Annotated in this window: 57 protein-coding genes and 1 other RNA gene (2 of these 58 only partly in view); 18 read left to right on the top strand and 40 right to left on the bottom strand. The window is 69.4% G+C overall.

Annotation, left to right across the window (positions count from 1 at the left end):
* Window positions 1–172, bottom strand: partial view of a glutathione S-transferase family protein gene (locus tag WAE60_RS18305; protein ID WP_337687789.1) — the 5' end (the start) only. The gene continues 461 nt to the left of window position 1, outside the view; the window shows 172 of its 633 coding nt (coding positions 1–172); its start codon is at window positions 170–172; the stop codon falls past the left edge of the window.
* A 197-nt stretch (window positions 173–369) separates the two neighbouring features.
* On the opposite strand from WAE60_RS18305, the gene WAE60_RS18300 reads away from it, so the two are divergent.
* Both WAE60_RS18300 and WAE60_RS18295 read left to right on the top strand, forming a co-directional pair.
* Complete coding sequence (locus tag WAE60_RS18300) at window positions 370–825, top strand: hypothetical protein (protein WP_337687788.1); 456 nt, start codon at window positions 370–372, stop codon at window positions 823–825.
* Complete coding sequence (locus WAE60_RS18295; RefSeq protein WP_337687787.1) at window positions 822–1019, top strand: hypothetical protein; 198 nt, start codon at window positions 822–824, stop codon at window positions 1017–1019. Before WAE60_RS18300 ends, WAE60_RS18295 begins: the two co-directional genes overlap by 4 nt.
* Here the strand turns inward: WAE60_RS18295 and WAE60_RS18290 are convergent.
* Complete coding sequence (locus WAE60_RS18290) at window positions 1016–1477, bottom strand: DUF4112 domain-containing protein (protein ID WP_029906992.1); 462 nt, start codon at window positions 1475–1477, stop codon at window positions 1016–1018. The genes WAE60_RS18295 and WAE60_RS18290 overlap by 4 nt on opposite strands.
* A 33-nt stretch (window positions 1478–1510) precedes the next feature.
* Complete coding sequence (locus WAE60_RS18285) at window positions 1511–2017, bottom strand: DUF4112 domain-containing protein (RefSeq protein ID WP_156035526.1); 507 nt, start codon at window positions 2015–2017, stop codon at window positions 1511–1513.
* Window positions 2018–2169: 152 nt separating this feature from the next.
* Between WAE60_RS18285 and WAE60_RS18280 the strand changes: the two genes are divergently transcribed.
* On the top strand, window positions 2170–2487 hold the full coding sequence (locus tag WAE60_RS18280) for a YbjQ family protein (protein WP_029906990.1): 318 nt from the start codon (window positions 2170–2172) through the stop codon (window positions 2485–2487).
* 94 nt (window positions 2488–2581) lie between these two features.
* Here WAE60_RS18280 and WAE60_RS18275 read toward each other — a convergent pair whose 3' ends face one another.
* On the bottom strand, window positions 2582–3037 hold the full coding sequence (locus WAE60_RS18275) for a hypothetical protein (RefSeq protein WP_337687786.1): 456 nt from the start codon (window positions 3035–3037) through the stop codon (window positions 2582–2584).
* A 479-nt stretch (window positions 3038–3516) separates the two neighbouring features.
* Here WAE60_RS18275 and meaB point away from each other — a divergent pair, with 479 nt between their 5' ends.
* A complete protein-coding gene (gene meaB / locus WAE60_RS18270; protein ID WP_337687785.1) occupies window positions 3517–4500 on the top strand; it encodes a methylmalonyl Co-A mutase-associated GTPase MeaB in 984 nt (327 codons plus the stop codon).
* A 178-nt stretch (window positions 4501–4678) separates the two neighbouring features.
* On the opposite strand, the gene WAE60_RS18265 is transcribed toward meaB, so the two are convergent.
* From WAE60_RS18265 to rlmJ, 3 genes are all read right to left on the bottom strand, one after another.
* On the bottom strand, window positions 4679–5347 hold the full coding sequence (locus WAE60_RS18265; protein WP_029906988.1) for a hypothetical protein: 669 nt from the start codon (window positions 5345–5347) through the stop codon (window positions 4679–4681).
* Window positions 5348–5428: 81 nt separating this feature from the next.
* Complete coding sequence (locus tag WAE60_RS18260) at window positions 5429–6709, bottom strand: chromate transporter (RefSeq protein ID WP_337687784.1); 1281 nt, start codon at window positions 6707–6709, stop codon at window positions 5429–5431.
* A complete protein-coding gene (gene rlmJ, locus WAE60_RS18255) occupies window positions 6706–7527 on the bottom strand; it encodes a 23S rRNA (adenine(2030)-N(6))-methyltransferase RlmJ (protein ID WP_029906986.1) in 822 nt (273 codons plus the stop codon). Before rlmJ ends, WAE60_RS18260 begins: the two co-directional genes overlap by 4 nt.
* Window positions 7528–7645: 118 nt before the next feature.
* On the opposite strand from rlmJ, the gene WAE60_RS18250 reads away from it, so the two are divergent.
* Both WAE60_RS18250 and WAE60_RS18245 read left to right on the top strand, forming a co-directional pair.
* Window positions 7646–8665 carry a DNA topoisomerase IB gene (locus tag WAE60_RS18250; RefSeq protein ID WP_337687783.1) on the top strand — a complete coding sequence of 340 codons (1020 nt, stop codon included), beginning with the start codon at window positions 7646–7648 and terminating at the stop codon, window positions 8663–8665.
* Between the two features lie 56 nt (window positions 8666–8721).
* Window positions 8722–9579 carry a hypothetical protein gene (locus tag WAE60_RS18245; RefSeq protein WP_337687782.1) on the top strand — a complete coding sequence of 286 codons (858 nt, stop codon included), beginning with the start codon at window positions 8722–8724 and terminating at the stop codon, window positions 9577–9579.
* 10 nt (window positions 9580–9589) lie between these two features.
* Here the strand turns inward: WAE60_RS18245 and WAE60_RS18240 are convergent, their stop codons facing one another.
* Both WAE60_RS18240 and WAE60_RS18235 read right to left on the bottom strand, forming a co-directional pair.
* Window positions 9590–10840: a DUF6596 domain-containing protein gene (locus tag WAE60_RS18240; protein ID WP_337687781.1), complete on the bottom strand. Its 1251-nt coding sequence runs from the start codon at window positions 10838–10840 to the stop codon at window positions 9590–9592.
* Window positions 10837–11238, bottom strand: a complete 402-nt coding sequence (locus tag WAE60_RS18235; protein ID WP_029906982.1) for a YciI family protein — start codon at window positions 11236–11238, stop codon at window positions 10837–10839. The genes WAE60_RS18240 and WAE60_RS18235 overlap by 4 nt, the downstream gene beginning before the upstream one ends.
* 186 nt (window positions 11239–11424) lie before the next feature.
* Here WAE60_RS18235 and WAE60_RS18230 point away from each other — a divergent pair, with 186 nt between their 5' ends.
* Genes WAE60_RS18230 through WAE60_RS18220 form a run of 3 tightly spaced genes read left to right on the top strand, consistent with a single transcriptional unit; the run spans window position 11425 to window position 13164 of the window.
* On the top strand, window positions 11425–12021 hold the full coding sequence (locus WAE60_RS18230) for a DUF2975 domain-containing protein (RefSeq protein WP_337687780.1): 597 nt from the start codon (window positions 11425–11427) through the stop codon (window positions 12019–12021).
* A complete protein-coding gene (locus WAE60_RS18225) occupies window positions 12021–12278 on the top strand; it encodes a helix-turn-helix transcriptional regulator (RefSeq protein WP_337687779.1) in 258 nt (85 codons plus the stop codon). Before WAE60_RS18230 ends, WAE60_RS18225 begins: the two co-directional genes overlap by 1 nt.
* A 25-nt stretch (window positions 12279–12303) precedes the next feature.
* Window positions 12304–13164 (top strand): alpha/beta hydrolase, encoded by an 861-nt coding sequence (locus tag WAE60_RS18220; protein ID WP_337687778.1) that lies wholly within the window; start codon window positions 12304–12306, stop codon window positions 13162–13164.
* Here the strand turns inward: WAE60_RS18220 and WAE60_RS18215 are convergent.
* Window positions 13161–14147 (bottom strand): YafY family protein, encoded by a 987-nt coding sequence (locus WAE60_RS18215; RefSeq protein ID WP_029906978.1) that lies wholly within the window; start codon window positions 14145–14147, stop codon window positions 13161–13163. The two genes, WAE60_RS18220 and WAE60_RS18215, sit on opposite strands and share 4 nt — an antisense overlap.
* 96 nt (window positions 14148–14243) lie before the next feature.
* Here WAE60_RS18215 and WAE60_RS18210 point away from each other — a divergent pair, with 96 nt between their 5' ends.
* The 3 genes from WAE60_RS18210 to WAE60_RS18200 all read left to right on the top strand — a co-directional run bounded on the left by WAE60_RS18210 (window position 14244) and on the right by WAE60_RS18200 (window position 16873).
* Window positions 14244–14588 carry a hypothetical protein gene (locus WAE60_RS18210; protein WP_029906977.1) on the top strand — a complete coding sequence of 115 codons (345 nt, stop codon included), beginning with the start codon at window positions 14244–14246 and terminating at the stop codon, window positions 14586–14588.
* 284 nt (window positions 14589–14872) lie between these two features.
* Window positions 14873–15694 (top strand): flagellin, encoded by an 822-nt coding sequence (locus WAE60_RS18205; protein WP_337687777.1) that lies wholly within the window; start codon window positions 14873–14875, stop codon window positions 15692–15694.
* Window positions 15695–16051: 357 nt separating this feature from the next.
* Complete coding sequence (locus WAE60_RS18200; RefSeq protein WP_337687776.1) at window positions 16052–16873, top strand: flagellin; 822 nt, start codon at window positions 16052–16054, stop codon at window positions 16871–16873.
* Between the two features lie 79 nt (window positions 16874–16952).
* Here WAE60_RS18200 and WAE60_RS18195 read toward each other — a convergent pair whose 3' ends face one another.
* From WAE60_RS18195 to WAE60_RS18165, 7 genes are all read right to left on the bottom strand, one after another.
* Complete coding sequence (locus WAE60_RS18195; RefSeq protein ID WP_337687791.1) at window positions 16953–17456, bottom strand: GNAT family N-acetyltransferase; 504 nt, start codon at window positions 17454–17456, stop codon at window positions 16953–16955.
* A gap of 290 nt (window positions 17457–17746) precedes the next feature.
* A complete protein-coding gene (locus WAE60_RS18190; protein ID WP_029907285.1) occupies window positions 17747–17947 on the bottom strand; it encodes a hypothetical protein in 201 nt (66 codons plus the stop codon).
* Window positions 17948–18059: 112 nt separating this feature from the next.
* Window positions 18060–18446: a Rieske (2Fe-2S) protein gene (locus WAE60_RS18185; protein ID WP_029907286.1), complete on the bottom strand. Its 387-nt coding sequence runs from the start codon at window positions 18444–18446 to the stop codon at window positions 18060–18062.
* Window positions 18443–19450 (bottom strand): fumarylacetoacetate hydrolase family protein, encoded by a 1008-nt coding sequence (locus WAE60_RS18180; RefSeq protein ID WP_029907287.1) that lies wholly within the window; start codon window positions 19448–19450, stop codon window positions 18443–18445. The genes WAE60_RS18185 and WAE60_RS18180 overlap by 4 nt, the downstream gene beginning before the upstream one ends.
* 26 nt (window positions 19451–19476) lie before the next feature.
* Window positions 19477–20760 (bottom strand): homogentisate 1,2-dioxygenase, encoded by a 1284-nt coding sequence (hmgA, locus tag WAE60_RS18175; protein ID WP_337687775.1) that lies wholly within the window; start codon window positions 20758–20760, stop codon window positions 19477–19479.
* Between the two features lie 169 nt (window positions 20761–20929).
* Window positions 20930–21991, bottom strand: a complete 1062-nt coding sequence (gene hppD / locus WAE60_RS18170; RefSeq protein WP_337687774.1) for a 4-hydroxyphenylpyruvate dioxygenase — start codon at window positions 21989–21991, stop codon at window positions 20930–20932.
* A gap of 18 nt (window positions 21992–22009) precedes the next feature.
* Entirely contained in the window at window positions 22010–23131 is a 1122-nt protein-coding gene (locus WAE60_RS18165) for an aminotransferase class I/II-fold pyridoxal phosphate-dependent enzyme (RefSeq protein WP_337687773.1), read from the bottom strand.
* Window positions 23132–23420: 289 nt separating this feature from the next.
* Here WAE60_RS18165 and WAE60_RS18160 point away from each other — a divergent pair, with 289 nt between their 5' ends.
* On the top strand, window positions 23421–25538 hold the full coding sequence (locus WAE60_RS18160; RefSeq protein ID WP_337687772.1) for an alkaline phosphatase family protein: 2118 nt from the start codon (window positions 23421–23423) through the stop codon (window positions 25536–25538).
* Between the two features lie 12 nt (window positions 25539–25550).
* Here WAE60_RS18160 and WAE60_RS18155 read toward each other — a convergent pair whose 3' ends face one another.
* The 8 genes from WAE60_RS18155 to murC all read right to left on the bottom strand — a co-directional run bounded on the left by WAE60_RS18155 (window position 25551) and on the right by murC (window position 35551).
* Window positions 25551–26021: an Lrp/AsnC family transcriptional regulator gene (locus WAE60_RS18155; RefSeq protein ID WP_029907292.1), complete on the bottom strand. Its 471-nt coding sequence runs from the start codon at window positions 26019–26021 to the stop codon at window positions 25551–25553.
* Between the two features lie 223 nt (window positions 26022–26244).
* Window positions 26245–27795 (bottom strand): cell division protein FtsZ, encoded by a 1551-nt coding sequence (gene ftsZ, locus WAE60_RS18150; protein ID WP_337687771.1) that lies wholly within the window; start codon window positions 27793–27795, stop codon window positions 26245–26247.
* 490 nt (window positions 27796–28285) lie between these two features.
* The gene (gene ftsA, locus WAE60_RS18145; protein ID WP_337687770.1) at window positions 28286–29611 is read right to left on the bottom strand and encodes a cell division protein FtsA; all 1326 of its coding nucleotides are present in this window, start codon (window positions 29609–29611) and stop codon (window positions 28286–28288) included.
* A 31-nt stretch (window positions 29612–29642) separates the two neighbouring features.
* Complete coding sequence (locus tag WAE60_RS18140; RefSeq protein WP_029907295.1) at window positions 29643–30554, bottom strand: cell division protein FtsQ/DivIB; 912 nt, start codon at window positions 30552–30554, stop codon at window positions 29643–29645.
* Window positions 30523–31479, bottom strand: a complete 957-nt coding sequence (locus tag WAE60_RS18135) for a D-alanine--D-alanine ligase (protein WP_337687769.1) — start codon at window positions 31477–31479, stop codon at window positions 30523–30525. Before WAE60_RS18135 ends, WAE60_RS18140 begins: the two co-directional genes overlap by 32 nt.
* Window positions 31480–31618: 139 nt before the next feature.
* On the bottom strand, window positions 31619–33028 hold the full coding sequence (locus WAE60_RS18130; protein ID WP_337687768.1) for a M20/M25/M40 family metallo-hydrolase: 1410 nt from the start codon (window positions 33026–33028) through the stop codon (window positions 31619–31621).
* Window positions 33029–33212: 184 nt separating this feature from the next.
* Complete coding sequence (gene murB, locus WAE60_RS18125; RefSeq protein ID WP_337687767.1) at window positions 33213–34121, bottom strand: UDP-N-acetylmuramate dehydrogenase; 909 nt, start codon at window positions 34119–34121, stop codon at window positions 33213–33215.
* An 11-nt stretch (window positions 34122–34132) separates the two neighbouring features.
* Window positions 34133–35551 (bottom strand): UDP-N-acetylmuramate--L-alanine ligase, encoded by a 1419-nt coding sequence (gene murC / locus WAE60_RS18120; protein ID WP_337687766.1) that lies wholly within the window; start codon window positions 35549–35551, stop codon window positions 34133–34135.
* A gap of 81 nt (window positions 35552–35632) precedes the next feature.
* Here murC and WAE60_RS18115 point away from each other — a divergent pair, with 81 nt between their 5' ends.
* From WAE60_RS18115 to WAE60_RS18100, 4 genes are all read left to right on the top strand, one after another.
* Window positions 35633–36100 (top strand): hypothetical protein, encoded by a 468-nt coding sequence (locus tag WAE60_RS18115; protein WP_337687765.1) that lies wholly within the window; start codon window positions 35633–35635, stop codon window positions 36098–36100.
* A gap of 117 nt (window positions 36101–36217) precedes the next feature.
* Window positions 36218–37846, top strand: coding sequence for a hypothetical protein (locus tag WAE60_RS18110; RefSeq protein WP_337687764.1), 1629 nt, complete (start codon window positions 36218–36220; stop codon window positions 37844–37846).
* Window positions 37847–37953: 107 nt separating this feature from the next.
* Complete coding sequence (locus tag WAE60_RS18105) at window positions 37954–38547, top strand: DUF1579 domain-containing protein (protein ID WP_337687763.1); 594 nt, start codon at window positions 37954–37956, stop codon at window positions 38545–38547.
* Window positions 38548–38609: 62 nt separating this feature from the next.
* The gene (locus tag WAE60_RS18100; RefSeq protein ID WP_337687762.1) at window positions 38610–39056 is read left to right on the top strand and encodes a nuclear transport factor 2 family protein; all 447 of its coding nucleotides are present in this window, start codon (window positions 38610–38612) and stop codon (window positions 39054–39056) included.
* A gap of 3 nt (window positions 39057–39059) precedes the next feature.
* Here WAE60_RS18100 and murG read toward each other — a convergent pair whose 3' ends face one another.
* The 12 genes from murG to rnpB all read right to left on the bottom strand — a co-directional run bounded on the left by murG (window position 39060) and on the right by rnpB (window position 51515).
* On the bottom strand, window positions 39060–40145 hold the full coding sequence (gene murG / locus WAE60_RS18095; protein WP_337687761.1) for an undecaprenyldiphospho-muramoylpentapeptide beta-N-acetylglucosaminyltransferase: 1086 nt from the start codon (window positions 40143–40145) through the stop codon (window positions 39060–39062).
* An 87-nt stretch (window positions 40146–40232) separates the two neighbouring features.
* Window positions 40233–41405 (bottom strand): putative lipid II flippase FtsW, encoded by a 1173-nt coding sequence (gene ftsW, locus WAE60_RS18090; protein ID WP_337687760.1) that lies wholly within the window; start codon window positions 41403–41405, stop codon window positions 40233–40235.
* A 75-nt stretch (window positions 41406–41480) separates the two neighbouring features.
* Window positions 41481–41738 carry a hypothetical protein gene (locus tag WAE60_RS18085; RefSeq protein WP_337687759.1) on the bottom strand — a complete coding sequence of 86 codons (258 nt, stop codon included), beginning with the start codon at window positions 41736–41738 and terminating at the stop codon, window positions 41481–41483.
* Between the two features lie 33 nt (window positions 41739–41771).
* The gene (gene murD, locus WAE60_RS18080; RefSeq protein ID WP_337687758.1) at window positions 41772–43187 is read right to left on the bottom strand and encodes a UDP-N-acetylmuramoyl-L-alanine--D-glutamate ligase; all 1416 of its coding nucleotides are present in this window, start codon (window positions 43185–43187) and stop codon (window positions 41772–41774) included.
* 13 nt (window positions 43188–43200) lie between these two features.
* Window positions 43201–44316: a phospho-N-acetylmuramoyl-pentapeptide-transferase gene (gene mraY, locus WAE60_RS18075; protein WP_337687757.1), complete on the bottom strand. Its 1116-nt coding sequence runs from the start codon at window positions 44314–44316 to the stop codon at window positions 43201–43203.
* Window positions 44316–45704 (bottom strand): UDP-N-acetylmuramoyl-tripeptide--D-alanyl-D-alanine ligase, encoded by a 1389-nt coding sequence (murF, locus tag WAE60_RS18070; protein WP_029907309.1) that lies wholly within the window; start codon window positions 45702–45704, stop codon window positions 44316–44318. Before murF ends, mraY begins: the two co-directional genes overlap by 1 nt.
* Window positions 45697–47154 (bottom strand): UDP-N-acetylmuramoyl-L-alanyl-D-glutamate--2,6-diaminopimelate ligase, encoded by a 1458-nt coding sequence (locus tag WAE60_RS18065; RefSeq protein ID WP_337687756.1) that lies wholly within the window; start codon window positions 47152–47154, stop codon window positions 45697–45699. The genes murF and WAE60_RS18065 overlap by 8 nt, the downstream gene beginning before the upstream one ends.
* A complete protein-coding gene (locus WAE60_RS18060; RefSeq protein ID WP_337687755.1) occupies window positions 47151–48905 on the bottom strand; it encodes a penicillin-binding protein 2 in 1755 nt (584 codons plus the stop codon). Before WAE60_RS18060 ends, WAE60_RS18065 begins: the two co-directional genes overlap by 4 nt.
* Window positions 48902–49360 carry a cell division protein gene (locus WAE60_RS18055; RefSeq protein ID WP_029907312.1) on the bottom strand — a complete coding sequence of 153 codons (459 nt, stop codon included), beginning with the start codon at window positions 49358–49360 and terminating at the stop codon, window positions 48902–48904. Before WAE60_RS18055 ends, WAE60_RS18060 begins: the two co-directional genes overlap by 4 nt.
* On the bottom strand, window positions 49357–50352 hold the full coding sequence (gene rsmH, locus WAE60_RS18050) for a 16S rRNA (cytosine(1402)-N(4))-methyltransferase RsmH (RefSeq protein ID WP_051695066.1): 996 nt from the start codon (window positions 50350–50352) through the stop codon (window positions 49357–49359). Before rsmH ends, WAE60_RS18055 begins: the two co-directional genes overlap by 4 nt.
* Entirely contained in the window at window positions 50349–50816 is a 468-nt protein-coding gene (locus tag WAE60_RS18045; protein ID WP_029907314.1) for a cell division protein MraZ, read from the bottom strand. The genes rsmH and WAE60_RS18045 overlap by 4 nt, the downstream gene beginning before the upstream one ends.
* A 318-nt stretch (window positions 50817–51134) precedes the next feature.
* Window positions 51135–51515: RNase P RNA component class A (rnpB, locus tag WAE60_RS18040), an RNA gene on the bottom strand.
* A 142-nt stretch (window positions 51516–51657) separates the two neighbouring features.
* Here rnpB and WAE60_RS18035 point away from each other — a divergent pair.
* Window positions 51658–52767, top strand: coding sequence for a hypothetical protein (locus WAE60_RS18035; RefSeq protein WP_337687754.1), 1110 nt, complete (start codon window positions 51658–51660; stop codon window positions 52765–52767).
* Here the strand turns inward: WAE60_RS18035 and WAE60_RS18030 are convergent.
* The 3 genes in view from WAE60_RS18030 to WAE60_RS18020 are tightly spaced (each overlapping or abutting the next) and all read right to left on the bottom strand, a layout consistent with a single transcriptional unit that may run on beyond the window.
* Window positions 52709–53359: an FMN-binding negative transcriptional regulator gene (locus WAE60_RS18030; RefSeq protein WP_337687753.1), complete on the bottom strand. Its 651-nt coding sequence runs from the start codon at window positions 53357–53359 to the stop codon at window positions 52709–52711. The genes WAE60_RS18035 and WAE60_RS18030 overlap by 59 nt on opposite strands.
* On the bottom strand, window positions 53359–54078 hold the full coding sequence (locus WAE60_RS18025; protein ID WP_029907317.1) for an N-acetylmuramoyl-L-alanine amidase: 720 nt from the start codon (window positions 54076–54078) through the stop codon (window positions 53359–53361). The genes WAE60_RS18030 and WAE60_RS18025 overlap by 1 nt, the downstream gene beginning before the upstream one ends.
* Window positions 54075–54608, bottom strand: the 3' portion of a protein-coding gene (locus tag WAE60_RS18020) for a DMT family transporter (RefSeq protein ID WP_029907318.1). Its footprint extends 360 nt past the window's final position; 534 of the gene's 894 nt are visible here — the last part of the coding sequence; its start codon lies beyond the right edge, outside the window; it ends in the stop codon at window positions 54075–54077. Before WAE60_RS18020 ends, WAE60_RS18025 begins: the two co-directional genes overlap by 4 nt.

Raw genomic sequence — 54608 nt, 5'->3', positions numbered from 1 at the left:
CGTCGCCGTCCTGCAGCGCCGGGATGAAGCCGGCCGGATTGATCGCCAGGAATTCGGGATCGTTCTCGACGCCGGTCAGCAGGTCGACGCCCCGCAGCCGGTACGGCAATCCCATCTCTTCCAGCAGCCAGACGACCCGGAAGCCCCTGCCCTCGCCGAAGACCGTGATCATGTTCGCGCCCCGATGGTGGATCCAACCTCATGAAGACGTCCAGCAGACGCGTTTCCCGACAAGGGCCAAAGCCTTTTTCATCGACGAGGCGCGTCCCTTGCACCGACTCTTGACGACATCTCCCACCGGACACCTGCCGGAACCGCACCGGCCCGGCGCTTGATGAGGCTTCCCGACCTCAGCCCCCGAGCCTTCCCATGCTCCCGCCGCCCGCCCGCGAGACCACCTCCTTTTCCCGTATCGTCGCCGCGTTCGTCTTCGCCTTCGCCTTTCCCGCCCTGGTCCTGTCGCAGGCCATCATCTGGACCGACGACGCCATGGCCCTGGCCCAGCGCGCCGCCAGCGCCGCCTCGGGGGTGGTCGCCGCCCTGCCGTTCGGCGCGGTGCTGGGCTGGCCCTATGTGTTCTGCGCCGCCTGCGCCTGGGCCTGCCTGCACCAGTTCGGCCGCCACCATCGAAGCCTGGCCGCCGGGATCGGCGCGATCACCGGCGCGGCCGTGGCGGTCAAGCTGACCGGCTGGCACGGCGCGGACGTGTCCCTGCTGTGGCCGCTGAGCGCCGTGCTGGGCCTGGTCACCGGCCTGGGCGTGTGGTGGATCGCCTACGGCCCCTGGAAGCGCGGGACCTCGCCCCGCAAGGCGTCGCCGGCATGAGCAAGCTCGCTCGCGTGAGCTTGGCCCTCGCCTTCGTCACCGGTCTGCTGACGACGGAATGGTGGCTGAGCCGGCAGCTCGAGGCCGACGCCTGCCTGGACGACGGACACGTCTTCGACTGGCGTCGCGGTCGATGCGACTTCACGGCCCGATGGCTGCCGGGGCCGACCGCCTGGTACGACCAGCTGCTCTAGCCCCGCGCCTTCTTCACCTTGCGCTTCTTGCGCGTCTTGGCGTCGATCTCGTCGGGTAGGCCGTGACGGGACTCGATGTCCTTCTGCAGCGCCTTGGCCGCCATCAGGTGGCCGGGGAACAGGGTGTCGATGGCCCAGCCGGCCACGGGGACGGCGTCGGTGGCGGTGTCCATCGCCACATAGGCCAGCATCCGCGCCAGGGTGGCGGCCGACGCCTTGGCCATCATCGCGTGGTAGATCAGGAGGCCGCCGGCGGCGACGCTGTAGACCGGCCCGACGCCCGGCACCCAGGCCAGGACGCCGTCCAGACCCAGGCCGAACGGGCCGATGCCGATCAGCCGATCGGACAATCGCTTGATGGTCTCGGCGTGGCGCCAAGCCTGGTGCGCCTTGTGGCGATGGCCGGAACGGCCTTCGTCGACGACGAAGCCTTCGAGGGTGTCGGTGCGCTCTGTCATCTCAAGTCAACGCCCCGCCCCGAAGTTGGTTGTCTAGCCCAGGAACACGACCCGGCGCTTTTCCTTGCCCGCCCGGATGCGCTCCAGCAGGTCGCGGTACTCGGCCGTGCCCTGCACGTCCTTGCGCGTGCCCTCGAAATAGATCGTGTCGTCCATGTGGCTGGTCAGCATGTCGGCCGACCACTTGTGGCCGGTGAACAGCATGTCGGCCACCTTGCCCACGCCCGGCACGGCGCCGGCCACGGTGTCGACCAGGATGATGGCCATGATCTGGACGACGATCATCGGCGCCGAGCGCGCGCGCACGGCGTCCCAGACGATCAGCCCGCCCGCGCCCAGGCTGTAGAGCTCGCCCGCGCCCGGAATCCAGGTCAGCAGGCCGTCCAGCCCGATGCCCAGCGGCCCCACGCCGACCACGTTGTCCGACAGCTTCTTCACCCGCGCCACGTTGTTGCGGATGTTGTGCAGGTCGAGATGCGATTTGGCGAAGATCACCCGGCGGCCCCCAGCAACGCTACGGCGCCAATCTGCCTTAACCATGGGCCCGCAGGAAGTGGCCACGGCACAGTTTCGCGTGTCACGCGAAAGCGATCCGCAAATCGCTCGCGCTCCGAGGGAGCCCCTCCCGAACGGCGGCGTTTGTGCTTAAGTTAACGGCGAGCGCGCCGGACGCCGCTGACGAGGGCCTCTCGATGCTGATCTCGACCACCCCCTTCATCGAAGGACGGCCGGTCCAGGACTACAAGGGCGCGATCTACGCCCAGTCGATCCTTGGCGCGAACGTCGTCCTGGACCTGATGGCGGCCATCCGCGACTTCATCGGCGGCCATTCCAAGTCCTACGAGCGGGTGCTGGCCCGGGCCCGCGAGGACGCCCTGAAGAACCTGACCAAGGAAGCCGAGAAGCTGGGCGCCAACGCGATCCTGGCGGTCGACCTCGACTACAACACCGTGGGCCCGCACGGCTCGATGATGATGGTTTCGGTTTCCGGGACCGCCGTCGTCCTCTAAGCGGGTAATAGACTGCACCTCGGCGAAGCAGCCCGCACTAGAACGTTCTCCCGACAATCCAAGATCGCGAACTACCTTTCGCGATCCTGACCAGCTACGGAAAAGATTTCACCCATTCCTTTTTGGCAATTCTCCAAGACAGAGACACCCCAACTAGCGCCATGACAACGCAAAACACACACCCTACAACGTCCATGAATTCCACTTTGTTCGTCGTCGGGCCAATCGCCAAAATACCTATAATTCCCAGAAAAACTAACCCCAGATAAACAATGAATGCCGCAACATAGTCAAAAGCCATTGGTTCCCACGGCATCGACTTCTTTGCCGCCACTTTACGCATACGGTTGCGCCCTCCGAGATAGCAAAAAAGACCGTACCAGATAAGAAACGGCACGCTGATTGGCGCGTCAGACGCTCCAATCGATAGCCTGAAAAATGCGTATCCCCAGACGGTAGTCATTTCTGAGAAGAAGAGCCACAGCGCAAAACCCGCGACGTTTTCCTCCAAAAGCTTTTGGACGAAGCTTTCAATTGTCAACGAGCCCATGAGTACCTCCAAATATGAGGAACGCGGGCATCACCCCCTGCCGACTAGCCCCATGGCCGGAACATCAGAAACGGCGATGCTACATCTGCGAGCAATGCGCACGCCCGCGGCCCTCGCAGTGCGCCTCCGGTAAACAGCGCAGCGATCTGAAAGCCCGTCTCAAACCGAAGGGCCAAGCCAGTACCGACGGTTATGAGGCAGGCACTTAGGCATCGCATTGCCCCTTGCCACGCCATCGCTATTCGCGAAGGCGATAAGTTAGCACGTCATGCGGGAAATCAAAGTCTAGCTAGACGCCCGCCGGCCGAGAGGTCTCCTATGCGACGACACCCTTTTCTGAGTTCTGGCCGCTCGTTTTGGACACGTACTTGGACACACGGACTTTTTCAGAATCTATAAGATATTGTTTTTACAATCAATTTTATACGGCCTTGACCGAACCGATTTTCACTTCGCTCGAAGAGCTTTAAGCGGATCGAGTGACCCCTTCTATCGACATCGCCGATCTCGAGACGCGCCTAGTCGCCGGAGACCGCGCCGCCCTGGCCCGCGCCATCACCCTGGTCGAGAGCCGCCGACGCGACCACCAGAAGGTCGCCCGCGCCCTGCTGGAACGGCTGATGCCGCGCACCGGCGGGGCCCAGCGCATCGGGATCACCGGCGTGCCGGGCGCCGGCAAGTCGACCACCATCGAGGCGTTCGGCACGATGCTGACCGCCGCCGGCCATCGGGTGGCGGTGCTGGCGGTGGATCCCTCGTCGGGCCGGCACGGCGGCTCGATCCTCGGCGACAAGACCCGCATGGAGCGGCTCAGCGTCGACCCCAACGCCTATATCCGCCCCTCGCCGTCCGGCGGCGTGCTGGGCGGGGTGGCGCGCAAGACCCGCGAGGCCATGCTGCTGTGCGAGGCGGCGGGCTTCGACGTGATCCTCGTCGAGACCGTGGGGGTGGGCCAATCCGAGACCGTGGTGTCGGACATGGTCGACATCTTCCTGGCCCTGCTGATCCCCGGCGGCGGCGACGAGCTGCAGGGCATCAAGAAGGGCCTGATCGAGCTGGCCGACCTCCTGGTGATCAACAAGGCCGACGCCGATCCGGACAAGGCCCGGCGCTCCGCCCGCGACTACCGCAACGCCCTGCACATCCTGACGCCGGCCTCGCCCGACTGGACGCCGCCGGTGCTGACCGCCTCGGGCCTGACGGGCGCGGGGCTGGACGCGCTGTGGACCCAGATCCGCCGCCATCGCGAGATCATGACCGCCAACGGCGCCCGCGCCGCGCGGCGGGCCGACCAGGACAGCCGCTGGATGTGGGCCATGGTCCAGGACCGCCTGTCCGAGGCCTTCCGCGAGGCGCCCGCCGTGGCGGCTGTGGCAAGCGATATTGAACGCGCCGTCCGCGCGGGGGAATTACCGGCTTCAGCGGCGGCCGACCGGCTGCTGGCGGCTTTCGGGCTGGATTAGGTTCACATTTACCCCAACAGCCGTCATCCCGGGCCTTGTGCCCGGGACCCCTGGTTCAGCTCACACGTGAAGCGCAAGCGGTTCGCCAGCGAACCGCCCCTCCTGCACCTGCGGCGGATAGAGCGGTCCCGGGCACAGGGCCCGGGATGACGGAACTAGATAGGGGATCGGATGTAGATCAGTCCGCCGCCGCCAACCGCTTGGCCTGGGCCACCCAGGCGTCGCGTTCGGCGCGGCCCTTCAGGCTCAGCTTGGCGTCGAAATCGGCCAGTTCCTCCGGCCCCCAGGCGGCGATCTCGGAAAAGCGCGTGACGCCCAGCTCGGCCAGGGACGCCGCCAGCTTGGGACCGATGCCGACCAGCAGGGTCAGGTCGTCGCCGGCCGACTTGGCCTGCTCGACGGCGGCCTCGACCACGGGTTCGGCCACGACCTCGACCGTGTCGGCGGTCTCGGCGATCACGGCCTCGGCGGTGTCGAGCGTCTCCTGCACCGCCTCGGCGACGGTCTCGGTCACGGCGGTCGCGGCGGCGGTGACCGGCTCGGCCGTCTCCAACTCGACCGGCGCCAGGACGGGCGCCTCGGTGACGGGATCGATCACCGGCTCGGGGGCCAGTTCGACAGGCTCAGGGGCCAGCGGGATTTCGGCGAGCGCCGGGGTCAGGGCCGTGGCCATCAGGGCCTCGACATTGATCGCCTCGCGCCAGCGGGCCGACCACCACCACCAGGTCGCTCCGGCCGCGGCCGCGCCGCCGAACACCAGCCACAGCGGCGAGGCCGCGCCGGCCAGCAGGTTGGGACCCTTCTCAAGGTCGATCTTGGGCGTTTCGGGAAGGAACGAAAGGGTCATGGCCGAGCTCCAACAACCATTTGTTGCAGTGCAGCATAACACGGTTTTCGAGCGGGCGGAGTCGCTAAATCCGGTCGAGGTTCAAATCAGTCCGGTCGCGCCCAGCGCCAGGCCGGCGACGACCATGGCCCCCACCGTCGCCAGGACCGGGGCGCGCAGGGCGAACACCAGGCCGCAGGCCAGGATCGTCAGGCCCGCCGCGGGCAGGTTGAGGCTGGCCGGGTCCGGAAGCTCGGCCCGCAACAGGCCCCAGCTGTGGACCGCGCCCGTCCGGAACAGCAGGTGGACCGCGAACCACACCGCCAGGTTGGCGATCACCCCGACGGCGGCGGCCGACACCAGGGCCAGGGCGCGGGCCGGGCGGGGACGCGAGCGCAGGCGCTCGAAGAACGGCCCGCCGGCGAAGATCCACAGGAACGACGGCGCGAAGGTGGTCCAGGCGGCCATCAGTCCGCCGGCCAGGCCGACCAGCCACGCCCACTCGGCCGGGGCGTTCTGATAGGCGCCGACGAAGCCGACGAAGACCAGGACCAGCACCAGCGGTCCCGGCGTGGTCTCGGCCAGGCCCAGGCCGTCCAGCATCTGGCCGGGCGCCAGCCAGCCGAACGCGCCCGCCGCCTGCCCCACATAGGCCAGGGCCGCATAGGCGCCGCCGAAGCTGACCACCGCCAACAGGCTGAACACGCCGCCCATCCTGGCCAGGGTCGACGCCGGCCAGACCGCCAGGGCCAGCAGCACCGGCGCCAGCCAGACCGCCAGGCAGACCAGGGCCGTGCGCCACGGGGTCCGCGCGAACGTCTCGGACGGCTGGGCCGCGACCGCGCCGCCGCCCAGCGCCCAGCCGACCGCTCCGGACGCCAGGATGATCAGCGGGAACGGCACAACGGTGAAGGTCAGGGCCAGGAACGCCAGGCCCGCGGCCCACCCGCCGGCCACGCCCTTGATCGCCCGGCCGCCCATGCGGATCAGGGCCTGCAGCACCAGGGCGACCACCGCCGCCTTCAGCCCCAGCAGCGCCGGCCCCGCCCAGACCGCGCGGCCGTGGGCGACGTAGAGGGCCGAGAGCCCCAGCATCACGGCCAGGCCGGGCAGCACGAACAGCAGTCCCGCCGCGATCCCGCCGCGCACCCCGTGCAGCCGCCAGCCCAGCCAGGTGGCCAGCTGCTGGGCCTCGGGACCAGGCAGCAGCATGCAGAAGCTCAGCGCGTGGGCGAAGCGCTCCTCGTCGATCCAGGCGCGCCGCTCGACCACCTCGCGGTGCAGCAGGGCGATCTGGCCGGCCGGGCCGCCGAAGCCCAGGCAGCCGACCCTGAGCCAGACCCAGAACGCTTCCCGGAAGCTGGGGCCGGCGGCCTGCGTCACGCGCGCCAGATCCGCGCCTTGGCCCCGGTCTCGCCGAGATGGTCGGCCAGCCAGGTCGTGACCTCGGCGATCGCCCCTTCGGCGGACGCGGGCGTCCCGACCATGACCATCGCGCAGCCGTTCATCTTCATCGGGTCCGTCAGGGGCCGGAGGCGGAGTTCGGCAGCTAGCGCGTCGTTCGTGACGGTTTCCATCGCGCGCATGAAGGCGTCGAAGGTTTCCAGGTCCTTCAGCGGCATCCAGGCGGCGATCACGGCGTCCTTGTCCCTGGCCAGCACGGCCTTGGTCGCGCCGACGATCTGGGCGTAGTCGTCGCTGCGCTCGAACGGCGGGTCGATCAGCACGAACGTGCGCCCGCCCTTCCCCGCCCGCGCCGCCGCGGTCGCGTAGCCGTCGGCCTGGACCGCCTGGGCGAAGGCGTAGGGGGCCAGGGTCCGGCGCAGGCTGTCGAAGTCGTCGGCCCGCAGCTCGCAGGCGGTGTAGCGGTCGGTCCTGCGCAGATGGCGGGCCACCAGCAGCGGCGAGCCGGGGTAGAGCCCGCCCGCCCCGCCGCCGTTCAGCGCCTTCACCGCCGCGACCAGGGGCGCGAACACCGCGGGCGCGTCCGGCATGGCCAGCAGCCGCCCGATCCCCGCCGCCGCCTCGCCCGAGCGCAGGGCCATGTCGCCGCCCAGGTCGTAGGCCCCGGCCCCGGCGTGGGTGTCGATCACCGACAGCGGCGTCTCGTCGGCCGTCAGGGCCTTCAGCAGGGCCAGCAGGATCGCGTGCTTCTGCAGGTCGGCGAAATTGCCGGCGTGGAAGGCATGTCGGTAGTTCATGTCTGGCGCGTCGCTCCCGGAACCGGCGCTCCGTCTACCACGTTGGCGGACATTAGGGTTGGGAGCGAGTGATGGCCCAGGATAATTCCGAACACGGCGTACGCCGTCCCGTGGAACGGTGACCGCCGTGCCCCGCGACACGCTGGAAACCACACCCGCCGAACGCACCCTGCTGGCCTATGTCAATGACCAGGAGCAGGGCATCCGCCGGCTGGCGCACGGCAAGGGCTTCGCCTACGCCGACGAGGACGGCCGTCCGGTGAAGGACGAGGCGACCCTGGACCGGATCAAGGCCCTGGCCATCCCGCCCGCCTGGACGAACGTCTGGATCTGCCCCGACCCCAACGGCCACATCCAGGCGGTGGGCCGCGACCAGAAGGGCCGCAAGCAGTATCGCTACCACCTCGAATGGCGTGCCGACCGCGACGCGCGCAAGTACGACCGCATGGCCGCCTTCGGCCGCGCCCTGCCCCGCCTGCGCCGGCGGATCGAGACCGACCTCGCCCGCCGGGGCCTGCCGCGCGAGAAGGTGCTGGCCGCCGTGGTCAGCCTGCTGGAACTGACCCTGATCCGGGTCGGCAACGACGAATACGCCAAGACCAACAAGAGCTTCGGCCTGACCACCATGCAGAAGCGCCACCTGAAGCTGGCGGGCGGCGGGGCGGTGTTCGAGTTCCGGGGCAAGAGCGGCAAGATGCACCGCACCGGCTTCCGCGACCGGCGCCTGGCGCGGATCGTCGGCGCCTGCCAGGAGCTGCGCGGCCAGCGATTGTTCCAGTATCTCGACGAGGACGGCCAGCGGCGCGCGATCGAGAGCAGCGACGTCAACGACTACATCCGTACGGTCTGCGGCGACGACTTCTCGGCCAAGGACTTCCGCACCTGGTACGGCTCGCTCGCGGCCCTGGAGGCGCTGAGCCTCAGCCCCAAGCCCGCCACCAAGACCGAGGCCAAGCGCACGCTCAACACCTGCGTCAAGGCGGTGGCGGGCCTGCTGGGCAACACGCCGGCCGTCTGCCGCGCGGCCTATATCCACCCCAAGGTGCTGGAGGCCTTCGAGACCAGCCGACTACCCAAACGGCGGACCGGGTCGCCGAGGGGGAAGGAACTGGCGCTGCTGAAGCTGGTGGCGGCCTGAGCTTGCGAACGCTCCCCTCCCGCGCCAAGCTTGGCCGGGGTTTTCGGGAGTTCGTCGTGCTGACACGTTTCGCGCCTTGGGCGTGCGTCGCGACCCTGGTCGCCGGGCCCGCCGCCGCGGCGCCGCGCGCCTGCCCCGCCTCGCCCGAACTGGCCCGGCTGGTCGCCGCCTCGTCCAGCATCGTGGAAGCGCGCTTCGGCTTGTCGCAGGCGACCCTGGCCAAGACCGTCGAGCACCCCGCCTACATCGCCGCGCCCCTGGCGGACGCGACGTCGCTCAAGGGTCCCATGCCGGGCGCCGTCCAGATCTACCCCAAGGACGAGGCCTATCTTCCGCCGCCCGACGCCCTGCGCGCCGCCGTCGACCGGCGAGCCCTGCTCTTCTTGACCCAGGCCGGTTCGCCGCCGCAGTTCTATTTCGCCGGCTATTCCCCCAAGGCGCTGACGCCCGCCACGGCCCAGGCGCAGGCGGGCGTGCGGAGCGAGATCGCCCGCCAGGCCGCCTTCCTTCGCGCCGTCCCCGCCCCCGCCGCCCACGATGCGGAAGTCCGTCGTCTGGTTTCCGAGCTGGGCGGACTGCGCGGACGTCCGGGCGCCGACGTCCGACAGCGGGCGATCTTCGCGCGGCTGGAAGCGCTGGGTCCCGCCGGCGTTCCGGCGATCGTGGCCCACATGGACGATCGCCACGTCCTGGCCGTGCCGGCGATCTCCCTGACGAACCACGCGGCCGACGCCTTCGAGGGCGTGCGCCACTACGGACCGGAACAGGTCGTCGACGCGCTCGACGCCATCCTGAACCAGATCACCGGCCAGTCCTTCGGCGCCATCTCCAACGGCGGAACCGAGGAACAGCGCGGAGCGGCCGTGAGCGGCTGGCGGGTCTACGTCGCGGACCTTGGCTGCCCCGCGCCCTAGCGTTCCGCGCCTAGGACTCAGCTAGCCGCGCCGCCCGGCCCGACAGGTACCGCTGCTCGGGCTCGCTGGCGGTGAGCGCCGCCGCCGTTCGGTAGGCCTCGACCGCCTCCGCCCGGTCGCCCGCCATCTCCAGCAGATGCGCCCGCACGGCCGCCAGGCGGTGATGGCCGGCCAGCCGCTTGTCTGTCTCCAGCTCGACCAGCTGGCGCAGGCCCACGCGGGGTCCGCGCGTCATGGCCAGGGCGACGGCGTGGTTCAGGCGGACCATCGGGTTGTCGGCCATCCGCTCCAGCAGGCCGTACAGCGCCAGGATCTGCGGCCAGTCGGTGTCCTCGGCCCTGGGCGCCTCGTCATGCACCGCCGCGATGGCGGCCTGGAGCTGGTAGGGGCCGATCGCCCCGCGCGACAGGCCCGCCTCGACCAGGGCCACGCCCTCGGCGATGGCCGCCTGATCCCAGAGGCCGCGATCCTGCTCCGCCAGCGGGACCAGCTCGCCGTCCGCCCCCGTCCGCGCCGCGCGGCGGGCGTCGGTCAGCAGCATCAGGGCCAGCAGGCCGGCCGCCTCGCCGTCGTCCGGCAGCAGGCCCCGGACCAGCCGCGCCAGCCGGATCGCCTCGCCCGCCAGATCGGCGCGCTGCAGGTCCGGTCCCGCGCTGGCGGTGTAGCCCTCGTTGAAGATCAGGTAGAGCACGTGCAGCACCGACCGCAGCCGTCCGGCCCGCTCGGCGGCGTCGGGGGCCTCGAACGGCACGCCCGAGACCCGGATGCTCTGCTTGGCCCGGCTGATCCGCTGGGCCATCGTGGCCTCGGGCACCAGGAAGGCGCCGGCGATCTCGGTCGTGGTCAGGCCGCCGACGGCGCGCAGGGTCAGGGCGATGGCCGAGGACGAGCTCAGGGCCGGATGGCAGCACATGAACAGTAGGCCCAGCGTGTCGTCCCCGACCGACAGGACATCCAGGTCGTCGCCTGGCGACACCACCGCGCCCTCGTCCTCGGCCGCGACCGCCTCGCGCCGCCGCCGGGCGATCTCGCCCCGGATGTGGTCGGTCATCCGGCGAGACGCCACCTGGACCAGCCAGCCGCCCGGGTTGGCCGGGACGCCGACCTGCGGCCACTGGCGGGCGGCGGCCAGCAGCGCCTCCTGCACGGCGTCCTCGCCGGCGGCGAAGTCGCGATAGCGGCGGACCACGGCCGACAGCACCCGCGGCGCCAGCTCGCGCAGCAGGGCCGTCGTCGCGCGGTCCAGCGCCGCCGAGGTCACATCTCCTCGCCGCTGGGCGACATGAGCCGCCGCACCTCGACCGGCAGGTTCAGCGGCTTGCCGCCGGGACCGGGGCCCTCGGACCAGCGCGAGGCGATGTAGTAGGCCCGCTCGGGCGTCTCGACGTCGACGATCACGTAGCCGGCCAGGAATTCCTTGGTCTCGGGGAACGGACCGTCCGTCACCTCCGGCGCCGCGCCCTGGCGGGCCCGCACGAACCGCGCGTCGTCGGGGCCGGCCAGACCGTGGGTCACCACCATTTCGCCCGTGTCGTTGAATTCCTCGCGGAACAGACGCAGGTGCTCCATGTGCGCCCGGATGTCCTCGCTGGGCCATTTGGTGATCATCTCGGTCCGCCATTCGGACAGGGCGAACTGCATCATCAGGATGTACTTCATCGCTATTCCCTTCGGTTGGAGCGCCGTCCTCCCGGCGCTTTCGAGGGCTAGTCGGAACCGTCCGGCCATTCTCGACACGGGCCGGCGAAATTATCGAGCCCGAAATTCGTGGGCGCATCGGCCTTCCGAATTTATCGTTTGACAGAAAGAAATTTCGGAACGAGCGTAAGGTCACTGGAGGTCGCCATGCCCGTGATCAAGCTCAAGCCGCGCGCCGAGACCGTGGCCGCGCCCGAGACCGCCGCCCAGCGCCGCGTGCGCCTGGGCAGCCGCGCCCTGGCCTGGCTGTTCACCGGCCTGCTCTGCGTCTCCGCGGCGATCCTGGTCGCCGCCCTGGCCGCCATGCTGTTCTACAAGGGCGAGCTGCTGCGGATCGGGCCGGACAACTGCTACATCGGCGAGGGGCCGCCCAACTCGGTGGCCTTCGGCTCGCTGCCCCTCGTCCATCGGCTGGTCTACTGCCTGGTGGGGATCGTGCGCGCCACGCCGATCATCATGCTGTTCTGGAGCCTTCGCGGCCTGTTCCGACTCTATGCCGGCGGCCAGGTGTTCGCCCCCGCCAACGCCGTGCAGTTCCGCCGCATCGGCCTGTGGCTGTGCGCCTACGCCGTGTCGCCGTTCGCCTGCCACCTGTTCCTGGCCGCCACCGGCTACGAGATCGACCGGAACTGGGCCCACATGGCCAGCGTCCAGGCCTTCGTGCTGGGCCTGCTGGTCTTCGTGATCGGCGAGGTCATGCGGGTGGGCCGCGAGATCGAGGAAGACCGGGAGGCGTTCGTCTGATGCCGATCATCCTTCGCCTCGACGTCATGCTGGCCCGGCGCAAGGTGCGCTCCAACGTCCTGGCCCGCGCCATCGGGATCACCGAGGCCAACCTCTCCCTGCTGAAGTCCGGCAAGGTGAAGGGCATGAAGTTCGAGACCCTCGAGGCCATCTGCGCCTACCTGGACTGCCAACCCGGCGACATCCTGGAATACGCGCCGGACGACACGACCGACCAGCTTCCCGACGCCGAGCAGGACACGCTCAGGCGCGCCTGACGGCCCTTCATCACAGGAGAGATCGATGCGACTGCCTTCAACGCCCGCCTGGGCGATCGCGGCCGGCTGCCTGCTGCTCGGCGCAGCCCCCGCCCTCGCCGCGCCCGCCTTCGTCCCCGTGGAGGGCGGCAAGGTGGCCTACGAGACCTGCGGGTCCGGGCCCAAGGCCCTGGTCCTGCTGCACGACGGCATCCTGGACAGCTCGGCCTTCGACGCCGCCTGGCCCAAGCTGTGCGCCCGGTTCAAGGTGGTGCGCTACGACCGGCGGGGCTACGGAAACTCGCCGGCCGCGACCGCGCTCTACGACGCCGTCGGCGACCTGGCGGCGGTGATGAAGGCCGCGGGGATCGACCACGCCACCGTGCTGGGCTCGTCGTCGGGCGGCGGGATCGCCGTGGACTTCGCCCTGGCCCACCCGGAAGCCGTGGACGGTCTGGTGCTGGTCGGCGCGGCGGTGAACGGCTTCAAACCCACCGACCACTTCACCAAGCGGACCATGACCCTGGTCGGGCTGCTGTCCCAGGGCCGCCTCGCCGACGCGGTCAAGGACCCCTACATCCTGACGCCCGGCGCCGAGGCGCAGCGCGCCTTCGTCCTGGCCGACCTCACCGCCCATCCCAGCAATTTCGGCGCGTCGCGGATGATCAAGGACGGGCCGGAGGTCATGGGCCGGCTGGACGAGATCAAGGTCCCGACCCTGATCGTCACCGGCGAAATCGACATGCCTGACGTCCACGCCCACGCCGGCGCCCTGGAGGCCCTGATCCCGGGCGCCCGACGGATCATCATGACCGGCGGCGGCCACTTCATCTATCTGGAACGGCCGGACGCCTTCGCGGACGTGGTGGGCGGGTTCGTGGAGAAGGCGGGCGACAGCAGGCCCTAGCCGCGCCCCTCGTGCGCCTTCAGCGCGGTCCGCAGCTCCTGCACCATCATCTCGCGCAGGCCGGGCGGCGACAGGATCTCGACCGCGTCGCTCCAGGTGAACAGGTGCCAGGCCAGTTCGCGCAGGCCGCTGGCGCGGAAGGTGACCAGCACCGAGCCGTCCTCCTCCTGGACCACGGCCTGGTTGGGGTGGAAGCGCCAGCGCAGGGCGTCCTCGGCGCGGTCGGGCGCGATGCGCAGGGCCACGTCCTCGATGTCCCCGTGGAAGATGCCGAAGCTCTCGTCGGCGAAGGCCTGCAGCGAGAAGTCCTCGGGCGGCGGGGCGGGCTCGCTGAGGGCCGTGACCGAGTGCATCCGGTCCAGGCGGAAGGTGCGGGGCCTGGGATCCTTGCCCTCGGCGGCGACCAGGTAGTTGGCGTGGCCGAACAGGATGCCCAGGGGCGTCACCTTGCGGGTGCGGCCGGGCGCGCTGCCGCCCTCGTAGCGGAACGACAGGGCCTGCAGCCCCTTCACGGCCGTGCGGATGGCGGTCAGCACCGCCTCGTCCTCGAACGGGCGCGGGCCGGGGTGGATGGCGATGGTCTCGGCCTGGATCAGGGCCTCCAGGTCGGGGGCCACCTTGCGCCGCGCCGCGCCGCGCAGGGCCGACATCAGCTTGCGCTCCAGGGCGTAGAGGGCGGCGGCCCGCCCCTCGGCTCCGCCCGCGGCGTAGCCGTCGGCCGCCGTGCGCAGGGCGGCCAGCTCCTCGGCGGTCGGGGTCTGGAACAGGCTGTCCAGGCCCGACGGGATGCGGAAGCGCTTGGTCGGCGGATCGTCGACCGCCTCCATCTGCGGGAAGGCGGCCCACACCGCGTCGCGCATCCGCTCGGCCGTGCGCCGGCCCACGTCCATGGCGCGGGCCATCTCGTCCAGGGTCATGCCCTCGGACGATCCGGCCAGCATCCGGGCCAGGTCCAGCAGTCGGGTGGCTTTGTCGTGTCGCATGGCGCGACTCTATACGACCGTTTTTGACGCACGCCACCCTCAAAAGGGAAACTCAGACACCGGCCCGGCAGAACGCCTCTTCAGGAGCCCGCCCCCATGACCCGCCTCCTCGCTCAAGACTGGCATGTCGCCCCCGTCAGCGCCGCCATGATCTCGGCCGTGCTCGACTTCGCCGATGTCCATCGCGACCTGGGCGGCGGACGCACCCTGATGCGGCTGAGCCCCGAGCGGGTGCTGAAGGCCGACATCATCCTGCTGCTGGGCCGCGACGCCGGGCGCGCCGCCGACATCGGCCTGGTGTGGAACGACCGCGAGGACCAGATCGTCCGGATCATCGACGACGCGGCCCTGCGCGCCTCGCGGCAGGCGGCCTGGGAAGAGGCCTTCGATCTTTTCGACGCCGACGACCGCGACGTGGCGCCGCAGCGGCTGTGCGCCTGACGCGCAATCTCCGGACGTTTGGTCGCGGGCCGCTCCGACGACCGGGACGGCGCTCTAGCGACCCGCGCCCAGTATTTATAGGTGTTCAGCCAATACTGCGTCAAAACGCCACATAAACCCAACGTAGACAACTCGACGCAGCATAAATTGCCTACCTATAAAAGTTGGCCGCGAACAATATTCCGAGTTCATCCATTTTAAACCGCCCGACGACACCCTGGTTGCGAGCAAAATGCTCTCGGTAGTCAAAATGACGCCGACAACCTTGAATAGGAACTAGTCGGATGCCGCTGAATAGCGTCAACACGAACTCGGGCGCGATGATCGCCCTGCAAAACCTGAACAGCACCAATTCGGAGCTGCAGGTCACGCAACAACGCATCAATACCGGCAAGAAGATCAGCACCGCCAAGGACAACGGCGCGATCTGGGCGACCGCCAAGGTCCAGTCGTCGACCGCCAGCTCGCTGAACGCCGTGAAGGACTCGCTGCAACGCGGCCAGTCGACCATCGACGTGGCCCTGGCCGCCGGCGACACCATCACCGACCTGCTGGGCAAGATGAAGGAAAAGGCCCTGGCCGCTTCCGACACCTCGCTGAACACCGCCTCGTTCAACGCCCTGAAGTCGGACTTCGAAAGCCTGCGCGACCAGATCACCAAGGCTGTCACCAACGCCAAGTTCAACGGCGTGTCGATCGCCGACGGCTCGACCACCAAGCTGGCCTTCCTGGCCAACTCGGACGGCTCGCAGTTCACGGTCCAGTCCAAGACCCTGTCGCTGAAGGGCATCGGCATGACCACGACGTCGACCTTCACGTCGGCCTCCGCGGCCAAGACGATGATCGACACGGTCACGACCGCCATGGGCACCGCCACCAACAAGCTGGCGTCGCTGGGCACCAGCTCGACCGGCCTGGACACCCACCTGACCTTCGTCGGCAAGCTGCAAGACAGCCTCGACGCCGGCGTGGGCAACCTGGTCGACGCCGACCTGGCCAAGGAAAGCGCCAAGCTGCAGTCGCTGCAGACCAAGCAGCAGTTGGGCGTCCAGGCGCTGTCGATCGCCAACCAGTCGACGCAGTCGGTGCTCAGCCTGTTCCGCTAAGCGGTACGGACTTCGAGTTCAGCATCTTGAGGGCGGGTCTTCGGACCCGCCCTTTTCTTATGCCCTCGCCCGACAAGACTCGGCCACCCACGGCCCGCCGCCTACCAGATGTTGTATTTCCAGGAACAGTCGGCGGGCCGACAGAGTCAACGATAATTAATGTTCGTAAACGGGATTCACGATCAAAAGAATTCGATTCAATGCCGAATCGAAATGACTAACGAGGCATTATCCAAGTCCTGAAATTAGCTGCGACACTTTTACAATATCGAAAGCACGACCGTGGACACTGGCGATGAGCAAAATGCTCCCGACCGTCAAAATGACGTCGGACACCTTGAATGGGAAATCGCCGAAATGGCTCTGAACAGCATCAATACGAACTCGGGCGCGATGATCGCCCTGCAAAACCTGAACGCCACCAACAGCGAACTTCAGGTCACGCAACAACGCATCAACACCGGCAAGAAGGTCGGTAACGCCAAGGACAACGGCGCGATCTGGGCCATGGCGAAGGGCCAATCGTCCACCGCCAGCTCGCTGAACGCCGTGAAGGACTCGCTGCAACGCGGCCAGTCGACCATCGACGTGGCCCTGGCCGCCGGCGACACGGTCACCGACCTGCTGGGCAAGATGAAGGAAAAGGCCCTGGCCGCTTCCGACACCTCGCTGAACACCGCCTCGTTCAACGCCCTGAAGTCGGACTTCGAAAGCCTGCGCGACCAGATCACCAAGGCTGTCACCAACGCCAAGTTCAACGGCGTGTCGATCGCCGACGGCTCGACCACCAAGCTGGCCTTCCTGGCCAACTCGGACGGCTCGCAGTTCACGGTCCAGTCCAAGACCCTGTCGCTGAAGGGTATCGGCATGACCACGACGTCGACCTTCACGACCGCCGCCGCCGCCAAGACCATGATCGACACCGTCGGCAAGGCCATCGGCACCGCCACCAACAAGCTGGCTTCGCTGGGCACCAGCTCGACCGGCCTGGACACCCACCTGACCTTCGTCGGCAAGCTGCAGGACAGCCTCGACGCCGGTGTGGGCAACCTGGTCGACGCCGACCTGGCCAAGGAAAGCGCCAAGCTGCAGTCGCTGCAAACCAAGCAGCAGCTGGGCATCCAGGCGCTCTCGATCGCCAACCAGTCGACCGGCTCGATCCTCAGCCTGTTCCGTTAATCGGACCAAGCCCGAGTTTAGTAGCGTCAGTAGCTTAGGAAGGGCGGGTCCTCGGACCCGCCCTTTTCTATTGGCCCTTTTATTGGAACGGGGCCTGTAGAGCCTTGCCCATCCGCACCAGCGGCACCTCGACCCCGCTGGACGTCGGCGCCGAGAACCGTTCGATCTGGTGATAGCCGCACGCCCGGTACAGCGGCTCGCCGGCCATGGTCCCGGCCAGTTCGCAGCGCGTGAACCCCTCCCCCGCCGCCGCGGCCTCGCAGGCGTCCAGGATCAGCCGCCCCACGCCTTTCCGCACATGGTCGGGGTGGGTGTACATCGCCCGCACCCGGGCCGGGTCGCGGGCGGGGTCCAGCAGGGCGGCGTCGCGGCCGGCCGAGTGGTCGCCGCCGAACAGCGTCGCCCGCCGGCTCCAGCCGCCGCAGCCGGCCAGCGCGCCCCCTTCTCCAACGGAAAAGTCCTCGACCACGAAATAGGTGCCGTCGGTGATCAGCTGGCTGTCCAGCCCCATGATGTCGAACGAGGCCGCCACCTCGTCGGGTCCGAGGAAGGGCTTGAGCAGCTCGCCGATCGAGGCGTTCATCAGGTCGCGCAGGGCGGGCAGGTCCTCGGGGACGGCGAGGCGAAGGGTCAAACTCAACAGGACGGCTCCTTCTGGATCCCTCCCAACTTGGCGAGGCGACCGGCCGTCGCCAAGGCCGCCGGCCCAAGGAAACCAAGGTTTTCAGCGTCGCCGGGAAAAATTCCATGACAACGTTGTCACAGGAGGAACATTGCGTTATAGAGGTCTCAGCCCTTCTGGGCGTTTCCTCCTATGCGACTTCCGGCCGTCTTCTTCTCCTGTAGAAGGCGGCCTTTCTTTTGCGCGGAGCCTTAGGCTCGCCGCCCGATACGGGCGAACGCGCCCACCGCCTCCGCCGCGAACATGCCGCTGCGCCAGGCGCTCTCGCGATCGGGCGCGCCGCCCTGGGCCGTGATCCGCGCGTCGAAATCCATCACCTGCCAGGTCCATTCGTCGTTGCCGGCGTGGATCACCACGGCGTAGTCGCGCACCTGGATCTGGTCGAAAGGCATCGGTCGGGCTCCTGCTCTGCCCGGACAGGTCTAGGGCCGCGAGGTCGCGCGATCGTGGCCGAGGGTTCCAGGGGGCGGGAAAAGGCCGTGCAGTTTCCGTGCAGCCCGGCCGTCAAGCCGTGACGATCCGCCCGTCCTCGACCCGCACGGGCCACGGCGACAGGCGCGCCCCGACGCAGGGCCCGCCGACGCAGGCCCCGGTGTCGGGCTCGAACAGGGCCCCGTGCCACGAGCAGGCGATCAGCGCACCGTCCTCGGTCAGGTAGCGGTCCAGCACCTGGGCCAGCGGCAGGCCGGCGTGGGGGCAGCGGTCGACATAGCCGAACGCCTCCCCGCCCCGGCGCACCACGAAGCCGTGGAAGCGCTTGTCGCCGATCTGCAGCACGTAGTTCCGCGCCCCGGGATCGGCGATCAGGTCCAGCGGACCCAGCCTCACGCCCGCGGGCGTCGTCCAGACCCGCCCGACAGTCGTCGCTTCCGGCGCGACCTCCTGGCTCAAATGCGCTCGACCGTCTGCTCGATGGCGCCGAAGATCGAGTGCCCCTTGGCGTCGCGCATCTCGATGCGGATCGTGTCGTCGCCCAGCAGGAACGGCGTCTTGGGATGGCCGGTCTGGATCGTCTCGACCGTGCGCACCTCGGCCAGACACGAATAACCAAGGCCGCCCTCGGCCACCGGCTTGCCCGGACCGCCGTCGGCGTCGCGGTTGCTCACCGTGCCCGAGCCGACGATCGTGCCGGCGGTCAGGGCGCGGGTCTTGGCGGCGTGGGCCACCAGGGTTCCGAAATCGAAGGTCATGTCGACGCCCGCGTCGGCCTTGCCGAAGTCCTTGCCGTTCAGGGTGACCAGCAGCGCGCCGTGCAGCTTGCCGTCCTTCCAGGCGTCGCCCAGCTGGGCCGGCGTCACGGCCACGGGCGAGAAGGCGCTGGCCGGCTTGGACTGGACGAAGCCGAAGCCCTTGGCCAGTTCGGCCGGGATCAGAGCGCGCAGGGAGACGTCGTTGCACAGCATGACCAGCTGGATGGCGTCCAGGGCCTCCTCGCGGGTCGCGCCCAGCGGCACGTCGCCGACGATCACGGCGATCTCGCCCTCCAGGTCGCAGCCCCAGGCGGAGTTGGCCAGCGGGATGGTGTCGCGCGGGCCCAGGAAGCCGTCCGAGGCGCCCTGGTACATCAGCGGATCGGTCCAGAAGCTCTCGGGCATCTCGGCGCCCCGCGCCTGCCGCACCAGCTGGACGTGGTTCACATAGGCCGAGCCGTCGACCCACTGGTAGGCGCGCGGCAGCGGACTCGCGGCGTCGTGCTCGTGGAAGCGTTCCAGCGGCACGCCGCCGTCCTCGACGCTCTTGGCCAGGGCTTCGAGCATCGGACCGCAGCGTTCCCAGTCGTCCAGGGCCGCCTGCAGGGTCGGGGCGATCGTTCCGGCGTCGGTGAACCAGGCCAGGTCGTTGGAGACCACCACCAGCCGGCCGTCGCGGCCGCCCTTCAGAGACGCGAGCTTCATGGGCGCTTCCTCTTGCTGTCGTTGTTCTAGGGCAGCCGGGCCTTGGGGAAGCCCGTCCAGCACGCGTCATAGTCGGCCTGAAGCGCGGAAGTCTCCAGAGCGTATTTCGTGGGGCGGATCACCCAGCGGCTTTCGAACATGAAGGCCATGGTCCCGTCGATCTTGTGCGGCTTGAGCTCGGCTTCGGTCGCGCCCTTATGGCTGGCCACGTCGGGGCCGTGGTCGCTCATGGCGTTGTGCAGGCTGGCGCCGCCCGGCGAGAAGCCGCCGGCCTTGGCGTCGTAGGCGCCGGTGACCAGCCCCATGAACTCGCTCATCACGTTGCGGTGGAACCACGGCGGACGGAAGGTGTGCTCGGCCACCATCCAGCGCGGCGGGAAGATCACGAAGTCCACATTGGCCGTGCCCGGGACCTCGCTGGGCGCGGTCAGCACCGTGAAGATCGACGGGTCGGGATGGTCGAAGCTGACCGTGTTGATCGTGTTGAACCGGGCCAGCTCGTACTTGTAAGGCGCGAGATTGCCGTGCCAGGCCGCCACGTCCAGCGGGCTGTGATCCCAGGTGGCCTTCCACAGTCCGCCCTGGAACTTCTGGATCACCTCGGTGGGGTTGTCGATGTCCTCGAAGGCGGCGACGGGGCTGAGGAAGTCGCGGCTGTTGGCCAGGCCGTTCGATCCGATCGGCCCCAGTTCCGGCAGGCGGAAGGCCGCGCCGTAGCTTTCGCAGACATAGCCGCGCACCGGGCCGGCGATCTCGACGCGGAAGCGCACCCCGCGCGGGATCACCACGATCTCGCCGGGCGCGACGTCCAGCCGGCCGAACTCGGTGACCAGGTGAAGGTCGCCCTGCTGGGGCACGATCAGCAGCTCGCCGTCGGCGTTCTGGAACACCCGGTCGATCATCGAACGGTTGGCCAGGTAGAGGTGGGCGGCCATGCCGGCCTGGGTCGCCACGTCGCCGTTGCCGCCGATCGTCACCAGGCCGTCGACGAAGTCGGTCGGCTCGGCGGGGACCTCCATCGGGTCCCAGCGCAGGCGGTTGGGCGTGGGCGCGGCGGCGTCGAACGGGCCGCTCTTCAGGCGATCCTGCGCGTAGGGCGCATAGGGCCCATGCCCGGCGCTGGGCCGCAGGCGGTACAGCCACGACCGGCGGTTCTCGTGGCGCGGGGCGGTGAAGGCCGTGCCCGACAGCTGCTCGGCATAGAGCCCGAACGGCGGCGTCTGCGGCGAGTTCTGGCCCACCGGCAGGGCGCCGGGGACGGCCTCGCTGCTGAAGTGGTTGCCGAAGCCGGATTGGTAGTGGAGGTCCATGAGCGTTTCCGTGACCCTCTGGCCATCATTTATCGTTGTCATCCCGGAAGCCTCGCAGAGGCTGTCCGGGACCCAGGGGAACCGCACCGCGTCAGCCCAGTCCCCTGGGTCCCGGCTCTACGCTACGCTTCGGCCGGGATGACACGGAAGGGGAATTCGGAGAAAGCCCTCAGGCCTCGACCGTGATCACGCCGCGGCGGATCTGGTCCAGCTCGATGCTCTCGAACAGGGCCTGGAAGTTGCCGTTGCCGAAGCCCTGGTTGCCCTTGCGCTGGATGATCTCGAAGAAGATCGGGCCGAACAGGTTCTCGGTGAAGATCTGCAGCAGCAGGCCTTCCTCGCCGACATTGCCGTCCAGCAGGATGCGGTTCTTCTTCAGGCGCTCGGTGTCCTCGCCGTGGCCGGGCACGCGCTTGTCGACCAGCTCGTAATAGGTCTCGATCGTGTCCTGCAGCTTCACGCCGCGCGCCCGCAGGCGCTCCACCGTGTCGTAGATGTCCTCGGTGGTCAGGGCCAGGTGCTGGATGCCCTCGCCGTTGTACTGGCGGATGAACTCCTCGATCTGGCTCTGGTCGTCCTGGCTCTCGTTCAGCGGGATGCGGATGGCCTTGTCGGGGGCGATCATCGCCTGGCTGAACAGGCCCGTGGCCTGGCCCTTGATGTCGAAGTACTTCTGCTCCTCGAAGCCGAAGACGTCGCGATAGAAGGTCGACCAGGTGCGCATCTGGCCCCGGCGGACGTTGTGGGTCAGGTGGTCCAGCAGGTCCAGGCCGACATTGTTGGCCGCTTCCGCCTCGGCCGCGCCGGCGACCGGGGTCCAGGTCGAGAAGACCGCGTCGGGACCGGCCACCAGGTACAGCATCGAGCCGCCGATGCCTTCCAGCACCCGCGCGCCCTCGCCCAGCACGGTCGGGCCGGCGTCGGCCGCCACGGCGCCGCGCTTCAGGGCCGCGGCGTAGGCCTGCTCGACGTCGGCGACGGTGAAGGCCATGCCGTTGGCCGAGGGGCCGTGGGCGGCGCGGAACTCGGCGACCTGGCCGGTGGGCTCGTCATTGACCAGCAGGTTGATGCGGCCCTGCTTGTAGCGGGTCACGGCCTTGGTCGGATGGGTCGAGGCGGCGACGAAGCCCAGTTGCTCGAACAGCGCCTTCATGGCGGCCGGCTCGGGGCTGGTGAACTCCACGAAGGCGAAGCCGTCGAGGCCCAGGGGGTTTTCGGGGGAGATGCTCATGGACGTGGCTCCGAAGGATCAGAGAGCGAGAGCGGCCGGCAGGGCGGCGATCAGGCGGTCGTTGTCGGCGGGGCGGCCGATGGTGATCCGCACCCAGCCGCCAGGGACGGGCGTGGGACGGACGATAAGCCCTTCCCGCAACAAACGCGCGGCGGTGGCTTCGGCGCCCGCCGGGCTGCGCAGGAAGACGAAGTTGGCGGCGCTCTGGGTGCGCTCCACGCCCATGGCGTCCAGCACGGCCTCGACCCGGCCGCGCTCGGCGATCGTGAGCGCCACGGTCCGTTCCAGGTGTTCCTGGTCGTCCCAGGCGGCCAGGGCGGCGGCCTGGCTGATGGCGGTGACGTTGAAGGGCGGGCGGATGCGGTCCAGATAGCCCGTCAGCTCGGCCGACGAGCAGATCCCATAGCCCACCCGCATCCCGGCCAGGCCGTAGGCCTTGGAGAAGGTGCGGCCCGACACCCAGGTCCCGCCCCAGGCCTTCAGCAGCTCCAGGGTGTCGAAGGCCTCGTGGTATTCGCGATAGGCCTCGTCGACGAAGACGACGGTCGAGCGCGGCGTGACGGCCAGGATCTCGGCCATCTCGACGCCGGTCATGGCGTTGCCGGTCGGGTTGTTGGGCGTGCACAGCACCAGCAGCTTGGGGCCCTTGGCGGCCTCGACCTTGAAGGCCTCGACGTCGAGGTCGAAGTTCGCCAGGCGCGGGACGTCGATGAAGACCGCCTCGGCGCAGCCGCCGAAGATCGCGTAGGCCGGGAAGGTCGGCGAGCTGAGCAGGACGCTGTCGCCCGGGTGCAGCACGGCGCGGAACAGGTAGTCGATCAGGGCTTCCGAGCCCGGGGTCATGACGATCCGCGCCGGATCGACCGCCAGCCGCTCGCCGATCGCGGCGCGCAGGGTCTCGCAATAGGGGTCGGGATAGATCTCGGGGCTGGCCAGGGCGGCCTGCACGGCGTCGGCGACCTTGGGGCTGCAGCCCAGCAGGTTCTCGTTGCTGGCCAGCTTGGACAGGTCCGCGCGGCCGGCCAGGCGACCGGCCTCGGCCAGGGTCATGCCGGCCTTGTAGGCGCTGACGCCTTCCAGCGCCGGACGCACGGGCGAGACCACGGCGGGCGACAGGGACTTTTGATCGACAACCAGCATGCCGCGCTCCTCCGGACAGAACCGGGGCAAGTTAACGCGACGGGCCGGTCAGAGCGTGGCGATCATGGCCAACATACAGATAAATAATGTCACTATATGCCAACGATTATCCACTTCGGGTCATGTTGAGACATGCCCCAGTTGCGACGCGACAGCCGTCCACGCGACACGGCTTGACTCGCGCGACGGCCTCGGACCAAATCGCGTTATACTAGAAAAATCCCGTTACTAAATCCATGAGGGCATGATGCGCGCCGCGGGACGCCCGTCGCAGAGTCACGAGGAAAGCATGTCGACGCCAACCATCGACCATGTGGTCGTGCTGATGCTGGAGAACCGTTCCTTCGACAGCCTTTTGGGCTGGCTCTACCAGACCGGCGCGCCGTCCCAGGTCCTGCCGGCGGGCTCCAGCCCCACCTTCGACGGCCTGCAGACGGTCGACCTGGGCGCCTTCACCAACACCGCCTCCAATCCCGCGATCTCTAGCCCGCCGATCCAGGGCGCGCAGGGCTTCACCGTCCCCACGATCGACCCCGGCGAAGAGCTCGAGCACGTCAATCTGCAGTTCTTCAACACCGAGACGTTCCCGCCGGTCACCGAAGCCAACATGCTGGGCTACCTGCAGGACTTCGTGAACGTGATGACGGCGCTGGGCATCGACGCCGGCGACATCCCCGGCCTCGCGCCCGAGGTGATGCAGAGCTACACGCCCCAGCAGTTGCCGGTGCTGAACCAGCTGGCCCAGGCCTATGCGGTCAGCGACGCCTGGTACGCCTCGGTCCCGTCCCAGACCAATCCCAACCGCGCCTTCCTGATGTGCGGCACCTCGCTGGGCCTGGTCAACAACGGCCAGTTGGAGGACCCGAACTCGCCGGCCGCGACGATCGAGTCGATGCTGGGCATGTCCATCGGCGACGACCGCTTCGACGCGCCGACCATCTTCAACGCCGTGGACGCCGCCGGCCGGGGCTGGAACGTGTTCTGGCAGGCGCCGTACCTGCCCGAGAAAATCTCGACCCTGCTGGAATACGGCAAGGCGCTGGCCACGGTGCTGGCCGTGGTCGACCCGCCGGTCGGGGTCGCGCTGCTGGCCACCTGGACGGCCCTGCAGCCCTATATCAGCTACATGCAGTCGCTGACCAACGGCCAGCTGGAGTCCTGCTACACGTGGCGGCTGTTCCCCCAGATCCAGAACCTGAAGGACGCCAGCAGCAAGTTCCAGTCGCTGGACCAGTTCCACAAGCTGGCCCAGGCCGGGAACCTGCCGGCGTTCAGCTATATCGAGCCCTACTGGTCGATCTCGCAGACCACCATGGCCAGCCAGTCGTCCCTGCCCAAGGCGCTGATCACGGCCCTGGGCAACGACTACCACCCGCCCAGCAACCTGCTGGTGGGCGAACAGTTCGTGAAGGAGGTCTACACCAGCCTCATCTCGCACCAGGACGCCTGGCAGAAGACCCTGCTGCTGATCACCTTCGACGAGTTCGTGGGCACGTTCGACCACCAGACCGCGGGCCTGGCGCAGGGGCTGGTGCAGCCGCCCTGGGGCTCGGGCACGCCGCCGGCCCTGGCCACCCAGAACAACTTCAACTTCGACCGGCTGGGCGGCCGCGTGCCGACCATCGTGGTCTCGCCCTACATCCAGGCGGGCACGGTGTTCCGCTCGCCCACCGATACGCCCTACGACCACACCTCCATGATCGCCACGGCGCTGAAGCTGCTGGGCGGCTCGAGCCAGCTGTCGGACTTCGGGGCCCGGGCCGAGGCGGCGCCGACCTTCGAGACCGTGATGACCCTGAGCCAGCCGCGCACCGACGCGGCGAACCTGGACTTCATGGACAAGACCCGGAAGAACGGCGACGGCGTGAAGTACGGCGACAGCTTCCTGCTCAAGAACCAGAACGGCCACCACCTGACGGCCTTCCAGGCCGCGGTGAAGGCGGCGATCCCGGGCCTGCCCAGCGGGGCCATGGGCATGTGCGTCGACATCGGCCTGGCCGCCCTGTTCCCCACCCTGGGAGAGGGCACGCCCTCGCCCCTGAGCTTCGTGACGCCGGCGTCCAACGTCTCGGGCCACGTGCCCGACCAGGCCCAGGTCTACCTGATCTCACGGGAATCCGGGCTGTGGGCGGCCAACGCCCTGGGGGCGTGGAGCGACTCCCACGACTGCTACTACTACACGCCCTATTTCGACGGGGACTACCTGCCCTACCAGACCTGGACCATCCACAACAAAAGCCGGCCGGGCCAGTCGATCAGCTACGGCGACCAGGTGATCCTGATGAACAACCAGTTCCAGCAGGGCCTGAGCCGCGACACCCGGCCGTTCGAGGGCAGCTGGATCAGCACCAGTTCCAGCCCCGACTACTGGACCGTCGAACCCGCGCCGGTGACCCCGCCCAGCTAGGGCGGGGCGCGCCTATTCCAGATAGTCCAGCGGCAGGGCCGTCGCGTCCTTGATCGTCTCCAGCACGAAGGACGACCGGATGTCCTTGACCGCCGGCATCTTCAGCAGGCGCTTCATCGTGAACTCGGCGTAGGCGTCCAGGTTCGGCGCGACCACGCGCAGCAGGTAGTCGTAGCCGCCGGTCATGGCGTGGCAGCCCACTACCATCGGCTCGCGCCGCACGGCCTCGGCGAAAGCCTCGGCGGCGGTCTCGCTGTGGCGGTCGACCTGGACCTCGACATAGGCCAGGAGGTCCAGCCTGGCCTTGCGCCGGTCCAGCAGGGCGACATAGCCGCTGATCAGGCCCGAGGCCTCCAGCTGCTTGACCCGGCGCAGGCAGGGGCTGGGCGACAGGCCGACCCGCTCGGCCAGCTCCACGTTCGTGATCGAACTGTCCTGCTGGAGGATCTCCAGGATCTTCCGATCGGCGCGGGTGAGGTTCATCGTGACCTGGATTGAAGCTGGATTGGCAGGTTGTGACCCATAGCAGATGCTCCCCCTCCGGGGGAGCTGTCGCGAGGGGCTTTCCCGGTCTGCGGCCTTCCCCCTCCGTCGGCTTCGCCGACACCTCCCCCGGAGGGGGAGGATCCAAAGCAAAACCCCCGGAGCTTTCGCCCCGGGGGTCTCGGTTACGCTTACTGGTACGCTACTAAACTTATCGAGCTTTTCAGTTGGCCAGGCGACGCAGGAACGACGGGATCTCCAGATCCTCGCCTTCGTCCGTGGTCGGCTGCTCCAGCGGCTGCAGCTGCGGGCGGGCCGAACCCCGTTGCGGCTGCTGCTGGGCCGGTTGCTGCTCGTAGCGCTGCTGGCGACCGCCGCCGAACAGGCTCATCCAGCCGCCCGACTTCTGGGCCCGGCGGTCTTCGTAGGTTTCGCTGTACAGCGGCTCTTCCTCGACCTCGGCGGTGTCGGCGACCAGCGGGTCGACGATGCGGGTCACGCGCGGCGCCGGGGCGGTCACGCGGGGCTCTTCCATCACCGGCTCTTCGAAGTGCAGGTCTTCCTGGGCTTCGACGATCGGAGCGGGTTCTTCATAGGTCGGTTCCGGCGCGTACGAGGCGACCGGGGCCGGAGCCGCGGCGGGACGCTCGATCGGGCGCGGCTCGTAGCGCATGCCCGGGCGGCCGGTCTCGGCCACGGTCGGAGCGGGCGCCGGAGCGGCCTGCGGCGCCGCCGGACGGGTCTCGGCGATCAGCGGCTGGGCCGTGGTGTTGCGCGCGACGGGCTTGGGCTCGATCTGGGCGATCGAGGCGCCGTCCATGCCGGTGGCGACCACCGACACGCGGATCACGCCGTCCAGCGACGGATCGAAGGCGGCGCCGAAGATGATGTTGGCTTCCGGATCGACCTGGTCCGAGATCGCGTTGGCGGCCTCGTCGACTTCCAGCAGGGTCATGTCCATGCCGCCGGTCACGTTGACCAGCACGGCCTTGGCGCCCTTCAGCGAGACTTCGTCCAGCAGCGGGTTGGCGATGGCGTTCTGGGCGGCCATCAGGGCGCGGTCTTCGCCGGTGCCCTCGCCGGTGCCCATCATCGCCTTGCCCATCTCGGTCATGACCGTGCGGACGTCGGCGAAGTCGAGGTTGATCAGGCCCGGCAGGACCATCAGGTCGGTGATCGAGCGGACGCCCGAGTGCAGCACCTGGTCGGCCATGCCGAAGGCTTCGGCGAAGGTCGTGCGCTCGTTGGCGACGCGGAACAGGTTCTGGTTCGGAATGACGATCAGGGTGTCGACATAGCGCTGCAGCTCACCGATGCCGGCGTCGGCCAGACGCATGCGGTGACGACCTTCGAAGTGGAAGGGCTTGGTGACGACGCCGACGGTCAGGATGCCGCGCTCGCGGGCGCACTTGGCGATGATCGGGGCCGCGCCGGTGCCGGTGCCGCCGCCCATGCCGGCGGTGATGAACACCATGTGCGCGCCGTCCAGGTGCTCGCCGATCTCGGGGAAGCTCTCCTCGGCGGCGCTCATGCCCACTTCGGGGTGCGCGCCGGCGCCGAGGCCCTGGGTGACTTGCACGCCCAGTTGGATGCGACGGTCGGTCTTGGCGAACTGGAGCTGCTGCGCGTCGGTGTTGGCCACCACGAACTCAACACCCTCGAGGCCGGCCTCGATCATGTTGTTGACAGCATTGCCACCGGCCCCACCGACGCCGAACACCACGATACGCGGCTTCAGTTCAGTGGTACGCGGCGCGGAAAGAGAAATAGCCATGGGACCCTCGCGTCCTAAACGCCGAATTCGTCAACTACCGAGCGGATCAACCGCCGGGAGTCATCTCGACGATCGGGTTAACAGAACAACCACCAACCTTAATCGGTGGTTAACTCCATAAAGTGAGTCGGCCCGGGGTCGATCCCAAAGCGCCTCTAAAAATCCAGTTATCCAAAGGAATCACGAGGGATTCCTTGGGTTCCCGAAGGTAGCCAAAACCCCCGTGCGGCGGAACGCCGCTGACCGAAAAAGCCTTGGAAAACCCCGTTTTCAGAGCGTCGAAAACTAGGCTGTCAGGTGTTTCCGACACTTAGATCGTAAACGAACAGGCTTAAGTTCTGTTAAGACTTGGCCGTTGCTCTTGGCCAGCTTCACCAAGACGAAAAAATTTCGTGTCACGCGCGATTTCGAGGTCGCGCCCCGACGGGGCGACTCAGCCAAGCTTCTAGTCAAGCTCGGAAGATGTGGGACGAAGTCCCACGATGTTCGATCAGAGATTGTCGCGCAGCCACGCCGCGGCTCGGGCGACCGGGCTGGCGTTGGGGTCCAGCGGACGCTTGCGGATCGCCGCCCCGGCCAGGGCCTTGGGCGAGACGACCTCGCGCGGACCGAAGGCCGTGCGGTGCAGGACGCCGGCGGCGGCGCAGAAGGCCGGACCGGAGGCGGCGTCGGCCAGGTGCGGCACCCGGCGCGGACGACCCAGGCGGACGGGGCGGTCGAAGACGCGCACGGCCACTTCGCGCACGCCGGCCAGCTGGCTGGCGCCGCCAGTCAGGACGATGCCCGCGCCCGGCTCGACCGGCGCGCCCGAGGCCTTCAGGCGCTCGCGCAGCAGCTCCAGCGTCTCCTCGACGCGAGGCTGGATGATGCCCTTCAGCAGGCTGCGGGGCGCGATCACCGGGCCCGCGCCCGGATCGTCGCCGCGCGGCGGAGCCTCGATCATCTCGCGGTCCTCGTTGGCCGAGGCGATGGCGCTGCCGTGCAGGGTCTTGATGCGCTCGGCTCCGGCGACCGAGGTCTGCAGGCCGCGGGCGATGTCCTGCGTGACGTGCCCGCCGCCGACGGCCAGGCTGTCGACGTGGCACAGGGCGCCGTTGTTGAACACGGCCACCGAGGTCGAGCCGCCGCCCATGTCGATGCAGACCGCGCCCAGGTCCATCTCGTCCTCTTCCAGGGCCGCCAGGGCCGAGGCGAAGGGCGCGGCGACCACGCCCTCGAAGCTGAGGTGGGCGCGTTCCACGCAGTGGGCCAGGGTGTGGAAGATGTTCTCGTTGACCGAGACGACCAGCAGCTCCAGCCCCAGGGCGCGGCCGAACATGGCGCGCGGGTCGCGGATGCCGCGCTGGCCGTCCACCGACCAGGCGATCGGCAGCAGGTGGATCGGCTTGCGGCCGGGAATGCGGACCTGGGCCAGGGCCGAGGCGATGGCGCGCGACAGGTCGCCGTCGCCGATCGGACGGGCGCCCAGCGACACCTGGGTATGGACGCGGTGGCTGGCCAGCTGGCCGCCGGCCGTGCAGACCGAAACGCCCTGGACGTTGACGCCGGCCACGGTCTCGGCCCGCTCGACGGCCTGGGCGATGGCCTGGGCCGCCTCGTCCAGATTGACGATCGCCCCGCCGCGCACACCGCGCGACTGCACGTAGCCGACGCCGGCCGTGGTCAGGGTGCGGTTGTCGCGATGGATCCCGTCGGCCTTCATGATGAAGCAGGTGACCTTGGACGCGCCCAGGTCGACGGCCGCGACCGCGGGCTGACGCACGAGCGTCGCCTTCAAGCCTTCCCTGGCTTGTTTCCGGTCATCCAGTCGCGACATCGCTACAGTCACCTCACACACAAGTTCATGATCAGGCCCCGCCGGCCACGGGCTGCCCGGGCAGCACCGCGTCGCGAGGCCTCACGGCCACCATTTCGGGATCGCGCAGATCGATGCGCGCGAAACCGAGATCGAGGATTCGTTGTCGTTGATCGAGCTGATCCAATTGAATCAGCGCGGACTCTTCGTCAATGGCCGGAAGCTGGATCAGCGAACCATCTTTCAAGCGCAGGTCCCAACGACGGTCGTCGACCCGCACCAGGGCCTCCAGACGGTCGCGCAGGCGCGGCCGCGCGTTGACGGCCGGCAGGATGGCGCCGGCGGCCTGGTCGGCGCCCTGCCCCACCACCAGCGGCAGCTGCGGGAAGCGCGCGGCGTCGGCCTCGCGGATGATCCGGCCCTCGCCGTCGATCACGCGCATCGCGCCGGAGTGCTGCCACACGGCCAGGGCCGGGCGCTCCTCGACGGAGATGAACACGGTGTCGGGCAGCAGGCGCACGACCTTGGCGGACTTGACCCAGCCCACGCCCTCGACCCGCGCGCGCAGGTCGTTGAGGTCGAGACCCAGGGTCGGCTGGTCCTGGTAGAGCGCCGTGGCGTTCAGGATGTCGGCCTTCGCCATCGGCGAGGCGCCCTCGATGTGCACGGTCTTCAGCTTGAAGCCCAGGTCGGCGAACTCGCCGTCGACGCCGCGCCCCAGGGCCTCGCCCAGGTGCTGCAGGCGATGGCCGGTGGCCAGGGTGGCGATCACGGCGACGGCCAGGGCGCCGCCGGCCACGGTCAGGGCCAGGCGCGGCGAGACGCCCACGCCTCCACGCGCGGCTTGCAGCTTGCCGGCCGGCGGCGCGGCGTTGCGCGCGGCCGGGCGGGCCTTCGGACTTGCGGGCGCTTCGGCCCGGGGGCGCGTTGGCTTACGCGATCCCCCCCGCACTGACGCGGGCATAAGCGTCCTCCACGATCCAGAACACTAAACGATCAAACGAAACGCCGGTGTGGTCCGCCTGCTCGGGGACGAGCGAAGTGGGTGTCATGCCAGGCTGCGTATTGACCTCTAAAAGGACCAGAAGGTCGTTAATGTCGTCATAACGGAAGTCGCATCGGGTCACACCTCGGCAACCAAGACTTGTATGGCCAAGCTCGGCCATGCGCATGGCCCGATCCCTTACGGCGCTGGGAATCGGGGCTGGAAGCAGGTGGATCGAACCGCCTTCGGCGTACTTGGCCTCGTAGTCATAGAAACCTGTGGACGAGCGGATTTCGGTTACCGCCAGGGCCCTGGGACCATTTGACTCACCCACCACGGCGACCGCCAGCTCCAGACCCGGAACGAAGGGCTCGACCATCACCCGCTCCCCGAACGCCCAGTCGGGCGCGTCCAATTCGCGCGGCGGTCCGTTGGCTCCTTCGCGGACGATGAACACCCCCACCGACGAGCCCTCGGCGTTGGGCTTCACCACGTAGGGCGGCGGCATCACATGGTCGCGCGCGACATCGTGGCGGTCGTACAGGCCGCCGCCAGGGACGGGAATGCCCGCCGCCGCCAGCACGGCCTTGGACTTGGCCTTGTCCATGGCCAGGGCCGAGGCCAGGACGCCGGAGTGGGTGTAGGCCAGGCCCAGGGTCTCGAGCACGCCCTGGACGCAGCCGTCCTCGCCCCAGCGGCCGTGCAGGGCGTTGAAGACGACGTAGGGCTTGAGGCGGGCGAGGACCTCGGCGACATCGGGCCCCGGATCCACGCGACTGACCCGCGCGCCCAGGCGCTCCAGGGCGTCGGCGCAGAGCGCGCCGGTGGTCAGGCTGACCTCACGCTCGGCGGAGGGGCCGCCCAGAAGGACGGCGATGTGATGGTCTGTAAGGGGCTGGGTCATGCGTCCTGGCTAGCGAGGACGCGTCGAGACCTGAGGGAGCGGCTTCGGAAGTTCGGTGCAGGGTTTGGGGACACGCCGCGAGGGCATGTCCCCGGCCCGCGATCGGGGACACGCCCTTGCGGCGCGTCCCCACGTCTCGCTAGTGCCCCGCCGGAGCGGCCGGGGCGGCCGTCTTCAGCGCCCGGAAGTCGATGTCGCTGTCGGCCACCAGGTAGATGAAGCTGGCCCAGGCGGCGACGTTCTGCGCCAGTTCGTCCGGACGGACCTTGTTGAGGGTGTCGTCCATCGTGTGGTGGTAGTCGAAGTAGCGGCTGGCGTCCTGCTCCAGCTCGATCGACGGCACGCCGGCTTCTTCCAGTCCCTCGATGTCCGAACCGCCATGGGCCGACGGGTCGCGATTCACATAGATCTTGAGCGGAGCCAGCACGTTGCCGGCGACCGTGGCGATGGCGTGCTTCTGGGCGCCGGCGGGCAGCTTGAGCGAGTAGATGCGGTCGGCGCCGGTGTCGCTTTCGCCCGCCAGCACGATCTTGGGCAGCTCGTCCTTGTGGGCCGCCACATAGGCTTCCGACGAGCCGCCGCTCTCTTCCGAGCCGAACATCACCACGCGGATGGTGCGCTTGGGATGCTTGGGCAGGTCGCCGATCAGCTTGGCGGCGGCCGTGGTGATGGCCACGCCGGTGGCGTCGTCCAGGGCGCCGGTGCCGACGTCCCAGCTGTCCAGGTGGCCGCCGATGACGATGACTTCGTCAGGCTTTTCCGAGCCCTTGATCTCGCCCGAGATGTTCCAGGCCACGTCGGCCGGATCGACGGTCGAGGCCAGCTTCAGCTTGATGCGCAGCGGGCCCTTGGCGGCCAGGCGTTCCAGCTGCTCGGCCTCCGGCACGCCCATGGCGGCCGAGGGGATCGAGGCGACGCCGTCGCCGAAGGCGGTGACGCCGGTGTGCGGCACGGTGGAGTCCGAGGTCGAGACCGAGCGGATCAGCAGGGCGACGGCCCCGCGCTTGGCGGCCTCGACCGGACCGGCGCGGCGCGAGATGCCGGCCACGCCGTAGCCGGCGCCGTCCTGGGCGCGGACCATCGGCTGGGTGATCACCACGATCTTGCCCTTCAGCGAGCCCTCGGGCGCGGCGATCATCTCGGCGTAGGTCTTGAACAGCGCGACCTCGGCCTCGATGCCCTCAGGGCCGGTCGGCACGGTGCGGCCCAGGCCGACGATGTTCAGCTTCATCGGATAGGGAGCGACCAGTTCGGCGCTTTCCTCGCCGCGCGTCCACGACGGCTTGGCGAATTCCTCGACCTTGACGTTGGTGAAGCCCAGGGCCTTCAGCTTGGCCACACCCCAGTCCTTGGCCCGGGCCATGGCCGGCGAGCCGACGATGCGCGGGCCGATGTTGGTGGTCAGGTCCTCGGTGACGTTCCAGGCCGTGCGGTCCAGCAGGGCCTTGTCGCGCAGGGCCTCGGCGGTCTTGACGTCCTGGGCGTGGGCGGCGCCGGCCATCAGGGCGGTCGCGGCGGCGGCGGTCAGCAGAGTGCGGAACAGGCGCATGAAATCTCCCTCGATTTGGGGGTTTCATAGCACCGCTATTGCCAGCGGATAGGCAACAACCGGATGAACTATCGGTAACCTTTGGGACTGAGACGGGGACATGCACTTGGGCGTGTCCCCAGCCGCATCACGGGCGCCGAGCCGGACTTGGGGACACGCGCAAGCGCATGTCTCCGGCCGCGCCTCAGCCCGCCCGCCCGATCCGCTTGATCTCCCAGTCCAGCTGGACGCCGGTCTTGGCCAGGACGTCGGCGCGGACGGTGTCGCCCAGGCCTTCCAGGTCGGCGGCGGTGGCCTCGCCGGTGTTGATCAGGAAGTTGCTGTGCAGAGGGCTGAACATCGCCCCGCCGTACGGCTTGCCGCGCCAGCCGGCCTCGTCGACCAGCTTCCACGACGAGTGGCCGGGCGGGTTCTTGAAGGTCGAGCCGCCAGTCTTCTCGCGGATCGGCTGGGTGGTCTCGCGGCGCGCGGTGATCTCGGCCATGCGGGCCTGGACCGCCGCCGGGTCGTCGGGCGTTCCCTGGAACACCGCCTGGACCCAGAACATGCTGTTGGCCGGCACCTCGGTGTGGCGATAGGTGAAGCCGAAGTCCTCGTTGTTCCAGACCCGCATCTCGCCGGTGCGGTCGTAGCCCCAGGCGCTGACCAGGATGTCCTTGGTCTCGCGGCCGTAGCAGCCGGCGTTCATGGTCAGGGCGCCGCCGACGGTGCCGGGGATGCCGACGAAGAACTCCAGCCCCGCCAGGCCGGCCTTGGCCGCCGCCCGGGCGACCTGGGCGTCCAGCGCCGCCGGCCCGGCGATGATCAGGTTCTCCTCGGCGTCGACGATCACCTCGCCGAACGCCCGGCCGGCGCAGCGGATGACCACGCCCTCGACGCCGCCGTCACGGATGATGACGTTGGAGCCGACGCCAAGCGCCTGGACCGGAACCTCCTCCGGCAGCGCCATGAGGAAGTCGCGCAGGTCGTCCGGATCGGCCGGCAGGAACAGCACCTCGGCCGGCCCGCCGACGCGGAACCAGGTGAACGGGCCCAGGGGCTCGTCGAACAGCAGCTTGCCGCGAACGGCGGGGAGCGACGCCTTCCAGCTCACTTCGCCCCCCTTCACTTGGACAGCGCTTCCAGCTGACCCGGCAGGGCGTAGGCCCAGCTGGTGATGTCGCCCGCGCCCAGCAGAACGACCAGGTCGCCCGCCTGGGCCTCCTGGGCGATCAGGGCCGGCAGGGCGGCGGGGCTTTCCAGCGGCAGGGCCCGGCGGTGGCCGAACTTCTTGAGGCCTTCGACCAGGTGGTCGCGGTCCACGCCCTCGATCGGCTGTTCGCCGGCCGTGTAGACGTCGGCGACGATCACCGTGTCGGCGTCGTTGAAGCAGCTGCTGAACTCGGTCATCAGGTCGCGCAGGCGGGTGAAGCGGTGCGGCTGGACCACGGCGATCACCTTGCCCGTCGAGACCGCGCGGGCGGCCTTAAGCACGGCGGCGATCTCCACCGGGTGGTGGCCGTAGTCGTCGACCACGCGGATGCCGTTGGCCACGCCCGTGGTGGTGAAGCGGCGCTTGACCCCGCCGAAGCCGGCCAGGCCGGCGCGGATGGCGTCGGCGTCGACGCCCAGCTCGCGGGCCACGGCCACGGCGGCGGTGGCGTTGAGCACGTTGTGGTGGCCGGCCATCGGCATCTTCAGCCCGTCATAGCGGACCGGCTCGCCGTCGCGCGGGGAAACCAGAATGTCGAACGTAGCGCCGTCGGGACCCATCTGGATGTTGGAGACGCGAACCTCGGCCTGCGGGTTGGCGCCGTAGGTGACCAGGCGGCGGTTCTCGATGCGCGAGGTCAGGGCCTGGACTTCCGGATGGTCGGTGCAGACCGCCGCGAAGCCGTAGAAGGGGATGTTCTCGATGAAGTCCTGGAAGCCGCGCTTCACCGCGTCGAAGTCGCCCCAGTGGTCCAGGTGCTCGGCGTCGATGTTGGTGACGATGGCCACGGTGGACTTCAGCTTCAGGAAGCTGCCGTCGCTCTCGTCGGCCTCGACCACGATCCAGTCGCCCTCGCCGACCTTGGCGTTGGTGCCGTAGGCGTTGATGATGCCGCCGTTGACCACGGTGGGGTCCAGGGCGCCGGCGTCCAGCAGGGCCGCGACCATCGAGGTGGTCGTCGTCTTGCCGTGCGTGCCGCCCACGGCGACGCTGAACTGCAGGCGCATCAGCTCGGCCAGCATCTCGGCGCGGCGCACCAGCGGCAGGCGCTTGTCGCGGCCGGCGACCATCTCGGGATTGTCGCCCTTCACCGCCGTCGAATAGACGATGGCCGAAGCGCCTTCGACATTGGCCGCGTCGTGGCCGATGAAGATGCGCGCGCCCAGCTTCTCCAGGCGCTCGGTGTTGGCGCTGGCCTTGGCGTCGCTGCCCTGCACGGTGTAGCCGATGCGGATCATGATCTCGGCGATGCCGGACATGCCGATGCCGCCGATGCCGATGAAGTGCACGGGGCCGAGTTCGAAGGGGACGGGTCGTCGACGCTGGATCATCCGGCTCGATTAGACGATTTGGCGACGGGGTGAAACGGGATGTTTGGTGCAGATCGCGTGGATTTTGGCCTTCGGGCAAGCGTGGCCGGTGCGGTCTGCGGCCTGGTCGCCCTCGCCCCGCCCGCGTTCGCCCAGGTCCCGCTCGAGCTGCGCCTGGCCGATGTGGGCCGCTTCGCCAGCTTCGTGGACATGGGCGGGATCGCCTGGACGGGGCGGACGGCCAGGCTTCGCGTGCTGCAGGTGACCGAGGACGGCTTCACCGCCGGGAGCGAGGCCTTCTGGGGCGGCTGGCGCCATGAACTGATCGACTGCGACGCCCGCACGATCGCCCACGCCGGTTTCTCCAGCGTCCGGGTCGGCGGTCGCGAGGGCCCGGTCAGCGGCGATCTGCGCCCAGCCGCGGCGATCCCCTCCGGAAGCGCAGACGACGCGGTGGCCAAGCTCGTCTGTGATGGGTGGCGGCCCTATGCGGGCGTGGCGCCGGCCGCGAACGTCGAGGAAGCCGTTAGGATCGGCCGTCCGCTGATCGCCACGGGCGCCGAGCCCTGACCGCCCGCGCGAAGCGTTACGGGCGGCCTCGCAATCTCCAGCTGAATCCTCGTTCCGCTCCCCGAAAAATCCGGCTACCCATGGCCAAGTTCCAAATCGCTTTCGGGGGAAGCGTACATGCGTCTGAAATCCTTCTTGCTGGCCGGCGTCCTGACGCTCGGCGCGGGACCGGTCATGGCAGGCGAGCCCAGCGATTGGGTGCGCTGCGACGGCCTGGCCAAGCCCGAGAACGTCGGCGTCACGCTCAGCCGGCTGGTGCCCGCGATCATGACGGCCGGTCTGATGGGCCTTCCCGAAGCCAGCCGCGAGGAACCGGCCGAACAGGGCGCCGCCGGCGTCAAGGCCTGCGACACCGTGCTGGCCGACCCGATGCTCGACCGCTACTGGGCCCGCAAGGTCAGCCTGCTGAAGGCCCGCGCCCTGCACCACATCGAGGCCGGCGACCTGGACGCGGGCCTGACCGACCTGGCGGCCACCCACGCCGCCGCCGCCGGCAATGTCGACGACGCCACCTATGCGCGGTCCCTGGGCGCGTCGACCCAGCTGTTCGAGGCCGCGACCCAGCTGAAGAAGGATCGGTTCGACGAGGCCGCCGCCCTGGCGATCAAGGCCGCCGACGCCCGGCCCTACTCGCTGGAGGTGGGGATGGCCGCCGTGCGCATCCTCGACGCCGATCCGCGCTGGTCGCCCGACGAGGACCGTGTCCTGACCCGCGTGGCGGCGCTGGAGCCCGACCTGCGCGTGGCCCGCGCCAAGTCCCGCGAATGGGGCGGTCAGCACGCCCGCGCGGCCGCAGACTGGGCGGCGATGGCCGATTCCCCGACGTCGCCGCTGGCCGGCGTGCGGCTGCCGCGCGGCATGACCCTGCCCACCATGACCGGCGATCCGGTGTTCATGGCCCGGGCCGCCCTGGCCTATGCCCGGGCCGGCGACAACGCGGCCGCCGCGCCCCTCATCGCGCGCTACAAGACCGATTTCGCCGCCCCGCCCGCCGCGGCTCCGGCGGGCGACGACGTGATGGCCAACATGGTGGCGCGGCTGCGCGCCGAGCAGGCCAAGAACGCGCAGGGCTTCATCACCGTGGCCGAGGCCTGGACCCAGGCGAACGACGGGAAGATCGACCAGGCGCGGGCCACGCTGGAGACGCTGGGCGACCGTTTGCCCGCCACGCCCGCCACCCTCGACCTGATCGAGAAGGTGAAGCGACCGACGCCGGCGGGCATGGTGTCCCTGGCCCCGTCCGCCTCGGCCCAGATGGAGGCCCTGATGAACGCCGACCGCGCCGACGCGGCCCGGCGCCTGGATCCGAAGAGCTTCGCCAAGGCCCTGCCGCCGCTGGAGCGCGCCGACCGCTCCTATTCCAAGCAGAGCGCTTGGTTCAAGCCGAACGGCTTCAAGGACAAGAAGACCGCCGACGGCAAGGGCGCCTCGATCGAGTTCTCGGGCGCGTTCTCGACCCACGCGGCGGTCGAGGAGATGATGCTGCTGCGCGCCGCCCAGCTGACGCGCGAGGCGGGCCGGACCGGCTTCGTGATCCGCAAGCGGGCCGACTACAAGCAGTACATGGTCCAGACGATGTACGGCTCGGAGATCTCGCGCTCGCCCAACGGCTTCAAGACCACGGCCGAGATCGAGTTCGTCGACGCCCCGCCCGCCGGCGCCGCCGACAGCCTGGTCTTCGACGCCGACAAGGTCTGGAACGATCTCAGCCCCATCTACACCACGCCGGCCCAGGGCAAGACCTAGGCGCGGCCGGGGCCGCGGGGGCGCTGCGTTTTTCGCAATCGCCCCCAAGTGCGGCGCGGGACGGCCGCTATCCTCGATGACGCACCTTCACCGCCCAAGAGGTCGTCATGACAGCCAGCTCCCCGTCCCAGACCCGCCGCGCCACGATCGCCGGAGGCCTGATCACCAGCTTGCTGGTCGCGGGCGGGGCCGAAGCCCGCCCCGCGGGCGACGACCCCAGCCGGGGGATCACCGGCGGCCCGGACGATTGGGCCTTCCTGGTGGGGCGCTGGAACGTCCGCCACCACCGGCTGAAGGAGCGGCTGGTCGGCAGCACCGAATGGCAGGACTTCAACGGGACCTGCGAGAACTGGCCCCTGATGGGCGGGCTGGGCAATGTCGACGACAACCTGCTGGAGCTGCCGGCCGGGACCTATCGCGGCGTCGGCGTCCGGGCGTTCGACGCCGAGACCCGCCAGTGGTCGATCTGGTGGATCGACTCCCGCATCGCCAACATCGACCCGCCGGTGCGCGGCGGCTTCAAGGACGGGACCGGGGTGTTCATCGGCAGCGACACCCACAAGGGAACGCCCGTCACGGTGCGCTTCCGCTGGTCGGAGCTGACCGGCGACACGGCCAAGTGGGACCAGGCCTTCTCCACCGACGGCGGCAAGACCTGGGAGACCAACTGGCGGATGGAGTTCACGCGCGCGAAGGGGTGAGGCCCGCGCAACTCGGCGGCGGCTGGCGCGCTTAAGGCGGCATCGACCCGGAGCGGCCCGCCATGGCGACGAAACTCTCACGCGACGAGCTGGTGGAGCGTCTGGTCAAGGCCGGCGAGGCCGAGGTCGCCGGCGCGCCGCCGGACGAGATCGCCGGCTATTTCGACACCGAGGCGTTCCGCTTCCACGGACCGGACGGCTTCGAGTGCGACTACGAGGGCCTCAACGCCTATTTCGCCGCGATCCGCGCGGCGTTCGACGACCGGACGATCCGGCGCGGGATCATCGTCGTCGAGGGAGACCTCGCGGCCTGCCAGACCTGGATCGAGGGCACGTTCGTGCGCGAATTCACGATGTCGCCCGCCGGTCCGCTGCCACCCAACGGGGCGCGCGTCACGTGGGACCTGATCAACATCTTCCGGTTCGACGATCGCGGCCGGCTGATCGAGGAGTTCGTGCGCACCGACTATCGCAGCTTCCTGCGCCAGCTGGGCGCGGAGCACCGATAGGGCCTAGCGGGCGGTCTGCTCCACCAGGTCGGCCAGCTTCTCGGCCGCGTCCGGCACGGCCACCTTGCGCGCGCCCGCGGCCATGCGGCCCAGGCGCTCGGGGTCCTTGAGCAGGGCGTTCAGGGCGCCGGCCATGGCGTCGACGGTCAGCTCGTCCTCCAGGCAGACGGCGGCCGCGCCGGCCTCCTCCAGCTGCTTGGCGTTGAAGCGCTGGTGGTCGTCGGCGGCGATCTTCAGCGGCACCAGGATCGACGGCCGGCCGGCCACGGCCAGTTCGGTGCAGGTCGAGGCGCCCGAGCGGCCGATCACCAGGTGGGCCTGGCGCAGATAGCCGGCCATGTCTCGGAAGAACGGCGCGACCTCGCAGTCGACCATGGCGTTGCGATAGGTCTTGCGGGCGCCTTCCATGCTCTCGGCGCGGGCCTGCTGGAAGACCTTCAGGCGCGAGCGCAGGTCCTCGGGCAGCTTGGCCACGGCCTCGGGGATCAGCTCGGACAGCAGGCGCGCGCCCTGGCTGCCGCCGGTGACCAGGATGCGCAGCTGCACCTCGGGCGGCAGATAGGGCACGTCGTAGAGCGCGCGGATCGGCGGGCGCACGGGATTGCCCACCACCTGGGCGCGGGCCTTCACGGCGGGCTTGGCCATCTCCAGGGTCGGGAAGGCGCAGGCCACCGCGTTGACCTTGGGGGCCAGGAAGCGGTTCACCCGGCCCAGCACCGCGTTCTGCTCGTGGATCACCGTGGGCCGCTTCTGGCCCAGGGCGCCCAGCAGGGCCGGCAGGGCGGGATAGCCGCCGAAGCCCACGACCACGGCCGGGTCCAGGCGCTTGAAGGCGGCCTTGGCCTGGTTCATGCCCTGCCAGACCACCAAGCCGGCCTTGGCCATGCCGATCGGGTCGCCGGACTTGGCGGTGGCGGCCGACAGCGCCAGGCGCTCCTCGGCGGGGAACTTGTCGGCGTACAGCGCGCCGCGCTCGTCGGTGGCCAGCACGATGCGCCAGCCGCGCACGGCCAGGGTCTCGGCCAGGGCCTGGGCGGGGAACAGGTGTCCGCCGGTGCCCCCGGCGGCGACGACAGCCAGCTTGCTCATCAGACGAAGGCTCCAATACGCGAGCGGATCATGGGCGAGACGGCCTCAAACAAGACAGGCAGCGACAAGACGGGTCTCCCGAGAGACTCAGCCCAGGGCCCCAGCCTGATCGAACTCTCCCGCCCCGCCATAGGCCCCCGGACGCTTGCGCGTCAACGCCAGGGCCATGCCCAGGGTCAGACCCATGGCCAGCATCGACGAGCCGCCGTAGCTGATGAAGGGCAAGGTCATGCCCTTGGTGGGGATCATGTTCAGGTTCACGGCCACGTTGATGAAGGCCTGCTGGCCCACCAGCACGAACAGGCCCGAGGCGGCCACCTGCTCGAAGGTGTCCGACAGCTTCATCGCCCGGTACAGCCCGCGCACCACGATGAAGGCGAACAGGGTGATCAGGGCCAGGGAGAACACCAGGCCGTATTCCTCGGCCGCGACCGAATAGATGAAATCGGTGTGCAGGTCGGGCACGTGGCGCTTCATCACGCCCTCGCCCGGCCCGCGCCCAAACAGGCCGCCGGCGTGGATGGCCTCGGCGGCGCGGGTGATCTGGTGGGTGTCGGCCTGGTCAGGGCTGAGGAACTTCTGCACCCGGGCGTGGACGTGGTCGAACAGGAAATAGGTCGACATCAGCCCGCCGACGGCGACCGCGCCCAGGCCCATGATCCACGAGATCGGCACCCCGGCCATCCAGAAGGCGGCCCCGAAGGCGATGGTGATCAGCACGGTCTGGCCGACGTCCGGCTGGATCAGCAGCAAGGCCACGGCGATGAAATAGAGGGCGAAGGCGATCGAGACGCCCGGCACCCCCTCGCCCTTCTGGCCCTCGGCGAACATCCACGACACCAGCACGATCAGGGCCGGCTTCATGAATTCCGAGGGCTGGAAGGTGAAGCCGCCGATCAGCAGCCAGCGGGCCGCGCCCTTGGCGCTGTGGCCGATGAACGGCAGGGCCGCCATGACCCCGATGGCCACCAGATAGATGAAGAAGGCCGAACGCCGGATGCCCCTGGGGCTCAGCATCGACACCGACAGCACGATCAGGGCGGCGCCCAGGCCGAACACGCACTGGCGGACGGCGAAGTGGAACTGGTCGTCGATGCCGATCCGGGCGGCCGCCGCCGGGCTCGAGGCGAACGACAGCAGCACGCCCACGGTGACCAGGATCGCGGTGGCGCCCAGCAGCCAGCGATCGGTCGTCCACCACCAGACGCCGAGCCGCGAACGGTCGGTGCGGGCGAAGGCGTGGGTGGTCTGGAACGTCATGGCCGGAGGGTCGGAGTTTAGGGTTAAGCGAGTGTTGTTGTGGAGGTTGGAAGAGGTGTGGCGAAAGGGCTCTGATCAGTCCGAACCGGTGTTTTCGTGGCCGAGCGGAAACCAGATCCCACGAACCAGGATGTCGCCCATGTTCGGGATCACATGGCCCTGGTCCAGCCCATCGAGGTTCTTCAGGACCGCCATATCCGCGACGGCCAGTCCGCCAAAGGCCTCTCCAATCAGACGCCGGGCGTCGCCGTCGTCGCGCGCTGTGACACCCGCGCCCAGGTTCAGGGGCGTGGGGTGATCGATCGGCTCGAAGGTGAACCAGTAGGGATGCATGCCGAACCTTTCACCCGAAGGCGATGGCGCGCCTTAGGCCCTCTTCGCCGAAGCCGGCGCCCTGCCCAGGCCGTTGACCGCCGCGCGGAAGGCGTCGCCCCGCTGCTCGAAGTCGGCGAACTGGTCGAACGAGGCGCAGGCGGGCGACAGCAGGACGATGGCCTCCTCCCCGCTCGCCGCGGCGTCGGCGTAGGCGGCGGCGACGGCGGTCTCGATGTCGCCGCACTGGCGCACCGGGGCCTTGCCTTCCAGCGTCTTGCCGAAGTCCTCGGCCGCCTGGCCGATAAGGTAGGCGCCGGCCACGCGCGGGAACAGGTCGACCAGATCGTCGATGCCGCCCGCCTTGGGCACGCCGCCGGCGATCCAGTAGAACTTGGGATAGCTGGACATCGCCTGGCGGGCGGCGTCGGCGTTGGTGGCCTTGCTGTCGTTGACGAAGCGGACCTTGCCGATCTTGCCGACCGTCTCCATCCGGTGGGCCAGCCCCAGGAAGCTCATCAGGCCGTCGACCGCCTGCTGGGGCGAGATGCCCAGGGCGCGGGCGGCGGCGTAGGCGGCCGCGGCGTTCTGCCAGTTGTGGCGGCCCGGCAGGCTGCGGGCCCGCAGCAGGTCGACCATCTCGGTCACCCGCTCGCCGGTGGCGTCGTACAGCACCCCCTGCAGGGCGTAGACGCCCCGGCCCATGGCCTTGCCGGCGCTGATCGGCCAGATGGTGCGGCGGTTGGCGGCGGTGATCTCGGTGCAGATCTGCTGGCACCAGGGATCGTCCACCCCGATGATCGCGGTGTCGCCCTTGCCCTGGTTCAGGAAGATCCGGCGCTTGGCGGCGATGTAGCCGTCCATGCCGCCGTGACGGTCCAGGTGGTCGGGCGAGATGTTCAGCAGCACGACGGCGTCGGGCTTGAGGCTGGAGGTCAGGTCCAGCTGGTAGGACGACAGTTCAAGCACATACACGGCTCCGCCGTGCATATCCTCCAAGCCCAGCACGCCCTCGCCGATATTGCCGCCCACCCGCGTGTCGCGGCCGGCCTGGCGGCAGACGTGGCCGATCAGGGCCGTGGTGGTCGACTTGCCGTTGGTGCCGGTGATGGCGACGATCTTGGGCTTCTTGTGATCGGGCGCGGCGTTCACCGTGCGGGCGAACAGCTCGATGTCGCCCAGCACCTCGACCCCGGCGGCCTTGGCCTTGGTCACCGTCCAGTGCGGCTTGGGATGGGTCAGGGGCACGCCCGGCGACAGCATCAGGGCGGCGAACTGGCTCCAGTCGGCCGTGTTCAGGTCGACGACGCTGAGGCCCTCGGCCACGGCGGCCTCGCGGCTGGCCTGCTTCTCGTCCCACAGCGCCACCTTGGCCCCGCCGGCGATCAGCGCGCGCGCGGCCGTCAGCCCCGTCCGGCCTAGGCCGAACACGGCGACGGTCTTGCCCTCGAAACCGCGGACCGGGATCATGGCGCGCCCTCTCCTATCTCAGCTTCAGGGTGGCGAGGCCGACGAAGCTGAGCATCATCGACACGATCCAGAACCGGACCACGACGGTGCTCTCGGCCCAGCCGAGCTTCTCGAAATGGTGATGGATCGGCGCCATCAGGAAGACGCGCTTGCCGGTCCGCTTGAAGTAGGCGACCTGGATCATCACCGACAGCGCCTCGGCCACGAACAGGCCGCCGACGATGCCCAGCACCAGCTCGTGCTTGGCGCAGACCGCGATCGCGCCCAGGGCCCCGCCCAGGGCCAGGGAACCGGTGTCGCCCATGAAGATCTTGGCCGGCGGGGCGTTGTACCAGAGGAAGCCCATGCCCCCGCCGATGATCGCGCCGCACACCACGGCCAGCTCGCCGACGCTGGGCACGAAGTGCAGGTTCAGATAGTCGGCGAACTTGTAGTTGCCCACCAGGTAGGCGATCAGGCCGAAGGTCGAGGCGGCGAACATCACCGGCACGATGGCCAGGCCGTCCAGGCCGTCGGTCAGGTTCACGGCGTTGGAGAAGCCGGCGATCGTGACCGCGGCGAAGGCCACGTAGAACCATCCCAGATTGATCACCAGGTTCTTCAGGATCGGGAAGACCAGCGAGGTCTCCAGCCCCGGGGTCATCTGCGACTTGGGCGCGAACAGGATCAGCGCCACGGCCGCCAGGATCGAGACCACGAACTGGGCGATCAGCTTCTGGCCGCTGGAGAGGCCGGCGGTCGTCTGCTTGGTGACCTTGGCGTAGTCGTCCATGAAGCCCAGCACGCCGAAGGCGGCGGTGATGCCCAGCACCACCCAGACGTGGACGTTGCGCAGGTCGGCGAACAGCAGCGAGCCGACGAACAGGCCCGCCAGGATCATGAAGCCGCCCATGGTGGGCGTGCCGGCCTTCTCGGTGACGTGGCGGGCGATGCCGTCGGTGCGGATCGGCTGGCCCTTGCCCTGCTTGGCCTTCATCCAGCGGATGAAGCGCGAGCCCATGGCCACGGCCACGAGATAGCCCACCAGCATCGACATGCCGGTGCGGAAGGTCAGGTATTTCAGCAGGTTGAGCACCGGGATGTGCTCATGCCCGCCGCGCGAGAGCCAATCGTAGAGGAAAAACAGCATCAGCCCTGTCCTTGGAGGTCGAGCGCGCCCAAGGCGGAGGCTACGACCCCCGCTTTGGACCCATTCGATCCCTTCACCATCACCACGTCCCCCGCCCGCATCGCCGAGGCGACCTGAGGCGCGAGCTCCGCAGCGTTCTCGGCGTAGCCGCCCCGCCGAGTCGGCGGAAGCGCTTCCCATAAAGATTTCATTAACGGACCGGCGCAGAACACCAGGTCGATGTCGGCGGCGGCGATCGGCGTGGCCAGGTCGCCGTGGAAGCGGGCGGCCTGCGGGCCCAGCTCCAGCATGTCGGTCAGCACGACGATGCGCCGGCCGGCGACCTTGCGCGCGCCCAGCGTGGCCAGGGCCGCCTGCATCGAGACCGGGTTTGCGTTGTAGCTCTCGTCCACCAGGGTGAAGGTCCCGCCGGGCACGTGGACGGTGCGCTCGGCGCCGCGCCCCTCGATCGGCTCGAATTCGGCCAGGGCCGCCAGGGCGGTGTCGCGGTCGACGTCCAGGGCCTCCAGCATCAGCAGGACGCACAGGCTGTTGAGGCCCCAGTGCACGCCGGTCTGCAGGATCGGGAAGTGGATGGTCTCGCCGCGCACGATGGCGGTGATCTGGGCCCCGTGCACGCCGGCGGCGAACACGGTCAGCTGGGCGGTGACGCCCTCGCCGGTGCCGAAGCTCCAGACCTGGGCGCCGGCCTTCTCGGCCTCGGCCTTCAGCAGCGCGAACCAGGGATTGTCGGCGTTCAGCACCGCCACGCCGTTGGGCTCCAGCCCGGCGAAGATCTCGGCCTTGGCCCGGGCGACGCCCTCCTCGCCGTCGGCGAAGTTCTCCAGGTGGACCGGACCGACGGTGGTGATGGCCACGGCGTGGGGCCGGATGAAGTTCGACAGCGGCACGATCTCGTCGGCGTGGTTCATGCCGACCTCGAACACCGCCCGCTGGGTGTCGCGCGGCATCCGCGCCAGCGTCAGGGGCACGCCGATGTGGTTGTTGTACGACTTGACCGAGGCGTGGGCCTTGCCCGCCCGGCGGAGGCCCGCCTCGACGGCGCGGGTGACGCTGGTCTTGCCGACCGAGCCGGTCACCGCCCCGCGGCGGACCTGGGGCGCACGCTCACGGGCGGCGACGCCCAGGCGCTCCAGGCCCCGGAAGGTGTCCTCGACCAGCACGGCCGGAACCGCGACCGGCTTGGAGATCAGCGCCCCGGCCGCGCCCTTGTCGGCGGTCTGAACGACGAACTCGTGCCCGTCCCGCGCGCCGGTCAGGGCCACGAACAGGTCGCCGGGCTCGATGCTGCGGCTGTCGATCGACACGCCGGTGGCCTCGAACTCGCCCAGCACCTGGCCGCCGGTGGCGGCGGCGATCTCGTCGGCGGTCCAGAGCACGCTAGACATGAGCCGGCTCCAGCGCCTGGGCGGTCTCGGTCACGTCGTCGAACGGATGGTTCACGCCGGCCACCAGCTGGCCCTGCTCGTGGCCCTTGCCGGCCACCACCAGCACGTCGCCGTCGGCCAGCAGGGCCGCGCCGGCCCGGATGGCCTCGCGGCGATCGCCGTATTCCTTGGCGCCCGGCGCGGCGGCCAGGATGGCGGCGCGGATCGAGGCGGGTTCCTCGGAGCGGGGGTTGTCGTCGGTGACGATGGCCACGTCGGCCAGGCGGGCGGCGATCTCGCCCATCAGCGGGCGCTTGCCGCGGTCGCGGTCGCCGCCGGCCCCGAACACCACGATCAGCTTGCCGCGCGTATGGGGGCGCAGGGCCGCCAGCACCGTCTCCAGGCCGTCCGGCGTGTGGGCGTAGTCGACATAGGCCTCGCCGCCGCGCGCGCCGGTCCCGACGCGCTGCAGCCGGCCGGCCGCGCCTTCCAGGTGCTCCAGGGCCGCGATGGTGGCGTCCAGGTCCTCGCCCGTGGCCAGGACCAGACCCGCCGCGACCAGCACGTTCGAGGCCTGGAAGTCGCCGGCCAGGGGCAGCAGGATGTCGAACACCCGCTCGCCCGCCGCGATCTTCAGGCGCTGGCCCTGCGGCACCGGCGTGCGCTCGACCAGCTTCAGCCCCTGCCCGTCATGGCCGACCGACAGGATGGTCTGGCCCGAGGTGACGGCGGCCGAGGCGAAGGCCGGGAAGGCGTCGCTGTCGGCGTTCAGCACGGCGGTGCGGCCGCGCGGCAGCAGGGTCTCGAACAGCCGCAGCTTGGCCGCGCGGTAGCAGCCCATGGTGCCGTGATAGTCCAGGTGGTCCTGGGTGAAGTTGGTGAAGCCGGCGGCGGCCAGGCGCACGCCGTCCAGGCGGCGCTGGTCGATGCCATGCGACGAGGCCTCGACCGCCAGGTGGGTGACGCCCATCTGCGCAAGCTTGGCCATCATCTCGGCGACGTCGGCGGCGTCCGGCGTGGTCAGGCCCGGCGGGGTCAGTTGCAGGTCGGGCTTGCCGGCCTCGCTGACCACGACGCCCAGGGTGCCCATGCTGGCGGCCTTGCGGCCCAGGCGGGCGTAGATCTGGCGGGCGAAGCCGGCGACCGAGGTCTTGCCGTTGGTGCCCGTCACCGCCACGCAGGTCTCCGGCTGCACGGCCCAGAACTGGCTGGCGGCCAGGGCGTAGGCGCGGCGCAGGTCGCCGGCGTGGACCACGGGGACCGACAGGCCCGTCACGTCGTCCGGCGCCAGCACGGCGGCGGCGCCCGAGGCGATCGCGCCGGGAACGAAGTCGCGGCCGTCCACCTTGCTGCCCGGCAGGGCCGCGAACAGGAACCCTTCACGCACCTTGCGGCTGTCGGCGGTGACCCCGGTGATCACGGGATCGACCTCGCACGGCCGGTTCAGGATCTGCGAAAGGGTCTTGCTCAAAGTCCCGCCTCCGAAGCGGCTTGCGGCTGCTGGGCCACGGTGAAGATGTCGCTCTGGCGCTTGACGCCCAGGAACGGCGCGATGCGGTCGATCACGCGGCCCGCGGCCGGCGCCGACACCCAGCCGCCGGTCGAGAAGCCGTGCGTTTTAGCGTTGCCCTTGGGTTCGTCCAGCAGCACCAGCACGAAGTAGCGATCGGCCTCGATCGGGCCTTCCGTCGGGAAGACGGCCGCGAACGACGAGACCTGGCGTTGGTGGTTATAGCCCCGAATGGCCGGATCGTACTTCTCGCCGGTGCCGGTCTTGCCGCCCACCGACAGCCCCGGGATGTTGGCCGACTTGCCGCTGCCGCCGGTGACGTTGGCGCGCATGATCCGCAGCATCTGCTGGGAGGTCTCTTCCGACACCGCGCGCGGGCCTTCCGGCCGCACGCCCTGGGCCATCTTGTGGATGGTCAGGGGCTGCAGCGTGCCGCCGTTCAGCAGCGCGCCCATGGCCTGGGCCAGGGCCAGCGGCGAGACGTTGATGCCGTGGCCGAACGAGGTGGAGGCCACCGCGTCGTCATCCCACTTCTTCGGGGTCAGCGGACGGGCCGACTCCAAGAGCTCGATCTTGGCCGGCTTGGTCAGGCCCAGGGCCGTGAAGTAGCGGGACAGGCGCTCGCCGCCGATCCGCTCGGCCAGGATGGCGGTGCCGATGTTGGACGAGTGCTGGAACACCTCGACCAGGGTCAGGATCTTCTTGGCGGCGTGGAAGTCGTGGATCGTCCGGTAGCCCAGCTTGAACGGCTCGCGGGCGTCGAAGGTCGAGGCCGGGGTGGCCGCGCCGGTGTCCAGGCCGATGGCCACGGTGAACGCCTTGAAGGTCGAGCCCATCTCGTAGACCGTCGCCGCGGCGTGGTTGGTCATCTGCTCGCTGGACGCCTGGTTCAGCTGGTTGGGGTCGTAGTCCGGGAAGCTGGTCATGCCGAGGATCTCCCCGGTATGGACGTTGGTGACGATGCCGACGGCGTCCTTGGCCTGGAACTCGATCGCGGCCTTGCGGACCTCATCCTCGAGCGCCGCCTGGACGCGCAGGTCGATCGACAACGGGATCGCGCCGTCCGGCCCCTTGGCGGCGGCCTCGCGCACGTCCTTGTCCAGGGCCTTCTCGGCGCCGGACAGGCCCTTGCCGCCCTTGTCGACGAAGCCGATGAAGTGGGCGGCGCTGGAGCCCAGCGGATAGACCCGGGCGGCCTGCTCCTCGAACTCGACGCCGGGCAGGCCCAGGTCGAAGATCGCGTCCTTCTCGGCCGGGGTCATGCCACCGACCACGAAGCCGCGACGATCCGAGAACACGGCCTTGTCCAGGCGCTCGACCGGCACCTGCGGCAGGGCCTTGCGCAGCGCCTGGCGGGTGGCCTTGGCGTCCCAGACGTCCTTGGGATTGATGTAGAGGGCGTAGTGGGTCAGGTCGACGGCCAGCAGCTGGCCGTTGCGGTCGACCAGGTCGCCCCGAGCGCCGTCGGTCGAGGCCAGGTAGCCGTTGCCGCCCACCTTGGAGAACACCGCCGCCCAGGTCGCGCCCAGGGCCAGCACGGTGAAGGCCAGGCCGAAGATGGCCATGACGAAGAAGATGCGGATGCGGGTGTCGTCTTCGGGACGCGCAGCGGCGCGCGAGCGCTCGAAGGCGTGCTCCAGCCGCCAGACCCGTTCGATCAGCCAGCGCCAGGCGCGCGGCGCGCCGCCGGGGGCGAGATTGGCCAGGCTCATCGCGGCGCCTCCCCGGAGGTCTGGCCGGCGGCCTGTTCCGGCGACGGATAGTCGTCCGGCGTCGCCTCAGGCGCCTCGGCGGCGGCGGCGGCGTCGTTCGCGGCCGCCGTCGGCGAGGCCGGGGCGTGGGCGACCGGCGCGTGGCGCGCCACGTCGATCAGGGCGTCCTCGGTGGTCTCGTGCTCGGGGCTGATCGGGGTCAGACCCAGCTGCTGGGCCAGCATCTCGATACGACGCGGCTGCTCCAGATAGGCGACCTCGGCCTTGAGCAGGCGGACACGGATCTTCTCGTCGTCGATCTGCTGCTCGACCTCGGCGATCTGGGCGCGCTCGCGGCCGGCGAAGGTCTTGGCCATGTAGACGCCCAGCACCAGGACCAGCAGGACCGTCAAACAAACGAGTTCGACCACCCGGAAACCCCGCACGCGGCGGTCGAAGATGCTCGACAGGCTCATGCGGCGCTCCAGACCGGAGCCGTCGTGCGCACGGCGGCGCGCAGCTTGGACGAACGGGCGCGCGGATTGACCGCCAGTTCCGCCTCGCCCGGCGCGATCGCCTTGGACGAGGTCAGCTGGAAGCTGGCCGGAGCGCCCTTCTCGACCGGCGGCGCGTGGCGCGACCCGCCCGGCGTCTTGCCGGCGCGCTCGGCCAGGAAGTTCTTCACGATGCGGTCTTCCAGCGAATGGAAGGTGACCACCGCCAGGCGGCCGCCCGGCTTCAGCACGCGCTCGGCGGCCAGCAGCCCGGCCTCCAGCTCCTCCAGCTCGGCGTTGACCGCGATGCGCAGCCCCTGGAACGAGCGGGTGGCGGGATGGACCTTGGCGCCCTTGCGGCCGCCCAGGGCGCGCTCGATCACGGCGGCCAGGTCCAGGGTGCGGGTGAACGGCTGCTCGGCCCGGCGCTTGACGATGAAGCTGGCGATGCGGCGCGAGGCGTGCTCCTCGCCGTAGACATAGAGGATGCGGGCCAGCTCGACCTGGTCCAGTTCGTTGACCAGGTCGGCGGCCGTCGGACCGTCCGCGCCCATGCGCATGTCCAGGGGACCGTCGCGCATGAACGAAAAGCCGCGCTCAGCCTCGTCGAGCTGCATGGAGGAAACGCCGAGATCCAGGGTGACGCCGTCGACCGACGCATCCTCGAAATACTCGGTGATTTGCGAGAAACGATCCTGAATCAGCCGAAAGCGACTTTCAGTCGCGGGAGTATCGGCCGTCGCGGAAAATTCAGCCGCGAAGCGAGCGACGCTGGGATCGCGGTCGAAGGCGACGACCGAAGCGCCCGTGGCGAGGATCGCGCGGGTGTAGCCGCCGGCCCCGAACGTGCCGTCCACGACCGTGTCGCCCGGGCCCGAGGCCAGAGCGGCGACGACCTCGCCGAGCAGCACCGAAAGGTGAGGAGCGCCGTCGGCGACTTGGCCAAAAACGGAGGGGGTTTCGAGATCGCTCACGCCGCGCCCCCGATCCGGGCCGTGCGCTGTTGGGCGCGCATCGCCGCCAGGCCTTCGCGGGCCAGTTCGCGCTGGGCCGAGCGGTGGGCCTGGAAGGCCTCGCGCGACCAGATCTGGAACCGCTCGCCCAGGCCGACCACCGCCACCCAGTCGGTCAGGCCGAACATCTCGCACAGGGTGTCGGGCAGGGTGATGCGGCCGGCGGTGTCGAACGACAGCCGCGCCACGCCGCCCAGCACGCTGGTCTCCAGGGCCGAGCGCAGGGGATCGCCGAACGGCAGCTCGTCGATCACGCCCTGGTAACGGTCGAACAGGCTTTTTCCGCCAGCTTCCAGGCAGTCGGCCTCGATGGAGGGGAAGCAGAAGATCCCGTCGAAGGGGCCCGAGAGCGCAGCGCGGAAGTCCTGCGGCACGACGATGCGCCGCTTGCTGTCCAGCTGCTTCTCGAACGTCGAGAGGAACACCCCACTACCCCTGTTTGAGCCCGCCGCCGGACGCCCTGCCACGATCGCCCCGGCAGAAGATGGGTTAACATGGGATTGATTGGGATACAATGACACCAACGGCTGTTTAGCCGTCAAAACCAAGGTGTTGTGGGAGTCTTTCACAGACCCACAAAATCTATCCACAGAACATACATGGAACTTGTTAAGACTTAACGGCCGCTAGACTCTGTCCAGCGCCTTGAAGGGCATGGGGTTGCACGGCTCAGCCGACGCCGATGCGGGGAAAAGTGGGGCTCGATCCCATTTTCCGCGCGCCCCGCGCGCAGGCGGGGCGAATGGACCAGACGGTCTGTAAGCCGGGTTCTGTCTGACGCCCGAAGACGCGAGACGGCCATTCCTCTGGACCGCCCATTGCTGGACGGTTCTCGCGACCTACCCGGACCCTCTCAGCCAGTGACGGCCTATCCGACGCGAGGCCGGCGCGGGGTCCCTATTCGGTCTTGCTCCAGGCGGGGCTTGCCATGCCGTCCCTGTTGCCAGGTCCGCGGTGGGCTCTTACCCCACCCTTTCACCCTTCCCGCCCCGAGGGGAGGAGGTTTGCTTTCTGTGGCGCTATCCCTGGGATCGCTCCCGGCGGGCGTTACCCGCCGCCTTGTCACCGTGGAGCCCGGACTTTCCTCGACGCTGCGAGAGCGCCGCGGCCGTCCGACCGTCTGGTCCGGGGCCTGTTTGACGGTTGGATGACGGCGGGTCAATCGAAGATCGGCGAGAACCGGCCCAGTTTCGGGCGCACCGATCCAAGGTTGCGGGCAAAGCTGGACCGTTCCATCATCGCCGGGAGACAAAGGGGGAGCCGTCCATGGCGATACGAGGCGCGCCGAACCTGACGCCGCTTCCGCGCGGGGCCGTCTTCGCCCTGGTGGCCCTGATGCCGGTCCTGCTGCTCGGCGGCACGGCCGCGATCGCGGTGGACGATCCGACCGAGAACATCCGCCCGAGCGAGACGTCCGACCTGTCGCGGATCGGCGCCACGGCCTTCGCCGAGGGCCGGCTGTGGCTGCTGGCCGGCGGCAAGCTCAGCACGGTCACCGAACGCGGCGGGGCCCGTGTGGCCGAACCGATCGACGGCAAGGCGGTCGCGATCTGCGCCCGGTCTGGGCGGTTGTCGGCGCTGACGATCGACTCCGACGGCCGCTGGACGCTGCGTCGCCGGCAGGCCGGAGGCTGGGCGGACACGGCTCGGATCTCGCCGGCGACGGACGAGTACGTCATCGGCCTGGCCTGCGACGGAGCGGGCGCCGTCCTGCTGACCGACCGCCGCCTCGTCGAGACCGGCGAACGCCCGCCGCGTTCGGTGGCGCTGCAGGGCGAGCCGCACGGCGGGGTGACCCACGCGCTGCTGATGGTCGGCGACCAGTTGCTGGTCGGCGCCAACGCCGGCGAATGGGGCGGCGGCCTGCAAAGGATCGATCGACGGACGGGGCGGATCGTCGACCTGGAGCGCAACGACACCGGCGAGCCCTGCGACGCCGTCCTCGACCGCCGGTGCGCGCCGGTGAACGCCCTGACGCCCGCGCCCTGGAAGCCGGGCTGCGCGGTGGCCGCCGTCGGGATGGTCCACATGTTGTCGCGCGGCGGGCTGGTGGAAATCTGCGGCGACCGGATCGAGCCGATCTACGCCAAGCCGCTGCCCGGCCCGTTCGACCGGCCGGGCAAGCCCCCGCTCGACCAGGTCGCCTTCTTCGGCGCGAGCCAGGTCGGCGACACCGTCCTGGCCGTGGGGATCGACGGCCTCTATCAGCTGCGCGACCGCCGGATGGTGGCGTTCACCCCCCTGCCCAAGTTCCGCGCCGTCGACGGCGTGCGGGTCAGCTTCGCCCGGCCGGGCGCCGTGCTGGCCCTGACAGACATCAACCAGAGCGTCTCGCTGTCGGGCAGCGTGCCCCTGCTGGCGACGCGTCAGGACTGACGCATCCGCTCCGCCAGCGGTCATCGCCCAGCGCCGCGATCACGCCGGCGCGTTCGGCGGCGCTCTTGTTCTGGCCCAGTTTGAAGGTCCCCTCCAGCCGCTCGATGGTCAGGCGGCAACCGACGATCCCGCGGATCAGCCCCTCGAAACGGGCCGGGGTCATCTTGTCGCGCGTCCAGGGTTTCTTGGGCGAGAGCCGCCCCTCCTCCTGGGCCGACAGGTCGTCGAGCAGGACCAGGGTCTCGTCGGCCGACAGCGGGGCGACCAGGCCCTCGGCCTCGGCCGAGACGTAGTTCCAGGTCGGCACCTGGTCGTCGGTCCCGTACCAGTCGGGGCTGACATAGGCGTGCGGGCCGGTCGCCAGGGCCACGGCGCGGAAGCCCTGCACCAGATGCGGCGCCAGGGCGTTGGCGCGCGACAGGTGGAAGTCCAGCGCCACCTCGCCGAAGTCGAGCTCGCGCACCACCACCGGCGCCTGGGCTACGAACGGCAAGCCGCCGACCGCGGCGGCCAGGGTCACGAAGCTGTGCTCGCGCACGAAGGCCAGCAGGGCGTCGCGATCGTCGACGTGGAAGGCTTTCGCCGGATGCATCAGCCCGCCGCCCGCAGCAGGGCCACCAGCCGCGCGCGGGTCTCGCCGTCGGCGACGCCGTCGAAGCGGGTCTGCAGCCAGTGGCGCTGGAAGGCGGCCACAACGGTCTCGGTCCACTCGTCGTACTGGCCCGAGGGCGCGCAGTTGTAGCCGAGGCGGGTCAGGCCCGCCTGCAGGGCGAAGACGCCGGTCCCCTCCTCGCCCCGGCCCAGCGGCGCGCCGGGCGACGGCGGCGGCTCGACCCACAGGCCGTGGCCCGCTTCCGCCAGGCGCTTCCAGGGGAACAGCTCGCCCGGGTCGATCTTGCGGCCGGGGGCGATGTCGGAATGGCCCAGGATGCGGTCGTCGTCGATGGTCCAGCGCGAGCGGATGTCGGCCAGCAGGTTGATCACCGCGGCGATCTGGGCCTCGGGGAACGGGCGGTAGCCGAATTCGTGGCCGGGATTGACGATCTCGACGCCGATCGAGGCCGAATTGATGTCCTTGACGCCCTTCCAGAAGGCGGCGCCCGCGTGCCAGGCGCGGCGCTCCTCGGGCACCAGGCGGAAGACGCGGCCGTCCTCCTCGACCAGGTAGTGGGCCGAGACCTTGGCTTCGGGGTCGCACAGGCGTTCCAGGGCCGCCGGGCCAGTCTCCATGCCGGTGTAGTGCAGGATGACGCAGTCGGGGACGGCCTTGCGCGCGTCGAAGTTCGGCGACGGGGCGTCGATGAACGTCATTGGGACCGGTTCCTCGTCAGCATCAGCAGCGGCATCACCTGGTTCTTGCGCAAGGCGATGATCAGCACACCCATTAGCGCGAGCAGCGTGCCGATTCCCATCCGGGCGTCGAAATGATCGTGCGTGATCAGGACGCCCAGGCCAATGGTCATCAGCGGGGTCATCAGGGTCAGCGGCGCGATCAGGTTGGCGTCGTGGCGCCCGATCAGGCCGTAATAGGCGGTGTGGCCCAGCACGGAGACGATCAGGGCCGAGAACAGCAGGGCCGCCAGGAACGGCAGGCCGGCCTTCCAGGCCAGGTCCACCGCGCCCGGCTCGGTCAGCAGGCTCATCAGGCCCAGCGGCAGGATCGAGGTCGCGCCGACCCAGGCCTGGAACTGCAGAGGTTTCACGCCCTCGATCTGCTTCATCATCACCGCGCCCAGCGAGCCGGTGAAGGCCGAGGCGACGATGAACCACAGGCCCGGCGACAGCTGCAGGCCGTGCGGGTTCCACATCACCACCACCGCGCCGCTCAGGGTCAGGGCGAT

Origin of the sequence: Caulobacter sp. CCG-8 (genome assembly GCF_037402475.1) — a bacterium.
Taxonomy (GTDB): domain Bacteria; phylum Pseudomonadota; class Alphaproteobacteria; order Caulobacterales; family Caulobacteraceae; genus Caulobacter.
This window is presented reverse-complemented; position numbering and strand designations above follow the sequence as displayed.

Bases quoted from the DNA above. Each gene is read 5' to 3' on its own strand.
- WAE60_RS18135 (WP_337687769.1), bottom strand. From the start codon at position 31,479: ATGACCCAGCCCCTTACAGACCATCACATCGCCGTCCTTCTGGGCGGC.
- WAE60_RS18165 (WP_337687773.1), bottom strand. From the start codon at position 23,131: ATGCTGGTTGTCGATCAAAAGTCCCTGTCGCCCGCCGTGGTCTCGCCC.
- WAE60_RS18275 (WP_337687786.1), bottom strand. From the start codon at position 3,037: ATGGGCTCGTTGACAATTGAAAGCTTCGTCCAAAAGCTTTTGGAGGAA.
- WAE60_RS18195 (WP_337687791.1), bottom strand. From the start codon at position 17,456: ATGAACGCCTCGATCGGCGAGCTGCTCAAGCCCTTCCTCGGACCCGAC.
- WAE60_RS18180 (WP_029907287.1), bottom strand. From the start codon at position 19,450: ATGAAGCTCGCGTCTCTGAAGGGCGGCCGCGACGGCCGGCTGGTGGTG.
- murD (WP_337687758.1), bottom strand. From the start codon at position 43,187: ATGATCCCGGTCCGCGGTTTCGAGGGCAAGACCGTCGCCGTGTTCGGC.
- WAE60_RS18300 (WP_337687788.1), top strand. From the start codon at position 370: ATGCTCCCGCCGCCCGCCCGCGAGACCACCTCCTTTTCCCGTATCGTC.
- murF (WP_029907309.1), bottom strand. From the start codon at position 45,704: ATGTCTAGCGTGCTCTGGACCGCCGACGAGATCGCCGCCGCCACCGGC.
- WAE60_RS18295 (WP_337687787.1), top strand. From the start codon at position 822: ATGAGCAAGCTCGCTCGCGTGAGCTTGGCCCTCGCCTTCGTCACCGGT.
- WAE60_RS18025 (WP_029907317.1), bottom strand. From the start codon at position 54,078: ATGACGTTCATCGACGCCCCGTCGCCGAACTTCGACGCGCGCAAGGCC.
- ftsZ (WP_337687771.1), bottom strand. From the start codon at position 27,795: ATGGCTATTTCTCTTTCCGCGCCGCGTACCACTGAACTGAAGCCGCGT.
- WAE60_RS18280 (WP_029906990.1), top strand. From the start codon at position 2,170: ATGCTGATCTCGACCACCCCCTTCATCGAAGGACGGCCGGTCCAGGAC.
- mraY (WP_337687757.1), bottom strand. From the start codon at position 44,316: ATGCTGTTTTTCCTCTACGATTGGCTCTCGCGCGGCGGGCATGAGCAC.
- WAE60_RS18265 (WP_029906988.1), bottom strand. From the start codon at position 5,347: ATGACCCTTTCGTTCCTTCCCGAAACGCCCAAGATCGACCTTGAGAAG.
- rlmJ (WP_029906986.1), bottom strand. From the start codon at position 7,527: ATGAACTACCGACATGCCTTCCACGCCGGCAATTTCGCCGACCTGCAG.
- WAE60_RS18190 (WP_029907285.1), bottom strand. From the start codon at position 17,947: ATGCCTTTCGACCAGATCCAGGTGCGCGACTACGCCGTGGTGATCCAC.
- WAE60_RS18210 (WP_029906977.1), top strand. From the start codon at position 14,244: ATGACCCGCCTCCTCGCTCAAGACTGGCATGTCGCCCCCGTCAGCGCC.
- WAE60_RS18130 (WP_337687768.1), bottom strand. From the start codon at position 33,028: ATGCGCCTGTTCCGCACTCTGCTGACCGCCGCCGCCGCGACCGCCCTG.
- WAE60_RS18085 (WP_337687759.1), bottom strand. From the start codon at position 41,738: ATGCATCCCTACTGGTTCACCTTCGAGCCGATCGATCACCCCACGCCC.
- WAE60_RS18225 (WP_337687779.1), top strand. From the start codon at position 12,021: ATGCCGATCATCCTTCGCCTCGACGTCATGCTGGCCCGGCGCAAGGTG.
- WAE60_RS18205 (WP_337687777.1), top strand. From the start codon at position 14,873: ATGCCGCTGAATAGCGTCAACACGAACTCGGGCGCGATGATCGCCCTG.
- WAE60_RS18055 (WP_029907312.1), bottom strand. From the start codon at position 49,360: ATGAGCCTGTCGAGCATCTTCGACCGCCGCGTGCGGGGTTTCCGGGTG.
- ftsW (WP_337687760.1), bottom strand. From the start codon at position 41,405: ATGACGTTCCAGACCACCCACGCCTTCGCCCGCACCGACCGTTCGCGG.
- WAE60_RS18160 (WP_337687772.1), top strand. From the start codon at position 23,421: ATGTCGACGCCAACCATCGACCATGTGGTCGTGCTGATGCTGGAGAAC.
- WAE60_RS18140 (WP_029907295.1), bottom strand. From the start codon at position 30,554: ATGCCCGCGTCAGTGCGGGGGGGATCGCGTAAGCCAACGCGCCCCCGG.
- WAE60_RS18215 (WP_029906978.1), bottom strand. From the start codon at position 14,147: ATGCGACACGACAAAGCCACCCGACTGCTGGACCTGGCCCGGATGCTG.
- WAE60_RS18035 (WP_337687754.1), top strand. From the start codon at position 51,658: ATGGCGATACGAGGCGCGCCGAACCTGACGCCGCTTCCGCGCGGGGCC.
- WAE60_RS18230 (WP_337687780.1), top strand. From the start codon at position 11,425: ATGCCCGTGATCAAGCTCAAGCCGCGCGCCGAGACCGTGGCCGCGCCC.
- WAE60_RS18105 (WP_337687763.1), top strand. From the start codon at position 37,954: ATGACAGCCAGCTCCCCGTCCCAGACCCGCCGCGCCACGATCGCCGGA.
- WAE60_RS18200 (WP_337687776.1), top strand. From the start codon at position 16,052: ATGGCTCTGAACAGCATCAATACGAACTCGGGCGCGATGATCGCCCTG.
- murC (WP_337687766.1), bottom strand. From the start codon at position 35,551: ATGATCCAGCGTCGACGACCCGTCCCCTTCGAACTCGGCCCCGTGCAC.
- WAE60_RS18030 (WP_337687753.1), bottom strand. From the start codon at position 53,359: ATGCATCCGGCGAAAGCCTTCCACGTCGACGATCGCGACGCCCTGCTG.
- ftsA (WP_337687770.1), bottom strand. From the start codon at position 29,611: ATGTCGCGACTGGATGACCGGAAACAAGCCAGGGAAGGCTTGAAGGCG.
- hppD (WP_337687774.1), bottom strand. From the start codon at position 21,991: ATGAGCATCTCCCCCGAAAACCCCCTGGGCCTCGACGGCTTCGCCTTC.
- WAE60_RS18285 (WP_156035526.1), bottom strand. From the start codon at position 2,017: ATGGTTAAGGCAGATTGGCGCCGTAGCGTTGCTGGGGGCCGCCGGGTG.
- WAE60_RS18290 (WP_029906992.1), bottom strand. From the start codon at position 1,477: ATGACAGAGCGCACCGACACCCTCGAAGGCTTCGTCGTCGACGAAGGC.
- hmgA (WP_337687775.1), bottom strand. From the start codon at position 20,760: ATGGACCTCCACTACCAATCCGGCTTCGGCAACCACTTCAGCAGCGAG.
- WAE60_RS18110 (WP_337687764.1), top strand. From the start codon at position 36,218: ATGCGTCTGAAATCCTTCTTGCTGGCCGGCGTCCTGACGCTCGGCGCG.
- murG (WP_337687761.1), bottom strand. From the start codon at position 40,145: ATGAGCAAGCTGGCTGTCGTCGCCGCCGGGGGCACCGGCGGACACCTG.
- WAE60_RS18155 (WP_029907292.1), bottom strand. From the start codon at position 26,021: ATGAACCTCACCCGCGCCGATCGGAAGATCCTGGAGATCCTCCAGCAG.
- WAE60_RS18235 (WP_029906982.1), bottom strand. From the start codon at position 11,238: ATGAAGTACATCCTGATGATGCAGTTCGCCCTGTCCGAATGGCGGACC.
- WAE60_RS18060 (WP_337687755.1), bottom strand. From the start codon at position 48,905: ATGAGCCTGGCCAATCTCGCCCCCGGCGGCGCGCCGCGCGCCTGGCGC.
- WAE60_RS18100 (WP_337687762.1), top strand. From the start codon at position 38,610: ATGGCGACGAAACTCTCACGCGACGAGCTGGTGGAGCGTCTGGTCAAG.
- WAE60_RS18220 (WP_337687778.1), top strand. From the start codon at position 12,304: ATGCGACTGCCTTCAACGCCCGCCTGGGCGATCGCGGCCGGCTGCCTG.